At 51.5% G+C, this 57,671-nt stretch carries 49 protein-coding genes and 1 pseudogene (1 of these 50 running past the window's edge); 18 read left to right on the top strand and 32 right to left on the bottom strand.

The window, feature by feature from the left end; translation table 11 throughout:
- Positions 1–1,578, top strand: the 3' portion of a protein-coding gene (locus BGE37_RS15130; RefSeq protein ID WP_105288174.1) for an adhesion domain-containing protein. Its footprint begins 6,507 nt before the window's first position; the window shows 1,578 of its 8,085 coding nt (coding positions 6,508–8,085); its start codon lies off the left edge, out of view; the stop codon is at positions 1,576–1,578.
- Between the two features lie 55 nt (positions 1,579–1,633).
- Here the strand turns inward: BGE37_RS15130 and xseA are convergent, their stop codons facing one another.
- Complete coding sequence (gene xseA, locus BGE37_RS15125) at positions 1,634–3,001, bottom strand: exodeoxyribonuclease VII large subunit (protein ID WP_105288173.1); 1,368 nt, start codon at positions 2,999–3,001, stop codon at positions 1,634–1,636.
- A gap of 161 nt (positions 3,002–3,162) precedes the next feature.
- On the opposite strand from xseA, the gene guaB reads away from it, so the two are divergent.
- Entirely contained in the window at positions 3,163–4,629 is a 1,467-nt protein-coding gene (gene guaB / locus BGE37_RS15120; protein WP_001299507.1) for an IMP dehydrogenase, read from the top strand.
- A gap of 68 nt (positions 4,630–4,697) precedes the next feature.
- Positions 4,698–6,275 (top strand): glutamine-hydrolyzing GMP synthase, encoded by a 1,578-nt coding sequence (gene guaA / locus BGE37_RS15115; protein ID WP_000138270.1) that lies wholly within the window; start codon positions 4,698–4,700, stop codon positions 6,273–6,275.
- A gap of 294 nt (positions 6,276–6,569) precedes the next feature.
- Here guaA and BGE37_RS15110 read toward each other — a convergent pair whose 3' ends face one another.
- The 6 genes and pseudogenes from BGE37_RS15110 to BGE37_RS15075 form a co-directional block, all read right to left on the bottom strand.
- Positions 6,570–7,340, bottom strand: coding sequence for a response regulator (locus BGE37_RS15110; RefSeq protein ID WP_105288172.1), 771 nt, complete (start codon positions 7,338–7,340; stop codon positions 6,570–6,572).
- Positions 7,341–7,433: 93 nt separating this feature from the next.
- A pseudogene (locus BGE37_RS15105) lies at positions 7,434–7,757 on the bottom strand (integrase core domain-containing protein); the annotation flags it as partial.
- Positions 7,758–7,844: 87 nt separating this feature from the next.
- Positions 7,845–9,314 (bottom strand): AAA family ATPase, encoded by a 1,470-nt coding sequence (locus BGE37_RS15100; protein ID WP_105288171.1) that lies wholly within the window; start codon positions 9,312–9,314, stop codon positions 7,845–7,847.
- Positions 9,315–9,685: 371 nt separating this feature from the next.
- A complete protein-coding gene (locus BGE37_RS15090; protein WP_000755178.1) occupies positions 9,686–10,225 on the bottom strand; it encodes a DUF5384 family protein in 540 nt (179 codons plus the stop codon).
- 15 nt (positions 10,226–10,240) lie between these two features.
- Positions 10,241–10,759, bottom strand: a complete 519-nt coding sequence (locus BGE37_RS15085) for a glycine zipper 2TM domain-containing protein (protein ID WP_001295476.1) — start codon at positions 10,757–10,759, stop codon at positions 10,241–10,243.
- A 310-nt stretch (positions 10,760–11,069) separates the two neighbouring features.
- A complete protein-coding gene (locus BGE37_RS15075; protein ID WP_000076001.1) occupies positions 11,070–11,261 on the bottom strand; it encodes a YfgG family protein in 192 nt (63 codons plus the stop codon).
- Between the two features lie 17 nt (positions 11,262–11,278).
- On the opposite strand from BGE37_RS15075, the gene BGE37_RS25460 reads away from it, so the two are divergent.
- Together BGE37_RS25460 and pdeF are read left to right on the top strand one after the other, a co-directional pair.
- Positions 11,279–11,431, top strand: a complete 153-nt coding sequence (locus tag BGE37_RS25460) for a hypothetical protein (RefSeq protein ID WP_000017552.1) — start codon at positions 11,279–11,281, stop codon at positions 11,429–11,431.
- Positions 11,432–11,612: 181 nt separating this feature from the next.
- A complete protein-coding gene (gene pdeF / locus BGE37_RS15065; protein ID WP_105288169.1) occupies positions 11,613–13,856 on the top strand; it encodes a cyclic-guanylate-specific phosphodiesterase PdeF in 2,244 nt (747 codons plus the stop codon).
- A gap of 38 nt (positions 13,857–13,894) precedes the next feature.
- Here pdeF and ppx read toward each other — a convergent pair whose 3' ends face one another.
- From ppx to purM, 4 genes are all read right to left on the bottom strand, one after another.
- Positions 13,895–15,436, bottom strand: a complete 1,542-nt coding sequence (gene ppx / locus BGE37_RS15060) for an exopolyphosphatase (protein WP_032184874.1) — start codon at positions 15,434–15,436, stop codon at positions 13,895–13,897.
- 4 nt (positions 15,437–15,440) lie between these two features.
- A complete protein-coding gene (gene ppk1, locus BGE37_RS15055; RefSeq protein ID WP_000529576.1) occupies positions 15,441–17,507 on the bottom strand; it encodes a polyphosphate kinase 1 in 2,067 nt (688 codons plus the stop codon).
- A gap of 171 nt (positions 17,508–17,678) precedes the next feature.
- Entirely contained in the window at positions 17,679–18,317 is a 639-nt protein-coding gene (gene purN, locus BGE37_RS15050; RefSeq protein WP_032184872.1) for a phosphoribosylglycinamide formyltransferase, read from the bottom strand.
- Complete coding sequence (gene purM / locus BGE37_RS15045) at positions 18,317–19,354, bottom strand: phosphoribosylformylglycinamidine cyclo-ligase (RefSeq protein WP_001353041.1); 1,038 nt, start codon at positions 19,352–19,354, stop codon at positions 18,317–18,319. Before purM ends, purN begins: the two co-directional genes overlap by 1 nt.
- Positions 19,355–19,678: 324 nt before the next feature.
- Here purM and upp point away from each other — a divergent pair, with 324 nt between their 5' ends.
- From upp to BGE37_RS15030, 3 genes are all read left to right on the top strand, one after another.
- The gene (gene upp / locus BGE37_RS15040; protein ID WP_001295473.1) at positions 19,679–20,305 is read left to right on the top strand and encodes a uracil phosphoribosyltransferase; all 627 of its coding nucleotides are present in this window, start codon (positions 19,679–19,681) and stop codon (positions 20,303–20,305) included.
- Positions 20,306–20,390: 85 nt separating this feature from the next.
- Positions 20,391–21,680, top strand: a complete 1,290-nt coding sequence (gene uraA, locus BGE37_RS15035; protein WP_000198328.1) for a uracil permease — start codon at positions 20,391–20,393, stop codon at positions 21,678–21,680.
- Between the two features lie 94 nt (positions 21,681–21,774).
- Positions 21,775–22,476, top strand: a complete 702-nt coding sequence (locus BGE37_RS15030; RefSeq protein ID WP_001307333.1) for a DnaA inactivator Hda — start codon at positions 21,775–21,777, stop codon at positions 22,474–22,476.
- A 105-nt stretch (positions 22,477–22,581) separates the two neighbouring features.
- Here the strand turns inward: BGE37_RS15030 and arsC are convergent, their stop codons facing one another.
- Positions 22,582–22,941, bottom strand: a complete 360-nt coding sequence (gene arsC / locus BGE37_RS15025) for an arsenate reductase (glutaredoxin) (RefSeq protein ID WP_073519558.1) — start codon at positions 22,939–22,941, stop codon at positions 22,582–22,584.
- Between the two features lie 20 nt (positions 22,942–22,961).
- A complete protein-coding gene (gene bepA, locus BGE37_RS15020) occupies positions 22,962–24,425 on the bottom strand; it encodes a beta-barrel assembly-enhancing protease (protein ID WP_000489665.1) in 1,464 nt (487 codons plus the stop codon).
- 212 nt (positions 24,426–24,637) lie between these two features.
- Between bepA and BGE37_RS15010 the strand changes: the two genes are divergently transcribed.
- Complete coding sequence (locus BGE37_RS15010; protein WP_000892051.1) at positions 24,638–25,699, top strand: AI-2E family transporter; 1,062 nt, start codon at positions 24,638–24,640, stop codon at positions 25,697–25,699.
- Between the two features lie 36 nt (positions 25,700–25,735).
- Here BGE37_RS15010 and focB read toward each other — a convergent pair whose 3' ends face one another.
- The 14 genes from focB to BGE37_RS14940 form a co-directional block, all read right to left on the bottom strand.
- Entirely contained in the window at positions 25,736–26,584 is an 849-nt protein-coding gene (gene focB / locus BGE37_RS15005) for a formate transporter FocB (protein ID WP_105288168.1), read from the bottom strand.
- 21 nt (positions 26,585–26,605) lie between these two features.
- Positions 26,606–28,618: a DNA-binding transcriptional regulator HyfR gene (gene hyfR, locus BGE37_RS15000; RefSeq protein WP_105288167.1), complete on the bottom strand. Its 2,013-nt coding sequence runs from the start codon at positions 28,616–28,618 to the stop codon at positions 26,606–26,608.
- 29 nt (positions 28,619–28,647) lie between these two features.
- Positions 28,648–29,061: a hydrogenase 4 assembly chaperone HyfJ gene (gene hyfJ / locus BGE37_RS14995; RefSeq protein ID WP_032184868.1), complete on the bottom strand. Its 414-nt coding sequence runs from the start codon at positions 29,059–29,061 to the stop codon at positions 28,648–28,650.
- The gene (gene hyfI / locus BGE37_RS14990) at positions 29,054–29,812 is read right to left on the bottom strand and encodes a hydrogenase 4 catalytic subunit HyfI (protein ID WP_000075547.1); all 759 of its coding nucleotides are present in this window, start codon (positions 29,810–29,812) and stop codon (positions 29,054–29,056) included. Before hyfI ends, hyfJ begins: the two co-directional genes overlap by 8 nt.
- Positions 29,809–30,354 (bottom strand): hydrogenase 4 subunit H, encoded by a 546-nt coding sequence (gene hyfH, locus BGE37_RS14985; RefSeq protein WP_105288166.1) that lies wholly within the window; start codon positions 30,352–30,354, stop codon positions 29,809–29,811. Before hyfH ends, hyfI begins: the two co-directional genes overlap by 4 nt.
- A gap of 9 nt (positions 30,355–30,363) precedes the next feature.
- Positions 30,364–32,079 carry a hydrogenase 4 catalytic subunit HyfG gene (gene hyfG / locus BGE37_RS14980; RefSeq protein ID WP_001102313.1) on the bottom strand — a complete coding sequence of 572 codons (1,716 nt, stop codon included), beginning with the start codon at positions 32,077–32,079 and terminating at the stop codon, positions 30,364–30,366.
- Positions 32,069–33,649: a hydrogenase 4 subunit F gene (gene hyfF / locus BGE37_RS14975; RefSeq protein ID WP_105288165.1), complete on the bottom strand. Its 1,581-nt coding sequence runs from the start codon at positions 33,647–33,649 to the stop codon at positions 32,069–32,071. The genes hyfG and hyfF overlap by 11 nt, the downstream gene beginning before the upstream one ends.
- A gap of 4 nt (positions 33,650–33,653) precedes the next feature.
- Entirely contained in the window at positions 33,654–34,304 is a 651-nt protein-coding gene (gene hyfE / locus BGE37_RS14970) for a hydrogenase 4 membrane subunit (protein ID WP_000147996.1), read from the bottom strand.
- Between the two features lie 11 nt (positions 34,305–34,315).
- Entirely contained in the window at positions 34,316–35,755 is a 1,440-nt protein-coding gene (gene hyfD, locus BGE37_RS14965) for a hydrogenase 4 subunit HyfD (RefSeq protein WP_000429082.1), read from the bottom strand.
- A gap of 16 nt (positions 35,756–35,771) precedes the next feature.
- Positions 35,772–36,719, bottom strand: coding sequence for a hydrogenase 4 subunit HyfC (gene hyfC, locus BGE37_RS14960; RefSeq protein WP_001353042.1), 948 nt, complete (start codon positions 36,717–36,719; stop codon positions 35,772–35,774).
- A 10-nt stretch (positions 36,720–36,729) separates the two neighbouring features.
- Entirely contained in the window at positions 36,730–38,748 is a 2,019-nt protein-coding gene (gene hyfB, locus BGE37_RS14955; protein ID WP_105288164.1) for a hydrogenase 4 subunit B, read from the bottom strand.
- Complete coding sequence (hyfA, locus tag BGE37_RS14950) at positions 38,748–39,365, bottom strand: hydrogenase 4 subunit HyfA (protein WP_001353043.1); 618 nt, start codon at positions 39,363–39,365, stop codon at positions 38,748–38,750. The genes hyfB and hyfA overlap by 1 nt, the downstream gene beginning before the upstream one ends.
- 252 nt (positions 39,366–39,617) lie before the next feature.
- Positions 39,618–40,088 (bottom strand): thioredoxin-dependent thiol peroxidase, encoded by a 471-nt coding sequence (gene bcp, locus BGE37_RS14945; protein WP_001068682.1) that lies wholly within the window; start codon positions 40,086–40,088, stop codon positions 39,618–39,620.
- Complete coding sequence (locus BGE37_RS14940) at positions 40,088–40,660, bottom strand: glycine cleavage system transcriptional repressor (protein WP_000176186.1); 573 nt, start codon at positions 40,658–40,660, stop codon at positions 40,088–40,090. Before BGE37_RS14940 ends, bcp begins: the two co-directional genes overlap by 1 nt.
- 145 nt (positions 40,661–40,805) lie before the next feature.
- Between BGE37_RS14940 and dapA the strand changes: the two genes are divergently transcribed.
- The 6 genes from dapA (at position 40,806) to ypfH (ending at position 47,497) form a co-directional block, all read left to right on the top strand.
- On the top strand, positions 40,806–41,684 hold the full coding sequence (dapA, locus tag BGE37_RS14935) for a 4-hydroxy-tetrahydrodipicolinate synthase (protein ID WP_001592471.1): 879 nt from the start codon (positions 40,806–40,808) through the stop codon (positions 41,682–41,684).
- A gap of 16 nt (positions 41,685–41,700) precedes the next feature.
- Entirely contained in the window at positions 41,701–42,735 is a 1,035-nt protein-coding gene (gene bamC / locus BGE37_RS14930; RefSeq protein WP_032184860.1) for an outer membrane protein assembly factor BamC, read from the top strand.
- Positions 42,736–42,947: 212 nt separating this feature from the next.
- Entirely contained in the window at positions 42,948–43,661 is a 714-nt protein-coding gene (purC, locus tag BGE37_RS14925; protein WP_001295467.1) for a phosphoribosylaminoimidazolesuccinocarboxamide synthase, read from the top strand.
- 167 nt (positions 43,662–43,828) lie between these two features.
- Positions 43,829–44,692, top strand: a complete 864-nt coding sequence (gene ypfJ, locus BGE37_RS14920; protein ID WP_001267498.1) for a KPN_02809 family neutral zinc metallopeptidase — start codon at positions 43,829–43,831, stop codon at positions 44,690–44,692.
- Between the two features lie 14 nt (positions 44,693–44,706).
- Entirely contained in the window at positions 44,707–46,722 is a 2,016-nt protein-coding gene (gene tmcA, locus BGE37_RS14915; RefSeq protein WP_105288163.1) for a tRNA cytosine(34) acetyltransferase TmcA, read from the top strand.
- 73 nt (positions 46,723–46,795) lie between these two features.
- On the top strand, positions 46,796–47,497 hold the full coding sequence (ypfH, locus tag BGE37_RS14910) for an esterase (RefSeq protein WP_105288162.1): 702 nt from the start codon (positions 46,796–46,798) through the stop codon (positions 47,495–47,497).
- A gap of 94 nt (positions 47,498–47,591) precedes the next feature.
- Here ypfH and BGE37_RS14905 read toward each other — a convergent pair whose 3' ends face one another.
- Genes BGE37_RS14905 through BGE37_RS14895 form a run of 3 tightly spaced genes read right to left on the bottom strand, consistent with a single transcriptional unit; the run spans position 47,592 to position 49,307 of the window.
- Positions 47,592–47,792, bottom strand: a complete 201-nt coding sequence (locus tag BGE37_RS14905) for a YpfN family protein (protein WP_000383836.1) — start codon at positions 47,790–47,792, stop codon at positions 47,592–47,594.
- A gap of 27 nt (positions 47,793–47,819) precedes the next feature.
- Complete coding sequence (dapE, locus tag BGE37_RS14900; RefSeq protein ID WP_001277784.1) at positions 47,820–48,947, bottom strand: succinyl-diaminopimelate desuccinylase; 1,128 nt, start codon at positions 48,945–48,947, stop codon at positions 47,820–47,822.
- Positions 48,948–48,950: 3 nt separating this feature from the next.
- On the bottom strand, positions 48,951–49,307 hold the full coding sequence (locus tag BGE37_RS14895) for an ArsC family reductase (protein WP_000258228.1): 357 nt from the start codon (positions 49,305–49,307) through the stop codon (positions 48,951–48,953).
- A 380-nt stretch (positions 49,308–49,687) separates the two neighbouring features.
- On the opposite strand from BGE37_RS14895, the gene ypfM reads away from it, so the two are divergent.
- Entirely contained in the window at positions 49,688–49,747 is a 60-nt protein-coding gene (ypfM, locus tag BGE37_RS14890) for a protein YpfM (RefSeq protein ID WP_001386977.1), read from the top strand.
- A gap of 98 nt (positions 49,748–49,845) precedes the next feature.
- Here the strand turns inward: ypfM and acrD are convergent, their stop codons facing one another.
- Both acrD and narQ read right to left on the bottom strand, forming a co-directional pair.
- Positions 49,846–52,959 (bottom strand): multidrug efflux RND transporter permease AcrD, encoded by a 3,114-nt coding sequence (gene acrD / locus BGE37_RS14885; RefSeq protein WP_105277644.1) that lies wholly within the window; start codon positions 52,957–52,959, stop codon positions 49,846–49,848.
- 163 nt (positions 52,960–53,122) lie between these two features.
- The gene (gene narQ / locus BGE37_RS14880) at positions 53,123–54,823 is read right to left on the bottom strand and encodes a nitrate/nitrite two-component system sensor histidine kinase NarQ (protein ID WP_001353046.1); all 1,701 of its coding nucleotides are present in this window, start codon (positions 54,821–54,823) and stop codon (positions 53,123–53,125) included.
- A 205-nt stretch (positions 54,824–55,028) separates the two neighbouring features.
- On the opposite strand from narQ, the gene aegA reads away from it, so the two are divergent.
- Positions 55,029–57,008, top strand: coding sequence for a formate-dependent uric acid utilization protein AegA (aegA, locus tag BGE37_RS14875; protein ID WP_105288161.1), 1,980 nt, complete (start codon positions 55,029–55,031; stop codon positions 57,006–57,008).
- A gap of 67 nt (positions 57,009–57,075) precedes the next feature.
- Complete coding sequence (nudK, locus tag BGE37_RS14870; protein ID WP_001353047.1) at positions 57,076–57,651, top strand: GDP-mannose pyrophosphatase NudK; 576 nt, start codon at positions 57,076–57,078, stop codon at positions 57,649–57,651.
- Positions 57,652–57,671: the final 20 nt, after the last annotated feature.

The raw sequence follows: 57,671 nt of genomic DNA, 5'->3' as shown, positions 1-57,671 counted from the left end.
CCACTGCCAATTGTGGTGACGGTCAAAGATCGTGATGGCAACCCGCTGGCGGGAGAGGCCGTTACGCTCAGGCGTGGTTCAGCGATGAGCCGTTCAGGAGCAGGAGTGGGCACGCCGGCAAATGCAATGACGTTGACAGAGTTGACACCTGTGTCGGCGGAGTTTTCTCTGGCCGCACACGATACGCAATGGCAAGGTTTCACCGGCAGTGATGGTACGGCCACTTTCAATGTTGAACAGCCTGAGACCATCGGCCTGGCCATTCCGTTCACCGCTATACTGGCGCGAGATGTCGCAACTACCAGCGTCCTTGATACGATCTTTACCGTCGTCACCAGCCCGGATTCCGCAATGGCGACCTACTGGGGCCATATGCCGGATACGGTAACGGCGGAAAACGGCGTGGTCTTTGAACGGCCTAAATTGTTGAAAGAGCTGCCGTCGAGCGCCGGAGTCAGTCAGGTGACGGATAACAATGAAGTGTGGCCGTTGTTTAAGGCAACGCAAAGGGAAGATAGCAGCCTCAGTCCTTGTGAAGCGGCACGTCGGCCATTGAGCGATGATTTATTATCGCTCTACGCGCGCTATCCGGGGAACACGCTGACGACTCAAATCGGCTGGTCTACGAAGTATGCATGGTGGGCACTGGATAACAAGCAGGGGAATGCCCTGGTTGTCAGTCTGAATAATGGTTTTGAGTCGTCGACGGCGAGTACGGGGTATCAGGGATGTCTGGTCAATCCCCGCGCGACCGTCTCCAGCGTCACGCTGACATCGACGGTGATAGATGCCACTACGCAGGCGGCGAAGGTAAAAAAAGGTGAAGCCGCGCCCGTCGTTGTTACCGTAAAAGACAGCGCCGGGAAGCCGGTACCGAATGTCGCTTTCACCTTAAAACGTGGTGATGCCGTGCCGCGTAACAGCGGGGCGACGTTGTATGGTGATGTTGCGGCGATGGATGATATGACGGTACAACCTGCCAGCGGGACGGTGGTAACGCTGGCTGACAGTGGGAATACGATCGACGGTGTGACAGGGGCGGACGGTACGGCAAGTTTTGCCGTTCGTCAGGATAATACGCCAGGATATAAAACGCCGTTGACGGTGACGCTGACGGATAACGCCACAATAACGGCGACGCTGGATACGATTTTCACCGTGCCGACCAGCCCGAATGTCGCCACGGCGTATTTCTGGGGGCATATGGCGGATACCGCCACCGTAAGTGGCAAGACGTTACATCGCCCGCTATTGCAATCAGAGTTGCCGTCAGGGGCTACAGCGGCAGTAGCGCCAACGGTGAATAATGAAATCTGGGCGCTGGCACATGTGATCGATGCTCAAAAATGGGATATTGCAAAGCAGTGCGGTGACTTTAGTAGAGCACCGAGCTATACCGATTTACAGTCGTTACATAGCAGCTTTAGCGCGCTGGGATGGCCATCATCGATAAGCTTCCCCTATTTCTCTACCGATCGGGCCGGTTCGTTCTATTGTGGCATGGATGAAGGGGCGGGGACACAAAACTGCGGTATTCAGGCATCCAGTACTGCGGGGTTTGCAACCTGTTTCCAGTAGTCTTAACGGGTCTGTAAATGGGGGCCAAGATGTAAATAAGATTCGCAATACGTCATCAGGTTTTCTTGCGAGGCTTGCGGATTTTCGTCACAGCACTCACTTCACTGATCACTACGCCATCGCCCAGGCGAGTGGTCAGTGTCTCACCCACTTTCACCTGCTTAACCTGTTTCAGCACCGCGCCATCAGCGGCGCTGGTAACGCTATAACCGCGTGCGAGCGTGGAGAGTGGACTCACCGCTTCGAGGTGCGTCACTGTATTACCAAAGCGTTCGCGCGTGGCGCTAAGCTGTGCGCGAAGTGTTTCAGCGAGACGATATTCCAGCTGTTGGATCCGCGTTTGCGCACGGTGAATCTTCGGCTGCGGATTTTGCTGATTCAGCCGCTGTGTTAATCGCTGCTGTTGCTGACCGGCGCGTTTAAGCTGATTCTCCAACGCAAAGCTCATCCGCTTTTGCAGACGCTCAAGCGTGGTTTGCTGACGCGCCAGCCGGAGCTGTGGATGCTGCTGCTGTAAACGGTGATGAATCTGCGTAAAACGTCGTGTGCGGTTGGCGAGGTAGTAATCCATCGCCATTTCCAGCCGTTGCTGCGCAGACTGCACCTGACGCAGTAACTCTTGCTGATTGCGGCTCACCACTTCGGCGGCGGCTGACGGCGTTGGCGCACGTAGATCAGCAACAAAGTCGGCAATCGTCACATCGGTTTCATGCCCAACGGCGCTGACCACCGGAATGCGGCTGGCAAAAATCGCCCGTGCCACGCGTTCATCGTTAAAACTCCATAAATCTTCCAGCGAACCACCGCCACGCCCGACGATCAGTACGTCACATTCGTTGCGAAGATTCGCCAGCTCAATGGCGCGAACGATTTGCCCCGGTGCGTCATCGCCCTGAACGGCGGTCGGGTAAATTATCACTGGCAGAGACGGATCGCGGCGTTTCAACACATGCAAAATATCGTGCAGTGCAGCACCGGTCTTTGAGGTGATAACGCCCACGCAGTGCGCAGGAGACGGTAGCGGATTCTTGAATTGCTGGTCGAATAACCCTTCAGCCTGCAACTTCGCTTTAAGCTGTTCGTACTTCTGTTGCAGTAAACCTTCACCGGCGGGCTGCATACTTTCGACAATAATTTGATAATCGCCGCGCGGTTCATACAGCGTAATGTTGGCGCGAACTAAAACCTGTTGCCCATGCTGCGGGCGAAAGGTCACCCGGCGATTGCTGTTGCGGAACATCGCGCAGCGCACCTGGGCGTTATCGTCTTTAAGCGTAAAGTACCAGTGACCGGAAGCCGGTTGTGTGAAATTAGAGATTTCGCCACTGATCCACACCTGCCCCATCTCATGCTCAAGCAGCAGACGAACCGTTTGATTCAGGCGGCTAACGGTAAAAATTGCAGGGGATTGAGAAGGTAACATGTGAGCGAGATCAAATTCTAAATCAGCAGGTTATTCAGTCGATAGTAACCCGCCCTCCGGGGATAGCAAGCATTTTTTGCAAAAAGGGGTAGATGCAATCGGTTACGCTCTGTATAATGCCGCGGCAATATTTATTAACCACTCTGGTCGAGATATTGCCCATGCTACGTATCGCTAAAGAAGCTCTGACGTTTGACGACGTTCTCCTCGTTCCTGCACATTCTACCGTTCTGCCGAATACCGCTGACCTCAGCACCCAGCTGACGAAAACTATTCGTCTGAATATCCCTATGCTCTCCGCAGCAATGGATACCGTAACGGAAGCGCGCCTGGCTATCGCCCTGGCTCAGGAAGGCGGTATCGGCTTTATCCACAAAAACATGTCCATTGAACGCCAGGCTGAAGAAGTTCGCCGCGTGAAAAAACACGAATCTGGCGTGGTAACCGATCCGCAGACTGTTCTGCCGACAACCACCCTGCGTGAAGTGAAAGAACTGACCGAGCGTAACGGCTTTGCAGGCTATCCGGTAGTTACCGAAGAAAACGAACTGGTCGGCATCATCACCGGTCGTGACGTGCGTTTTGTTACCGACCTGAACCAGCCGGTCAGCGTTTACATGACGCCGAAAGAGCGTCTGGTAACCGTGCGTGAAGGCGAAGCCCGTGAAGTTGTGCTGGCAAAAATGCACGAAAAACGCGTTGAAAAAGCGCTGGTGGTTGATGATGAATTCCACCTGATCGGCATGATCACTGTGAAGGACTTCCAGAAAGCGGAGCGTAAACCGAACGCCTGTAAAGACGAGCAAGGCCGTCTGCGTGTTGGTGCAGCGGTTGGTGCAGGTGCGGGTAACGAAGAGCGTGTTGATGCGCTGGTTGCCGCAGGCGTTGACGTTCTGCTGATCGACTCCTCTCACGGTCACTCTGAAGGCGTTCTGCAGCGTATCCGTGAAACTCGCGCTAAATATCCTGATCTGCAAATCATCGGCGGCAACGTGGCAACAGCTGCAGGTGCCCGCGCGCTGGCAGAAGCCGGTTGCAGTGCCGTTAAAGTGGGTATCGGCCCTGGTTCTATTTGTACTACCCGCATTGTTACTGGCGTCGGTGTTCCGCAGATCACCGCCGTTGCTGACGCAGTAGAAGCCCTGGAAGGCACCGGGATTCCGGTTATCGCAGACGGTGGTATTCGTTTCTCTGGCGATATCGCGAAAGCTATCGCTGCTGGTGCAAGCGCGGTGATGGTAGGCTCCATGCTGGCGGGTACTGAAGAATCCCCGGGTGAAATCGAACTCTACCAGGGCCGTTCTTACAAGTCTTACCGTGGGATGGGCTCTCTGGGCGCGATGTCCAAAGGTTCTTCTGACCGTTACTTCCAGAGCGACAACGCTGCCGACAAACTGGTGCCGGAAGGTATCGAAGGCCGTGTAGCCTACAAAGGTCGTCTGAAAGAGATCATTCACCAGCAGATGGGCGGCCTGCGCTCCTGTATGGGCCTGACCGGCTGTGGTACTATCGACGAACTGCGTACTAAAGCGGAGTTTGTACGTATCAGCGGTGCGGGCATTCAGGAAAGCCACGTTCACGACGTGACCATTACTAAAGAGTCCCCGAACTACCGTCTGGGCTCCTGATTCTCTTCGCCCGACTTCATGTCGGGCGATTTATATTATCTGTTTCACTTGCCTCGGAATAAGCGTCAATGACGGAAAACATTCATAAGCATCGCATCCTCATTCTGGACTTCGGTTCTCAGTACACCCAACTGGTTGCGCGCCGCGTGCGTGAACTGGGTGTTTACTGCGAACTGTGGGCGTGGGATGTGACAGAAGCACAAATTCGTGACTTCAATCCAAGCGGCATTATTCTTTCCGGCGGCCCGGAAAGCACCACCGAAGAAAACAGCCCGCGTGCGCCGCAGTATGTCTTTGAAGCAGGCGTACCGGTATTCGGCGTTTGCTATGGTATGCAGACCATGGCAATGCAGTTGGGTGGTCATGTTGAAGCCTCTAACGAACGTGAATTTGGCTATGCGCAGGTTGAAGTCGTAAACGACAGCGCACTGGTTCGCGGTATCGAAGATGCTCTGACAGCAGACGGTAAACCTCTGCTCGATGTCTGGATGAGCCACGGCGATAAAGTTACCGCTATCCCGTCCGACTTCATCACCGTAGCCAGCACCGAAAGCTGCCCGTTCGCCATCATGGCAAATGAAGAAAAACGCTTCTATGGCGTACAGTTCCACCCGGAAGTGACTCATACCCGCCAGGGGATGCGCATGCTGGAGCGTTTTGTGCGTGATATCTGCCAGTGTGAAGCCCTGTGGACGCCAGCGAAAATTATCGACGATGCAGTAGCCCGTATCCGCGAGCAGGTAGGCGACGATAAAGTGATCCTCGGCCTCTCTGGTGGCGTGGATTCCTCCGTGACTGCAATGCTGCTGCACCGCGCAATCGGCAAAAACCTGACTTGCGTATTCGTTGACAACGGCCTGCTGCGTCTCAACGAAGCAGAGCAGGTTCTGGATATGTTTGGCGATCACTTTGGTCTGAACATTGTTCACGTTCCGGCAGAAGATCGCTTCTTGTCAGCGCTGGCTGGTGAAAACGATCCGGAAGCAAAACGTAAAATCATCGGTCGCGTTTTCGTTGAAGTATTCGATGAAGAAGCGCTGAAACTGGAAGATGTGAAGTGGCTGGCGCAGGGTACTATCTACCCTGATGTTATCGAATCTGCCGCGTCTGCAACCGGTAAAGCTCACGTCATCAAATCTCACCACAACGTGGGCGGCCTGCCGAAAGAGATGAAGATGGGCCTGGTTGAACCGCTGAAAGAGCTGTTCAAAGACGAAGTGCGTAAAATTGGTCTGGAGCTGGGCCTGCCGTACGACATGCTGTACCGTCACCCGTTCCCGGGACCAGGGCTTGGCGTTCGTGTGCTGGGCGAAGTGAAGAAAGAGTACTGCGACCTGCTGCGCCGTGCTGATGCCATCTTCATTGAAGAACTGCGTAAAGCGGACCTGTACGACAAAGTTAGCCAGGCGTTTACCGTGTTCCTGCCGGTACGTTCTGTTGGCGTAATGGGCGATGGTCGTAAATACGACTGGGTTGTGTCTCTGCGTGCCGTCGAAACCATCGACTTTATGACCGCACACTGGGCACATCTGCCGTACGATTTCCTTGGTCGCGTTTCCAACCGCATTATCAATGAAGTGAACGGTATTTCCCGCGTGGTGTATGACATCAGCGGCAAGCCGCCAGCGACTATTGAGTGGGAGTAGGACTGGCTATAAATAGTAAATTAAGCCTTTCCAACTAACTTTAATGCCAGTCAGTTTGCTGACTGGCATTTTTTATTGGTTTTTCATTGAGTTTATGACTTCTATTTTTAAGGCCGTAACTCTATAACATCGGCTATGGCCTAAAGATAAAAGCCATTACCAACAAAATGGCGGTATTCCAAAACAGTCTAGCCGGAAGTGCTTACAATGAGATCGATCAAATCGACAAATGAGATACTGGCCGTTGTGAGCGCCCGGCAACCGTAGCCGTAGGGGGCGAATTTAATGGCTTTGTTATGAGCCATTGGTAATCGCACCCATGACAATTTGAAAGAGTTCTTCTGCTCGATTAGTGGAGCCAATTGCACCTCTTTCTCTCGCCATTCTCTTGTGCTCTGGTAGATCTGAGGACGCATAGATCATAAAAGGAGTTTTGTCTCCCATTGCGCGTAATCTTTCTAGTAAGACATAACCTTCTTGCGCCCCTTCTTTGCGATCCATATCCGAAATAATAGCTGCAAACTTATTTGTTTTTAACAATTCCAAGGCTTCGTCAGTTGAAAGAGCTAAAGCGAACTCTATTCCCTGTGCCTCAAATGCCTGTCTTTCGTAAACATTATTTTCTGGTCGATCATCCACCCATAAAATACGATTTCGCCATTTTTCATGCTTACTCTGCCGTTTTGCATTGGATACAACGTTGACGATTTTTTGCAGTTGGCTTTCAGTGACCCCTGCACTATTTTCAGGCTGTTTTGCTGTGGCGGCGGTCAATGATGCTGCTGTAGCTATTTGCGCTCTTAAAAAATTATTTTCATCTTTGAAATCTGACGGCCCGTAAAGCTTATTATGATGTTTCGCAACAAGCCAGAGAAAGCCAAGAAACACAATGACAGGAAAGAAAACCATGAAATAAATAAGGGGAGCTATATGCTCTGATAAGCCATTACCAAAGCCAACGACGAAAGAGGCAAATCCATAAACGAGAACAATAAAGAGTGCAATGATACCAAGAGGGCTTTTGGTAAATCCTATTGCAGTTTCAGCAAATTTCTCTGGTTCCATATCCATCCTCAGTATTGCTCATAACACAGTTAAGTTGTATTAGATCAGACCTGATCTGACAATTACCGGCTATTTATAAAGGTATCTGTCAGATTACATCTGGCTTAAGTTTTTCTCATCCCAGATGTGCTTTCCATCAAGTAACGTTTCCATCGGCGTTCGGCCACTGCACATTTTTCCCTGATGGGTTCGCTCATTATTATAGTGAACCCGCCATTCATCAAGAACCGATTGTAATGCTTCAAGATCATCATATAACTTTTTGCGGAACGTCACCTGATAAAACTCGTTCAGTATCGTTTTATGGAACTGCTCGCAGATACTATTGGTCTTAGATGACATTGCTTTCGTTTTCGTATGCTCAATATCATTTATCGCCAGATAAAGCTGGTAATCATGCTGCTCCACTTTACCGCAATCTCTTGGTGTATTGAGAGGCGGGTTATAAAATAAATACTGATACCATGAGGGCGGATCAATCGTGGTCATAGTATCAGGTCATTCTCATGGGTTTATTGCGTCCCTGAAGATGACGTCGCTGACCATCTCTCCTCCAAGAAAATCGATCAACATATTCGAGTTTTCAAGGTCTTCTCTGGTCAATGCCCCGATTGCTTGTCCAACTACTACCTCCCAAGGTTTTTTACACTCAACAATAGCACAGACGAGTTGGCGGATTTTCTTGATCTTCTTGTGACGCAATCGGTCGTTCGATTCCATTAGTTCTGCAATCAACGCTATGTCGGAGTGTGTTTGATTATCCTCAACCCATTTTTTGGCTGCGTCTACAAATTCCACCCATGTAACATTCATTACTGCAAGGCATGAATCAGTCAAAAGAACATTTTCGATAGCGTAGCATCGTAAGCGATAGCGTTTAAGAGGTAGGCGATGTTCAAGCGACTTGTTGATTACACCATCGCCATCACGAAGGGAAAAGGCGATTGGATTGTCATAGAGTGTACTAAGGAGGTCTACGCAAAAATCCTCAAGTTGACTCTGTTGATCTACGCTACCTGCTAGTACGGGAAAGATTTTTATTCGACCCTGTGATGTTCTGGCCGCTTGTTGCCAGACTCGTTCGTCGTCCTCTCCTTCCAAAATTAATGCAGCGTCTTCGCTAAGAGAAAGCGATAGGGGGTGCCCGAAGAATGGTGCAATCTTTCGAAGTTCATCGCTGGCCGGTATCAATGAGATTTCATTTACTGCAAAGCTCTTCGTGCCGATTGATACATATGGGGAGGCGGCAAGAGAACAGACGAGCGGGGAACTATGGGTGGATAAGCATATGGCAATACTGTTCGCGTGTGTTCTAAATTCGTCGAGCATACTGATTATCAGCTTGCCCAGTCTAGCTTGGAGGTCGGGGTGCAGATGTACATCAGGCTCATCGAGGAGGAGTACGTTGAATTTCTCCGGATCTATTGTGTCGAAGAAATAGATGATTTCCGCGGCTAATGCAACCGCTTCCGATTCACCGCTACTGATTTGGGCCGGATCAATAATCTGACCATCTACAAGTGATCGAAACTCATAATCGACATTACCCATCTCGAGCGAAATGTTAGTGAGAAGCTGATTAATTTTACTTAATCGGTCTGTCTGAAAGTTTCGCGTTAGATCAGTTCGAATTTCCGGAGTATTGGCAAGTCGACGTAAGTAAAGCGTCTCGGCCTCGCGAAATAGCATAGCCGATGCAGCTTTGAAGTTGCTTGCCTGATTAACTGCCCGAGTGTGCCTCAGCCATTCGGGGTTGTCGCTCATATTTGTGAGGACGGTGCCATCACGCTTGAACGATCCTGCTCGCTCTGGACTTACATACCGGACATAAAATTGCTGCTTGTTCTGGCTGATTGTTTGTTCGATATCGCGAAGGAAACGACTTTTTCCCGCACCGTTTCGGCCCATAATTATGTTGATGTTGTTTAAGCCGTAAAGTCGGCCAATTTGGCTAGATAACTCGCTTACTTTCAAGATTGTAACTCCATTTCTTGTTGCCACATACGATAACAAATACACTAACTGAATAGGTGCGTTGATGCCTCATTTTGTTCACATCTATGTTGAAATTAGTGATGTGAACGAGCTAAGGACTCTATTAGGAGTAGAGCGGCCATATTGTTCGTCTGAACAGCCTGTAGACAGCTCTATTATTGAGACATGGTATTTTTCGTGGTATCTGCTAAGTAGTTTGTTTCAAGGCATTGATTTATTTATATTTTATTTTCTCATTGATAGCTGAGTGGGAATGATTTGATCCCTGCACTATGAATTAGCAAAACCCTCTGTTACTACAGAGGGTTTTTTATACTCACGAATCATAGGATTGAAGTTACTGACATCGCTTAGTTAAACCAGCTGTCCGATTTGTTCTCTTCTGCTTTGCCCACGCTTTTCATCAGATCGCGACCGCCTTCAGTCATATTCCTGTTTGCGTCAGCTTCAGATTGCACCACATCGGTTTGCGCAGCTTTGTGCTTCAGTTCCTGATCGATAAATTCGTTTTCTCGCTTAACGCGGGCTTCTTCTTTCGCCAGCGCCAGTTTTTGTTTCTGAATCTCTAAGCTGCGTAGCTCATCTTCATAACTTTGATCGCGTTTCTTGTCCGCAGTGGCTTCGGCGTCCAGTTTATCCTGACGAGCTTTCTTATTTGCCGCTGCCGTTGCCGCTCTTTTGTTAGCGGCGGCCTGGGCGTTTGCGCGACGTTGCTTCTCTTGCTGGATTTCCCTGTTGCGCTCCGCGACCCATTCGTCATGCTGCCTTTGCTCTTCATTTTTACCTTGCTGTTCCGCTTCTGCGACAGCAGAGAGTTGATCCTGCAATGATGAGGCGATAGCCGGATAGCTTAAGGAGGCTAAGATGGCGCAAAGAAAAACTTTCTTCATGACTCCTCCTGATTATTAGCTCTTTTCAGGACATTTGGTATTTGGCTGAATACGCGTTTCGTTATACGTCGTGGTAATAACAACGGCTAAACCTGTCGTAAACTGGCACTCTTTACCCACCTGGGTGGAGGTATACACTTTGGTGCCTTCCTTATACGTTAGAGAAACACCTTCCACTAAGGTTTTATCATTCACCATAGAACCTGCTGCCGCGCCAACAGCTCCGCCGCCAACTGCACCTGCCGTCGTTCCGGAATTGCTGCCAGACCCCACGTTGTGGCCGATAACACCGCCAGCGACTGCACCAATAAGCGCGCCGAAGGCTTGTGCGTTTCGTTTATTTTGGGAGTTGTCTACGGCAACTTTTGCGGGAAGAATGGAAATAATATTAACGGTTTTAGTTTCTTGTTTGGTATTCAGTTGATCGGTTTGATAAACATCGGCGGCATGATCATCAGCATTTGACTGGCATCCTGCCAGAGTGAATGACGCTAACATTGCCACAGGCAGAAGACATTTTTTAAATTTCATCACTATTCCTTGTTATACACATTACGAAAAATAAGACATTTAAGATCATCAAAAGAGGAAAGTAAATGTATTGCGTATAAAGGAATAGATTAAATTTATTAAAATTCATGTGGAAAATAATTTATAAAAATACATCATTAAAACATATGTATTAATTTTATATTTATTTCGCAGCCAAACAGGATAAACATCAGTCAGGACAAAGACGTAAAATTTAAGATGAAAGAATATCTGCCGCTTTGATAATCTCAAAGAGCAACTGCATCCGACAGCGAGGTGCCGTTATGTTCAGTGAAGGTGGAGAAGGTAACCGCTAACGTTGTACCGGTGATTCGACGGAGAGTGTGGATTGTTGAGCTTCTTTTTTGCTCTGATGGTGCTGCCAGGCACCGACGGACGAGTAGATAAAGCGGCCAAAGAAGAAGATAAAGCTGATGAGCAGTACGATACGGGTCATGCGACTGTTAAATCGGTGTCGTTTTCGCATACTGGTTGCCTGACTCACAAAAGGTTCCTTGAAGTATGTCCCACGCCGTGGACGGTACTTACATTAAGGCACAACAGGACAAAATGGTCAATTCTTCGTTATGTAAAAAAGCGTCAGTGGATACATATTTTAATGTTATGGAAGTTAATTTAATTATTTACAATGATGATGTAATAATGATGAATTAACATGATAAACGTAATAATTCATTAATCAGGGTTATTTTGTTTGATATATATCAATTGGAACTTTCATATGACACTTAGAATCAATGCTCTCTATAGTGATGAATAATCATCATTCGAAGTCAGGTGGGATGCCTGTCTGAATACACCTCCTTCAGGATGTGGGGGATTCTGCTGAGCATCTATGAAACTGAATGCAACCTATATAAAAATACGTGATAAATGGTGGGGGCTTCCGCTGTTCCTGCCTTCTTTCATCTTGCCCATTTTCGCCCATATTAATACTTTCGCGCATATTTCTTCCGGTGAGGTTTTTCTCTTTTACCTGCCTTTGGCACTGATGATCAGCATGATGATGTTTTTCAGCTGGGCGGCATTGCCAGGGATCGCCTTAGGGATTTTTGTCCGCAAATATGCAGAGCTGGGTATTTACGAAACGCTCTCATTAACAGCTAATTTTATTATCATTATCATTCTCTGTTGGGGCGGTTACAGGGTCTTTACTCCCCGGCGTAACAACGTTTCACATGGTGATACCCGTTTAATTGCCCAGCGTATATTCTGGCAGATTGTATTTCCTGCAACGCTGTTTCTAATACTTTTCCAATTTGCTGCGTTTGTTGGATTACTGGCGAGCAGAGAAAATCTGGTCGGCGTCATGCCTTTTAACCTCGGGACCTTAATCAATTATCAGGCCTTACTGGTGGGCAATCTGATTGGTGTTCCGCTGTGCTACTTCATCATTCGGGTGGTGCGAAATCCGTTTTATTTACGCAGCTATTATTCGCAATTAAAACAGCAAGTTGATGTCAAAGTCACCAAAAAAGAGTTCGCGCTCTGGCTACTGGCATTAGGTGCGTTGTTGTTGCTGTTATGCATGCCGTTAAATGAAAAAAGCACGATTTTCAGCACCAATTATACCTTGTCATTATTGCTACCCCTGATGATGTGGGGAGCCATGCGCTATGGTTATAAGTTGATTTCGCTGCTCTGGGCGGTCGTGCTGATGATCAGCATCCACAGCTATCAAAATTACATTCCCATTTATCCTGGCTATACCACGCAACTGACCATAACCTCCTCCAGTTATCTGGTATTCTCTTTTATTGTCAATTATATGGTTGTACTGGCAACCCGTCAGCGAGCGGTAGTCAGACGCATTCAGCGGCTTGCGTATGTGGACCCGGTGGTTCATCTGCCAAATGTTCGCGCCCTGAATCGCGCGTTGCGTGATGCCCCCTGGTCTGCGCTTTGTTATTTACGCATCCCCGGCATGGAAATGCTGGTTAAGAACTATGGCATCATGCTACGGATTCAATACAAGCAAAAACTTTCTCACTGGCTGTCACCATTGCTGGAACCGGGTGAAGATGTTTATCAGCTTTCGGGTAACGATCTCGCGCTGCGACTGAATACAGAATCGCACCAGGAGCGCATTACCGCACTGGATAGCCATCTCAAGCAATTTCGTTTCTTTTGGGATGGAATGCCGATGCAACCGCAGATTGGCGTCAGTTACTGCTATGTGCGCTCGCCAGTGAATCATATCTACTTACTGCTGGGAGAGCTAAATACGGTCGCCGAACTTTCCATCGTGACCAACGCCCCGGAAAATATGCAGCGTCGCGGGGCAATGTATTTGCAACGCGAATTGAAAGATAAAGTCGCGATGATGAATCGGCTACAGCAGGCGCTGGAACACAACCATTTTTTCCTGATGGCCCAGCCGATTACCGGTATGCGTGGTGATGTCTACCATGAGATCCTTCTGCGCATGAAAGGTGATAATGATGAACTGATCAGCCCCGACAGCTTCTTGCCGGTCGCGCACGAATTTGGTTTATCGTCGAGTATCGACATGTGGGTCATTGAGCATACGCTGCAATTTATGGCTGAAAACAGAGCGAAGATGCCCGCTCACCGTTTTGCGATTAATCTGTCGCCAACCTCGGTATGTCAGGCTCGTTTTCCCGTTGAAGTCAGTCAGCTGCTGGCTAAATACCAGATTGAAGCGTGGCAACTTATTTTTGAAGTCACCGAAAGTAATGCGCTGACCAATGTTAAGCAGGCGCAAATCACCTTGCAGCATCTTCAGGAATTAGGCTGCCAGATTGCGATTGATGATTTCGGCACCGGCTACGCCAGCTATGCGCGGCTTAAAAATGTGAATGCCGATCTCCTTAAAATTGACGGCAGTTTTATCCGCAATATTGTGTCAAATAGTCTGGATTACCAGATAGTGGCGTCGATTTGTCACCTGGCGCGAATGAAGAAAATGCTGGTAGTGGCAGAGTACGTTGAAAACGAAGAGATCCGCGAGGCGGTGCTTTCTTTAGGGATAGATTATATGCAGGGTTATCTTATTGGTAAGCCGCAACCGTTAATTGATACGCTGAATGAAATCGAACCCATTCGCGAAAGTGCCTGAACAGCGAGGGCCGACATTTCTCGTCGGCCCGCAAAGCATTAAGCAGCTATTTCAGGTGAACTTTCTTCTTCAATTTTCAATCGCCAGCCAGCCACGCCTTCCCAGTATTCTTGCTCCTTTTCCAGATCAAGCAGTACCAGTGCATTCTGACTAAACCAGTCATGCGGAAAACGCAGTGTCCAGTGACTGTCATCGGTAATCAGCGTCAATGTTGGCGGTGTGGTGGTTGCCTGACGTTGATTATTGAGTAATACGCCAAGGCGCAATAGCTGAATCAGTGGCAGGAACTGTTTCTTCTTAAACAAGGTAAAGCGCGGCAGATCGTCGAGCTTAATCGCTTTACGGTGATAGCGCACCAGCGTCGCCATCATCAACTGCTGTTCCTGATTAAAACCCGGCAAGTCGCTGTTTTGCAGAATATAAGCGGAGTGGCGATGCAAACCGCTGTGGTTGATATTCAACCCGACCTCATGCAGCATGGCGGCCCATCGCAGTAGCGCTTCCAGTTGCGGATGCGCCAGCTTCGGTTGCTGCTCCCGCCACTGTTCGTACATTTGCATAGTGGTATCCAGCACCCGTCGGGCCTGTTCACTGTCGATGTGATACTGGTTAGCGAGACTACTGGCGGTGCGACTACGCACATCCTGATGACGGAAACGTCCTTCCATTTCATACAATACGCCTTCGCGTAACGCCCCATCAGAAAGGCGCAGTTCACGGATGGCTAAAGCATCAAACACACCGCATAAAATCGCCAGTCCAGGAACGAAGACTGTTTTCCGTTCTTCGGAAAGACCCGGTAAACTCAGCGATGCGAAATTACGGTGCCGTAAAACTTCTTTCACCAGTTTTTCCAGACGTTCCGGGGTAATTATCCCGTCTTTCTCGCCCATTTCCATTAACACTTCATGGGCGGCTTTTATGGTACCGGAAGCGCCCATTGCCACGTTCCAGCCCTGAATACGGAATTGCCAGGTTAAAGTTTCCAGTTTTTGTGCTGCCGCCATGCGAGCGCGCTGAAAATTCTCTTTATTGATGACCCCGCCCGGGAAATAGAGTTGGGCAAAGCTGACACAACCCATCCGGCGGCTTTCAACGAGAATCGGTTCGAAATTTTCACCAATCACCAGTTCCGTAGATCCGCCGCCAATATCAATAACCAGTTTGCGACCTTTTTCCGGCTGGGTATGTTCCACGCCCATGAAAATCAGACGGGCTTCTTCATTACCGGAAATAATTTCAATCGGGTAGGGAATGACCTTTTCCGCGCGTTTCAAAAAGTCAGTAGCATTCAACGCCTGACGCAGCGTATGGGTGCCAACAATACAAACGCTGGCAGGCGAAAATCCCTGCAAGCGTTCAGCAAACAACGATAGGCAGTTCAATCCGCGTGTGATTGCCTCTTCACTCAACATATTATCTGGCCCCAGACCGTCTGCCAGATGGACCCGCTGTTTCAGGCGACCAATAATCTGCATAGCGCCATCCACCACACGGGCAATAACCATGTGGAAACTGTTTGAACCAAGATCGACCGCAGCAAACTCCTGCGGACGAGGGGATTTGTCGTGTATTGGCATAGGGTTATTCAGGTTGTTCGAGGGATTTGATGTAATCGTAAATCGCCAACTGCGCCCGCACTTTGCGGCGGTTACCGCGGGGAACGTAGCGATTACTAAGTTCTTTATCGATATAACGTGCTTTGACCGTATCGCTGAATAAAATGTCGATGATGTCCAGCACCCGCTGCTTCAGGCGCGGATCGAGCAGCGGCGTCGCCACTTCAATACGATAATCAATATTGCGCGTCATCCAGTCGGCGGAAGAAAGATAAACCTTTTTATCGCCGCCATTTTCAAAAATATAAACCCGGTCATGTTCAAGGTAACGGTCAACAATACTGATAGCACGGATGTTATCACTAATGCCTTCCAGATTAGGGATCAGCGAACACATTCCACGAACCAGCAGATTCACCGGCACGCCGGAGCTGGAAGCCGCATACAGACGGTCGACCAGACCTTTATCGACAAGGTTATTTAGCTTTAGAGTGATACCGCTGGGCAGCCCCTGCTGCGCGTTGGCGATTTCGCGGTCAACCATTTCATACAACAGGCGGCGGGAGTTTTGTGGTGACACCATTAAATAATCAAATGTCACCGGACGGTATGGGTTTTCAATAAAGTTGAACACACGCCGTACTTCGTTGGTAATGCGCGCATCAGCGGTCAGCAACGAATAGTCAGTATAAAGCCGCGCGGTTTTTTCGTTAAAGTTCCCGGTCCCGATGTGCGCGTAACGCACCACTTCACCGTTTTCTTTACGTGAAATCAGGAACAGCTTGGCGTGAATTTTGAGCCCCGGCGCAGAGAAGATAACGTGCACGCCTGCTTCGGTCAGGCGCTTCGCCCAGTGAATGTTGGCTTCTTCGTCGAAACGCGCCTGTAACTCAACCACCACGGTGACTTTCTTACCGTTGTGTGCGGCGTGGATCATCGAGTCGATGATGCGTGAATCTTTCGCCACGCGGTAAATGTTAATTTTAATCGCCAGTACGCTCGGGTCGAACGAAGCCTGACGCAGCAGTTCCAGTACATGCTCAAAGGTATGATAAGGATAATAGAGCAACACATCGCGTTCGCGAATAGCATCAAAACCATTGCGGAACTGGGCTTTATCAAACCAAATGTGGCGTAAACGCGGCAGTGGTTTGTTCACCAGATTGGCTTTGCCGACGTTGGGGAAATTAATAAAGTCTTTAAAATTGTGATAACGGCCGCCGGGGACGATGGAGTCGTAGCGGGAAATAGTCAGTTTTTCACGTAATACTTCAACCAGCGCATTAGGCATATCGCGCTGATAAACAAAACGCACCGGCTCAGCAGTTAAACGCTGCTTGAGACTGGAAGACATCAACTCCATCAGGCTGGCTTCCATCTCATGCACTAAATCGTATTCGGCATCGCGGGTCATCTTCATTGAATAGGCATTCAGCGCGTCATAATCAAAGAAGCCTTTGAAAATATCATCAAGGCAGTAACGCAGAATGTTATCCAGAAGAATCATCGGCTTGCGTCGACGCGGCGCTTCTGGCGGTAAATTCACAAATCGCGGCACTTTATCTGATGGGATCTCCAGCAGCGCGTAACGGATGGTATCGCCACGGATAATTTCCACCGCCAGATAGGTGTAATCATCTTTCAGGAACTGCACTAAGTCAGTGTCAGGATTGATTAAAATCGGCGTAATGTGCTGACGCAGATACTGCTTAAAATAATGACGCAGCCAGTTTTGTTGATTGACGGAGAGTTGGCGTTCATTAATCAGGAAGATCTGGTTGCGCGCCATCTCCAGCAACAGCTCGTTGTAGAGGCCGTCGAATTCCTGATCGGCTTTCAGCACCCGGGACTGAATTTTGCCCAGTAAATGGCGGGAATGAGAGTTGGAACCTTGTTCTTCGCTAATAATGATGCGTCGCTTCAGTTCAGCGAAGCGGACTTTATAGAACTCATCAAGGTTATTGGAATAGATCCCCAGGAAACGCATCCTTTCAATCAGCGGGTTAGATTTGTCCGCCGCTTCCTGAAGCACGCGTTCATTGAACGATAACCAACTGAGCTCTTTTTCGATGTATAGCTTTTCCTGACCCATTACCACTTTTACTCCGTTTTATTCACGGGACACTGCCTGGATATTATGGCGAGCAATATTGGCAGATGTCCAACTATGCCAGAAAAGGGGGAAAAAAACTGCTGGAGCTTGCGATTTACAGGTGAATTGAAAAACGCCAGCGGCAGAGCTGGCGCTTTAACTACGGGGGCATTACTCGTCGGCAGCGTAGCCCTGCGGCGGCAGACGTTGACCATCCAGCCACGCGGCGTTTTCGTGCATTTTCAGACGACCATCGGCAAACCAGCTAATCACCAGTGGATAAATAGCGTGTTCCTGGGTTTGCACGCGGGCGGTGATGTCATCCTCCGTATCACCAGCAAATACCGGGACTTTCGCCTGTAAAATAACCGGGCCACCGTCCAGTTCATCGGTGACGAAATGCACCGATGTACCGTGCTCTTCATCGCCATTTTCCAGCGCCTGACGATGGGTGTGTAATCCGGGATATTTCGGCAGCAGAGAAGGGTGAATGTTCAGCAAACGCCCGGCATAGTGGGAGACAAACGCCGGGCTGAGAATGCGCATAAAACCAGCCAGCACGACCACATCGGGTGCGTACATGTCGATTTCATGAATCAACTCCCGGTCATAGGCTTCACGACTGTCAAACGCGCTGGCGATGAGCGTATGCGTTGCAATACCCGCCTGGCGGGCGCGTTCAAGGCCGAACGCGTCGGCCTTATTGCTGAAAACTGCCCGTACGGTGCCTTTAATTTTATTGGTTTTGCAGGAGTCAATAATTGCCTGCAAATTACTTCCGTTGCCGGAAATAAGCACCACAATATTCATTATTCGATAACCACGCGTTGTTCGGAATCAGAGGCTTTGATGATACCGATTTTCCACGCGTTTTCACCGTTGGCATTGAGCAGGGCGAGGGCTTTGTCCACTTCCGGAGCAGGCAGGGCAATAATCATCCCGACGCCGCAGTTGAAGGTGCGATACATTTCATGGCGCTCAACGTTACCTGCCGTTTGCAGCCAGTTGAACACTTCTGGCCACTGCCAGGAGGATTCATCAATCACTGCCTGGGTATTATCTGGCAATACGCGAGGAATGTTTTCCCAGAAGCCGCCACCGGTCAGGTGCGCAATGGCGTGCACATCAACGTTTTCAATCAACTCCAGCACTGACTTCACATAAATGCGGGTCGGTGCCAGCAGATGATCGGCTAATGGCTTACCATCAAGTTCGGTGGTTTGCGGATCACAACCGCTGACTTCAAGAATTTTGCGCACCAGCGAATAGCCGTTCGAGTGCGGACCGCTGGAGCCGAGTGCAATCAGCACATCGCCATCGCTGACTTTAGAGCCGTCGATGATTTCTGATTTTTCTACCACGCCAACGCAGAATCCGGCGACATCGTAATCTTCACCGTGATACATCCCCGGCATTTCTGCCGTTTCGCCACCCACCAGTGAACAGCCCGATTGCAGACAACCTTCCGCAATGCCACTGATCACCGCTGAAGCGGTATCAACATCCAGTTTTCCGGTTGCGTAATAGTCGAGGAAAAAGAGGGGTTCCGCGCCTTGTACTACCAGATCGTTAACACACATGGCGACCAGATCAATACCAATGGTGTCGTGACGTTTTAAGTCCATCGCCAGACGCAGCTTGGTACCTACGCCGTCAGTGCCGGACACCAGCACGGGTTCACGATATTTTTGCGGCAATGCACACAGCGCACCGAAGCCGCCCAGACCGCCCATCACTTCCGGACGACGCGTTTTCTTCACTACGCCTTTGATTCTTCCAACCAGAGCATTACCCGCGTCAATATCAACACCGGCATCTTTGTAGCTAAGAGAGGTTTTATCGGTCACTGCTTGGGTCCCCACGCGTTACTTGCGGTAGAAAAATAAAATTCGGCGCAATTCTAACAGGGAAAGCAAACGTTTGCGAGACTGCTTTACACAACCTTTTTGCACGTCTTTTCCCCAGGCGCGCGGCGAAAGAATACTTGTACCAGGGCAAAGGATCGTTTTCGGATGGAATAATCTTCTTCCATAACCATTTGAATACAAAATAACTTTATCTCAAACCGTTATCATTTTGACTAAAGTCAACGAAAATAATATTGCCGCCTTGAAGAAAGGAGGTATAATCCGTCGATTTTTTTTGTGGCTGCCCCTCAAAGGAGAAAGAGTATGAAGATCGTGGAAGTCAAACACCCACTCGTCAAACACAAGCTGGGACTGATGCGTGAGCAAGATATCAGCACCAAGCGCTTTCGCGAACTCGCTTCCGAAGTGGGTAGCCTGCTGACTTACGAAGCGACCGCCGACCTCGAAACGGAAAAAGTAACTATCGAAGGCTGGAACGGCCCGGTAGAAATCGACCAGATCAAAGGTAAGAAAATTACCGTGGTGCCAATTTTACGTGCCGGTCTGGGGATGATGGACGGTGTGCTGGAAAACGTTCCGAGCGCGCGCATCAGCGTCGTCGGTATGTACCGTAATGAAGAAACGCTGGAGCCGGTACCGTACTTCCAGAAACTGGTTTCTAACATCGATGAGCGTATGGCGCTGATCGTTGACCCAATGCTGGCAACCGGTGGTTCCGTTATCGCGACCATCGACCTGCTGAAAAAAGCGGGCTGCAGCAGCATCAAAGTTCTGGTGCTGGTAGCTGCGCCAGAAGGTATCGCAGCGCTGGAAAAAGCGCACCCGGACGTCGAACTGTATACTGCATCGATTGACCAGGGACTGAACGAGCACGGATACATTATTCCGGGCCTCGGCGATGCCGGTGACAAAATCTTTGGTACGAAATAAAGAATAAAAATTATTAAAGCCGACTTTAAGAGTCGGCTTTTTTTTGAGTAAAGCGCCTATAACACATAATACAGAGGAATATACTATGACGCGCCGTGCTATCGGGGTGAGTGAAAGACCGCCACTTTTACAAACAATCCCGCTTAGTTTGCAACATTTGTTCGCCATGTTTGGTGCAACCGTCCTGGTGCCCGTCTTATTTCATATTAACCCGGCGACTGTACTGTTATTCAATGGTATCGGGACGCTGCTGTATCTCTTCATCTGTAAAGGGAAAATCCCGGCTTATCTTGGTTCCAGCTTTGCCTTTATTTCACCGGTATTGTTACTGTTGCCGTTAGGGTATGAAGTCGCGCTGGGCGGCTTTATTATGTGCGGCGTGCTGTTCTGCCTGGTTTCTTTTATCGTGAAGAAAGCGGGGACCGGCTGGCTGGACGTGCTGTTTCCACCTGCGGCAATGGGCGCAATCGTTGCCGTCATCGGTCTGGAGTTGGCGGGCGTAGCTGCCGGTATGGCAGGTTTACTCCCGGCTGAAGGGCAAACGCCAGACTCCAAAACCATCATCATCTCCATTACCACGCTGGCAGTCACGGTTTTAGGTTCCGTGCTGTTTCGTGGTTTCCTGGCAATTATCCCGATTTTAATTGGCGTGCTGGTGGGCTACGCGCTCTCTTTCGCAATGGGAATTGTCGATACTACGCCGATTATTAATGCTCACTGGTTTGCGCTGCCAACTCTCTATACGCCGCGCTTCGAGTGGTTTGCCATTCTGACTATTCTGCCAGCGGCGTTAGTGGTTATTGCCGAACACGTAGGGCACCTGGTGGTAACGGCTAATATCGTCAAAAAAGATCTGCTGCGCGATCCAGGTCTGCACCGTTCGATGTTTGCTAACGGCTTGTCGACCGTGATCTCCGGCTTCTTTGGCTCCACGCCAAATACTACCTACGGGGAAAACATTGGCGTGATGGCGATCACCCGTGTTTACAGTACCTGGGTTATCGGCGGGGCGGCGATTTTCGCTATCCTGCTTTCCTGCGTCGGTAAACTGGCTGCTGCTATCCAGATGATCCCATTGCCGGTGATGGGCGGCGTTTCGCTGCTGCTTTATGGTGTTATCGGTGCTTCCGGTATTCGTGTTTTGATCGAATCGAAAGTGGATTACAACAAAGCACAGAACCTGATCCTGACTTCTGTCATTTTGATCATCGGTGTCAGTGGCGCGAAGGTAAACATCGGCGCGGCGGAGCTGAAAGGTATGGCGCTGGCGACCATCGTCGGTATCGGCTTAAGTTTGATCTTCAAACTGATTAGTGTGCTGCGCCCTGAAGAAGTGGTGCTGGACGCAGAAGACGCGGATATAACAGACAAATAATGTACCGACCGGGCAGTGTTGCTGCCCGGTTCAAACATCATGGGATTCTGTGGTAAACTTCTCGCGATTTTGTGAAATCCTGGTTGAGGTATCTCTGAACACACCGGCACAGCTCTCTTTGCCACTTTATCTTCCTGACGACGAAACCTTTGCAAGTTTCTGGCCGGGGGATAACTCCTCTTTACTGGCCGCGCTGCAAAACGTGCTGCGTCAGGAACATAGCGGTTACATCTATCTCTGGGCACGCGAAGGCGCGGGGCGCAGCCATCTGCTGCACGCGGCTTGCGCGGAATTGTCGCAGCGTGGCGATGCGGTGGGCTATGTCCCGCTGGATAAACGCACCTGGTTTGTTCCGGAAGTGCTCGACGGTATGGAGCATTTGTCGCTGGTCTGTATCGACAACATTGAGTGTATTGCAGGCGATGAGTTGTGGGAGATGGCGATTTTCGATCTCTACAATCGAATTCTGGAATCGGGTAAAACACGGTTGTTAATCACCGGCGATCGTCCACCGCGGCAGTTGAATCTGGGATTACCGGATCTCGCGTCGCGACTCGACTGGGGGCAGATCTACAAATTGCAGCCTCTTTCTGATGAAGATAAGTTGCAGGCGCTACAGTTACGCGCGCGTTTGCGTGGTTTTGAACTGCCGGAAGATGTGGGGCGTTTCTTGCTGAAGCGGCTCGACAGAGAGATGCGCACGTTATTTATGACGTTGGATCAGTTGGATCGTGCGTCGATTACCGCGCAACGTAAGCTGACCATTCCGTTTGTGAAAGAAATTCTGAAACTGTAGACAAGACGTTTATCGTCGGATGCGCGCCCATCGTATTCGTAGGCCGGATAAGACGCGGCAAGCGTCGTATCCGGCAACGTGACTTAACTCGCGAAAGGGCGCATATTAACCCACGATTTCCAGTACCTGCTCCGGTGGACGACCAATCCGCGCTTTGCCATTGGCGACCACAATTGGGCGCTCCATTAGCTTCGGATTATCCACCATTGCCTGAATCAGCGCCTCTTCGCTAAGCGAACTGTCAGTCAGGTTCAGCTCTTTATAAAGATCCTCTTTCTGGCGCATCAACTCACGGGCACTATTCATCCCAAGCATTTTAAGCAAATCGCGCAGCGTTGCCGCATCGGCGGGTGTCTCAAGGTAGAGCACCACTTCTGGCTCCACGCCGTTTTCTTTCAGCAGGTTCAGCGTTTCCCGGCTCTTTGAACAGCGTGGATTATGGTAGATTTTTACCTGTTTGGTCATGGTTCTTCCTTTAATGCGAATTACATCTTGGTATAAGGCTTAAAGCGTTCCTGCAGCTGGCGCAACTGGTCGATGCGCGCATCGTAACGTGCTTGTTGCAGGCTGCCTAATTTCACCTGAGAACTGGCGCTACTCAACAAGGAAATGGCCTGATCGAGTCGCCCGGCGAGCGCATAACCTTCTGCTCGCGCAGCCAGTTCCTGATCGCGGTTATTTAGTGCGGCTTCCGCCTGTGCCAGTAAATCCCAGCCGTTGCTGTCATCTTTATTGTTAAAAGTGTAGCGATTCAGAATATTGGCCGCTTCCTGTGGTTGCCCCCCTTGCAGATAAGCGTTCGCCAGGTTGAGCTGCAACACCGGATTGGTGCGCAAATCGCGGGCATTTTTCAGGCGATTGATAGCGTCATTGGCTTTGTTTTGCCCAAGGTCGATATCGGTAGCCAGATCGAGATACCATGCGTTGCCAGGTTCTGCCGCCAGTAACGGTTGCAGCGTTTTACGCGCTTCGTCGTATTTATTGGCTTCCATCGCCTGTAAAGCACGACCATATTGCGCCGCTCGTTGCTGACGAACGTTTCCTTTCGCCCATTCATCCAGCAAATCACTGGTGAGCTGATTACGTCCGGAATTATACATCCCCAGTGTGCGCGCTTTCGCCAGATAGAAATCCTCCGACGACTGCACCACCATCGGGCGCATCTGATTAGCACGGTTGCGGGCATCTGCCAGACGACTTTCCGGCAACGGGTGAGTCAACAAAATTTCCGGTGGACGCGAGGAGTAACGTGCCTGATCGAGCAATTTTTCGAGGAAGGTCGGCATCGCCTGCGGATCGAATCCTGAGCGTTGCAGCACCTGAATACCAATGCGATCCGCTTCCTGTTCATTTTGCTGGGTGAAGCTGATCATCCCCTGGCGCGTTCCCGCCAGTGTACCGGTCAGCGCTGCCATCCCCGCCTGCGGACTGGCCATCGCCAGTAAAATAGAACCTAACGCGCCGACCCAGGTCAGCGGCGCGCTGCGCTGTTGATCTTCCATCGCTCGCGCCAGGTGACGTTGGGTGACGTGGGAGATTTCGTGCGCCATAACTGAAGCCAGTTGACTTTCGTTATCGGAATAACGGAACAGGGCAGAGTGCAGCACCACGTTGCCGCCAAAGAAAGCAAAGGCGTTAATTTCGTCGTTGTTGATCAGAAAAAAATGAAACGGTGTCTTAACCGAATTGGCATGCGAAACCAGACGCATTCCTAGTGAATTAATGTACTGCGTTAATAGTGGATCATTAATTAACGGCGCGCTACCGCGTAGCTGGCGGACATAATAGTCGCCCATCTGCATTTCCTGACCAATGGAAAGCGTGCTTCCTGCGGAGGTTCCCATATCCGGCAAGGTGTCTGCACTATCGGCAAACGCCGGGGCTACCTGACCAATGGTCATGGCAGCAATGAGGGTTGCAACCAGGTTTTTTTTCAACTGCCTGAACATAACCTCTGTCCTGTGTTTCTGGAGATAGTCATTTGACCGATACTGTGAAATATCGTTCCCACCGCGCCGCCTTTGAGTGTAACGGCGAAGATTAGCCCACTCAAATGACTTTTCAGTTTCCTGAATTCGTCATAAAAAGCGAAGTCTTTTTTGTGACATTTCGATACAATTGCGGATCGCAATCCCGCTCTTGAGGTTCAGGGAAGGTCTTTATGCTCGAAATGTTGATGCAATGGTATCGCCGCCGTTTTAGTGACCCGGAAGCGATTGCCTTGCTGGTTATTTTAGTTGCCGGATTTGGCATTATCTTTTTCTTTAGCGGCCTACTCGCACCGTTGCTGGTGGCGATTGTGCTGGCCTATTTACTGGAATGGCCAACCGTGCGCCTACAATCAATAGGCTGCTCCCGACGTTGGGCGACATCGATTGTATTGGTCGTTTTCGTCGGTATTTTGCTGCTGATGGCGTTCGTGGTAATGCCTATCGCCTGGCAACAGGGCATCTACTTAATCCGTGATATGCCGGGGATGCTCAATAAGCTCTCTGATTTTGCCGCCACGTTGCCGCGCCGCTATCCGGCGTTAATGGATGCGGGGATTATTGATGCAATGGCCGAAAATATGCGCAGCCGAATGCTCACCATGGGCGATTCGGTGGTGAAAATTTCCCTCGCCTCGCTGGTCGGTTTGCTGACCATTGCCGTCTATCTGGTGCTGGTGCCATTGATGGTCTTCTTCCTGCTGAAAGACAAAGAGCAAATGTTGAACGCCGTTCGCCGGGTGCTGCCGCGTAACCGTGGTCTGGCAGGCCAGGTGTGGAAGGAGATGAATCAACAAATCACCAACTATATCCGTGGGAAAGTGCTGGAGATGATCGTGGTGGGGATTGCCACCTGGCTGGGATTCTTACTCTTCGGGCTGAACTATTCGCTGCTGCTGGCGGTGCTGGTCGGCTTCTCGGTACTTATTCCGTACATTGGTGCATTTGTGGTGACCATTCCGGTGGTTGGCGTGGCGCTATTCCAGTTTGGTGCTGGCACGGAATTCTGGAGCTGCTTCGCGGTGTATCTGATCATTCAGGCGCTGGACGGCAACCTGTTAGTACCTGTGTTGTTCTCCGAAGCGGTTAACCTGCATCCGCTGGTCATTATTTTATCAGTAGTGATCTTCGGTGGTTTGTGGGGATTCTGGGGCGTATTCTTCGCCATTCCATTGGCGACGCTGATCAAAGCCGTGATTCACGCCTGGCCCGATGGGCAAATCGCGCAAGAATAATCTTCAGCCCGACGAACTGTTTCGCCGGGCTGATTTTTAGGGTTCCTGACGTAAATAAATAGCCCGATAACAAATACTCACCAGCACTGCACCGCCGATAATATTACCCAGCATCACCGGGAGCAGATTGGCGGTAATAAAATGGCTGACCGTCAGTGCCGGAAAATTGTCTGCGCTACTGTGCGCCAGTTGCCAGAAGGAGGTAGGGGCGAAATGGCGAATGGCAATGGCGAACGGAATCACAAACAAATTGGCGATACAGTGCTCAAAGCCACTGGCGACAAACAGGGTGATGGGCAAAATCATGGCGACGATTTTGTCGCATAATGAACGTCCGCAATAACTCATCCACAGCGCCAGACAAACCATCAGATTGCACATAATGCCGAGGCTGACTGATTCAGTAAATGTATGATGCATTTTGCCCTCGGCGCAGTGTAAAACCGCGACTCCCCACATCGCGTTTTCACTCATCACCAGCCCGGAAAACCAGATTAACAAACTGAAACAGGCAATACCTGCCAGATTACCGCAGGCCACCAGAAGTGCATTAATCAGCCATGTTCGCAAGCTAATAACGCCCCGACTTTTTGCCATCACCGTCATTACCGACGAGGTGAACAGGCTGGTGCCGCAAACCGCCAGCAAAATAAAGCCGAGTGTAAAGCAAAGGCCACCCACCAGATGGGTTAATGCCTGTGAAGACGGGGCATCGGCGATAACGGTAAGGTAAAAAGTAAATCCGATCGCCATAAACACGCCTGCGGACATCGCCATTAAAAAGACCGACACTTTGCTGCGGGCAATTTTATGGGCGGCAATCCGTTCAGCGATTGCCGCTTTTCTGGCGCTCAACTGCAAGTCGAAAGAGAGTTTGTTTCTCATGCATACTCCTGCAAAAACAGATTACAACACCTCGCGAACCGAGATCCCCAGCCGCTGCATTCGTGACAGCAGCGTGGTGCGCTTCATCCCTAATCGCGTCGCCGCGCCACGGGGCCCGGCAACAATGCCATTGGTTTCTCGCAATACCTGAACAATGCGCTGACGTTCTTCTTCGTCATTCTCTGGCGTCGTCGGGTGCAGTAACTGCGCCATTGAACTGCGAAGCGCCGAATTTTCATTTAACGTCGGCAGTAAACGGCTTTGTCGGACATTAAGATGTAAATTCAGACTGTTACCGCGAGTCAGTAGTACCGCTCGCTCAATCACGTTTTCCAGCTCGCGCACGTTGCCCGGCCAGTCCCACGACATCAACTGGCGTAGCGCCTCGGTCGGGATGGCGTCAATTGCGCGATTCATATGGCGCGCCATTTTTTGCGTGAAATGCTTTGCTAAAAGAGGGATATCTTCCGGACGGTCGCGCAGTGGCGGCAGTTCCAGTGGGAAGACATTCAGGCGATAAAAGAGATCGCTGCGAAACTGGCGATCTTCAACCATTTGCCACAAATCACGGTTGGTGGCGGCAATGACTCTGACATTCACCGGGATCGTTCTACTCCCACCGAGACGCTCAATTTCCCGCTCCTGTAATACGCGTAGCAGTTTGGGCTGAAGTTCTAACGGCAGATCGCCAATTTCATCGAGAAATAACGTGCCGCCATCGGCAATTTCAAAACGACCACGATGAGTGTTAATCGCGCCAGTAAATGCCCCTTTGTCGTGACCGAATAACTCACTTTCCAGAAGACTGGCGGGGATAGCGGCGCAGTTGATTTTGACCAGCGGCTTGTCGCGTCGCGGGCTCAGTTGATGGATCGCCCTGGCGATCACCTCTTTGCCGGTTCCGGTTTCACCACAAATCAACACCGTACTGTCGCTCTTCGCCACAATATCTACCTGCTGGAGTAAATCTTCCATTGCCTGGCTTTGGTAGATAATGTCACCGACGCCCAGATTCGAAAGGAGCTGCTCGCTAAGCTGGTGGTTTTCTTGCTGCAAGCTTTCCTGCAAATCGGTCATGCTGCGCCAGGCATCGGCATTGCCAACGGCAATAGCGATGCGATCGGCAATATGTTGTAGTAGCTGGCAGTTTTCCTCACTAAAGAGAGTGGGAGAGGTATGCGCCAGCAACAATGCACCCGGTGTATGGTTGCCAAAGGTGAGCGGTATAAGGAGCGCAGATTCGCAGCCGTTAGATGCAAGTAAGTGTAATAACGGGTCGCGTTGCCAGAGAAACAGATCGTCTGCACGGTGCGTCAAGGTCGGTTGTCGGGTTTGTAGCGTTTGTGTCAGCAATACACTTTCGCCAGGCATACAGCGTGGCAGACACGCACAATGTGAGGCAGAAAGATCGCTGCACCACAGGCTGAACTTCTCGTTCTTTCGATGATCGCCCAGTACCATACTGACTGAAGCCAGACCGAAAAAATGATGGATCTCACGAGCGACGTCAGCGATCAGATCGTCGAGATCAAGATGTGACAACACTGCATTAGTGATATCCACCAGTACCCGATGATGATCGCGATCTTTCTCCAGCAAACGCAGCGCCACCTGCTGTTCTTCATCATTGAGCCATGATTGCAGAACCGGAGTGATTATGTGTGCCAGCCAGTTAAACAGTGTGCAATCCTGGGGAGTAAAACGACTGCCGTGGGTGCGAATAAAGCGTAGCTCCGCCATTCCACTACTGCCGAGAAGGACGGCGTGGCGCGAATAATCGACCATCTCGCCCTGATACTCTGTTGTTGCCGTCACATCGCTGCCATCATCATGGTAGCGGTAATAGAAGTTGCTTTTGAGAACATGCAGTTCAATAAGTTGTACCGGGCTGAACGGCGGCGGCAGCGGGATGAAGGCGCGTAATAAAGACGCCTTGCCGTGTTTCTGCGCTAACCGCTCCGCGAGCATTCCGTTTACCGCTTCAATTGTTATTCCTTGTGGCGGGGCAAACATCGCCTCGTCTGACATAGCCATCAACAGTCCTTATTAATGAGAAATCCTTCTCATGCAATTTTTCTGGCCATCATATAGATGGCCGGTTCCTGCACAATTTCATCCAACAGATGAATGAATTGAATGCTACGCGCCTGCCACACAGACGTCGCGTCATCTGCCAGTGGCGCGAATGCCCGGGTCAACAGGGCGGTGTGGCTGGCGTCAATAACAATCTCACCAAAGGTCATCACCCCCAGCATCTTACGTCGGGCTTGCTCCTCTTCGACCTGTGCAAGCCAATCTTCGTATTCCGTCTGTGGGCAGCGGAAGGCGACATTCAGACAATCAATCACGCCAACGTGATGACCGATAGCCAACGAGTAATACATTACCTGGGAGCTGTGTTCCGGCATCTCGTCGCTACTGGCGATAAATTTTTTTCGCAGCGTCCAGAAAACAATTTCCCCGCACTCCTCAGCCATGTAACCCCCGGAGAACGCGAAAGAGTTGCTGAACGATACTATTGAGACGCGGATCGTCGGCTTCGCGCAACCAGGTGTTAACCCGATTTCCTGTAGGATCGTCGCTTAAATGGCGCAGGAGCCGATCGCAAATTTCTCGCCCCTGACGATAGCCCGCCAGCCGCCTCGCTTCTCGCTCAATGGCGATACGCTGTGATGGCGGGATCTGCGGCCACAGCGGTTGCATGGTCACCCCGGTGGGATCGCGATAATCCACCGCGTGAATCTTCTGTTGTAGCAAACCGAGCGCCACGGCGAAACCGTGAATGGTGGCGGCCGGTGTTGGCGGGCAGCCGGGGATCCAAACATCAATGGGGACAATGGTGTCGCTGCCGCCCCAGACGCTGTAGAGATCGTGGAAAATACCGCCGCCGACACCGCACGCGCCGTAGGAAACACAGATTTTATGATCGGGGGCAGACTCATATGCCCGAAGTGCAGGCATACGCATCGCCCGGGTGACTGCGCCAGTAAATAACAAAATATCGGCGTGACGCGGTGATGAAACAACCTTAATGCCAAAACGTTCTGCGTCGAATACTGGTGTGATGGCGGCAAAAATTTCGATTTCGCAGGCGTTGCAGCCGCCGCAATCGACGCGATAAACGTAGGCCGAGCGACGGATATCCTGTAACAAATGCTGCTTCATCTTTTGCGTTTGTTCGTCCAGCGTGATGGGCTGGCTGACATGTTGCGTAAGCACTGGACTCATAGCTGCTCCTTAGCCACCAGCGGTTCATCTGTGTCGTCGTTGATCAGCGTCGCGCGTTGTTTGCATTCCGGGCAGACGCTCGCTTGCGCCCACAACATTTCGCGGTTTTGTGGTGCATTTTGTTGCTGTGCCAACAGTTCTGCAGCCAGTGCGACGGTTTTTTGCGGGGCAAACGGGCGTTCGCAACGGCTGCAACGTTGTAGCTGGAACGTCGCGCGGGTATAGAGATCGGCTTTATTGGTGACGGTCAGTTCAAAGTTATTGGTAAGCTGAATGGCTCTGGTCGGGCACACTTCTTCACAACGTCCGCAGTAAATACAACGCCCCAGATAGAGCTGCCAGGTGCGCGTATTTTGCTGGTCGTCGGTCTGGATAGTCAGCGCATTTGCCGGACAAGCACAGGCGCAGGCACCGCAGGCAATACATTGGCTGGGCATCAGGTCAGGTTTCCCGCGAAAGCCTGGGCTGACCTCCAGTGGCGCGAAGGGATATTTCACCGTCGCGGTTCCGGCGCGCATAATAGTTTTCAGTAACTTCAGCATTTTCTGTCCTTACTTCAGCGGCGAACGGTTACGATCAATGCCGTAGCGTTCGATCTCTTTATACGGCACGGTTTTTGACTGGCGCTTGCGCACATCAACCAGCGTCACACGGTCGGTACAGGAGTAGCAGGGATCAAGGCTACCGATAATCAGCGGTGCGTCAGAAACGGTATTGCCGCGCAGCATGTAACGCAGCACTGGCCAGTTGGCGTAGGTGGCGGCACGACAGCGCCAGCGGAACAATTTTTGGTTATCACCGAGCATGCTCCAGTGCACGTCTTCACCGCGTGGCGCTTCAACAAAGCCCAGCGCGAATGCGTGAGGTTTATAGCTAAAGCCTTCGGTCAGCAGCGGGGTATCCGGCATGTTGTCGAGGGCAAATTCCAGCATTGCCAGCGAATCAAACGTCTCTTTGACACGGACCATCACGCGGGAGAAGACATCGCCGCCGGTAAAGGTAAACAGCGTTTTTGGAATATTGCCGTAGTCGGCGTAGGGGTGATCAAAGCGCAAATCACGGGCAAAACCACTGCCACGGATCAGCGGCCCTACGGGGCTATAATCACGGGCGATTTGTCGGTCGAGAATGCCAATGCCCTGAGTGCGTTGTTCCATATTCGGCGTGGCAAGCAGCATCTCTACCAGCTCCGACACGTCGGCGCGCATCTCGCGCACCAGTTTCATCGTTTGCAGACGTTGCTCTTTGAGAATATCGCGGCGAACACCACCAATCAGATTCAGACCGTAGGTTTTACGCGACCCGGTCAGCAATTCCGCCATCGTCATCGACTTTTCCCGCACGCGGAAAAATTGCATAAAACCGGTATCAAAACCAACAAAATGGCAGGAGAGGCCAAGGTTGAGCAAATGACTATGCAGCCGTTCGACTTCCAGCAGAATCGAGCGAATAGTATGCGCTCGTTGCGGCACCTCAATCCCCAGTGCATTTTCAACCGAGTTGGTATAGGCCACACTGTGGGCAAAACCGCAAATCCCACACACGCGGTCCGACAAGAAGGTCACTTCGTTGTAGCCCATCCGCGTTTCTGCCAGTTTCTCCATGCCGCGATGGACATAAAACAGGCGGTAATCAGCATCGACAATTTGCTCGCCATCCACAAACAAGCGGAAGTGACCTGGTTCATCGGAGGTGATATGCAGCGGGCCAACAGGGATCACCCGCGCATCGCTGTTGCCCTCGTTGATAAACGGATACGTTTCGGTATCAGTCGTCGGTTCAGGGCGCAGTCGATAATCCATCGCGTCTTTGCGCAGCGGATGCATGTCTTCCGGCCAGTCATCGGGCAACACCAGGCGACGCTGATCCGGCAGGCCAACCGGAATCAGCCCGTACATATCGCGAATTTCTCGCTCGCCCCAGACCGCGGCAGGGACGCGCGGTGTGACTGACGGAAACTCCCTACTGTCGGCATCGACCAGTGCCTTCACCACGATCCAGCATTTTTCGGCCCCTTCCATTGAAAGGGCATAATAAACCGCGTAATGACCGTTAAGTGTCCGCTCGTCGTTGCCAAACAGGACCGGAAGCCAGCCATCATGTTGATAATAAAGATAATGTACAACGTCAGGCAGCAGATTTATTTTCACCGTAATGGTGACCTGTTCAGGCGTTTGTCGCTCTTCATCCAGCACCGCGCCGGGGAACTGCGTTTTCAGGGCGGCGAGAATCGCTTCGCCACGATTTGACGATGAATTAACGTTCACTGTGTTTCTCCGAAACAGATGCGGTGCCTGAAGGCAAAAAATCATGCCAGGTGCTACGTTGTGCAGGCAGGTCGTGCGTCCCTGAGAGGACTATAGTGGAAGCGCCCGCCAGGATCCTGATGACAGGTTGTGGAATATGCGTTCCCATCGCCAGCATCATGACCAGCAGAATCACCATTGGCGAGGTGGTCAACCAGCCAAGTTCACCCCGGTTAACGGCCTGCGGCGGTTTCGCCATTAACACCCGCGCAGCCATCCGTACCAGGCCCGCCAGCACCAGCGTTAACAGCAATAACAGCAGGACGATAATCAACAGGTGATTACGAGCCAGTCCGGCGGTAACGGTCATAAATTCGCTAAGAAAAATGTTGAAGGGCGGCATCCCGGCCAGCGCCAGCGCACCGCCGCCAAACAGCACGGCGGTAAATGGCATGATTTTGAGCATTCCGCAGACGACGTTGAGATCGCGCGTGCCGTACTTGAGCAGTACATTGCCGGAACCGCAGAACAGCAGCGTTTTTGCCAGACTGTGGTTTAAGGTGTGCAGCAGCGCAGCAAAAATTCCCAGCGGCCCGCCAATGCCTAGCGCCACCGCGACCAGTCCCATGTTCTCCACGCTGGAGTACGCCAGCAGACGCTTAATGTCCCGCTGTACCAGAATGAAAAATGCCGCCACGGCAACCGACAACATGCCGAAGATGAGCAACAACCGGTTGGGGAAATCGCTGCCGATGGCCTGGCAAATAATGATGTAATAGCGAATCAGCACCAACAGCGCGCAGTTCAGCAATACGGCGGAGAGCAGGGCGCTGACCGGACTCGGCGCTTCACTGTGAGCATCCGGCAGCCAGGCGTGCATGGGAAATAGCCCGGTTTTGGTGCCAAAGCCAATTAGCACAAACACAAAGGCCAACAGCATTAATGTTGGGTCAAGCAAGGACGATTGCTTAAGAACCTCGCTCCAGAATATCGCCATTTCTGCCTGCGGCATAACGCTGGCGGCGTTGGCGTATACCAGCACGGTACCGAACAGACCAAAAGCGACACCAACAGTACAAATAATGATGTACTTCCATGCAGCTTCCAGAGATGAACGCTGACCGTAAATGCCTACCAGAAACGCCGAGCTTAAGGTGGTGGCTTCGATTGCCGCCCACATCACAATCAGGTTATTGCTGGTAACAACCAGCAGCATGGTGAACAAAAACAGATGGAAGAAACCGTAGTAATCGCACAGCGTAACGGGTGAAATCTCGCCGTGAGCCACTTCATGACGCATGTAGCCAATCGAGTAAACACCGGTGAGAAAGCCAATCACACCAAGAATGGCGAGGAACAAACCGCCCAGACCATCAATATGAAGCCACAGTCCGGCGGCGAATATTTCTTCCGCATCCGCGGCGGTTTTGACCACCCAGAGTGCCAGAATCAGCAGCAGTGTGATCCCTAAGCTATGTAATACTGTCACCGTGCGAGTCGCAGAGTGTCCCCGTTTCCGGCAGGCAAAACAGAGCAGCGAAAAAAGCAGCGGCGTGAGCAGGAGTAAAGCGAACATCACAGAATAACTCATCTCATTATCCCTTCAGCGCGGTCAAGTTGTTCACGTCCAGCGTGCCGTGGGTACGCCATATTTTTCTTGCCAGCAACACCATCACAACGACGGCGAAAATGGCGTCGGTAGCGATACCAATTTCCACCAGTTCCGGTGCACGCCAGGCAAGAAGTGCCAGCACCAGATGGGAGCCGTTTTCCATCAGGCAGTAACCAAAAATTTGCCGCAGGATATTGCGCTGGCTGACAATGCACAGCAGGCCAAGCAGAAAATGACCTAACGCCACCGCCAGCGCCGGTTTCAGCCCGGTAGCCATCGGTAGCTTCACGGGCTGAACGACAAATGCGCAAAGCAGGACAATTAATGCCGCGAGCAATGCCATCATTGCCGGACCGAATAACGCTTTTTCCGGGAGGTTCTGGGGAATATTTCGTGCAGCGTAAATCATGATTAACGGTACCATCAGTACTTTGGTGATAAAGGCGCTGGCGGACCAGATCAGCAGTTGCTCTGCGGCGAACAGGCACGAGAGGGTGGCGAAAATAGACACCAGCACCAGCGACTGGCAGGCGTAAAATCCGCATGACAGGCGATAGCTTTTGACACTAATCACAAACAGCGATGTCAGCATCATCAGTCCCGCCAGATTATTTACGATCATAGAACCGGTCATTCATCATCTCCTTACTGCAACCAGGTCGCGGCGAATACGCTGGAAATCAGCGACATCACAATCAGTACAATCAACACCAGGCGCATTGATCCTGGCAGCGGTGCGGCATCGGCGACGGCTTCGCTCGGTTTGCCAGGCACGACGCGACCAAACCAGCGAATAAACCAGGCGAAACTGGCGACCGATTCAATCATCAGCAGAATCATGGCGGGCAGCAGGATCCAGTACTCCACTGACAACGAAAAACCGGCAGCAAACAGTGGGAATTTACTGAAGAAGCCGTTGAACGGCGGCACGCCAGTAATCGCCAGCGCGGCCACGCAGAAACCCACGCCTGGCAACGGCAGGGTGTGCAATACGCCACGCAGACGCGGCAACAAGCGCGTGCCGCAGCTGTAACTCAGCGCACCTGCTACAAGGAAAAACAGGCTTTTAGCGAACGCGTGGTTGACGATGTAGGCGATGCTGCCCTCCAGTGCCAGCCGCGAGCCGAAGATGGAGAGCGACAAGCCGAAGAACATCCAGCCAAGTTGAGTGATGGTCGACCAGGCCAGCAACCGCTTCATATCCTGCTGCGGCAAATACATCAGAAAGCCGTAAAGAATGGTGACCAGTGCCATGACCATGCCAACGCCGCCAATCACATGCGGGATATTGCCGCCGTCGATAATGGCGCGGGCAAAAATGTAAACGCCCACTTTCACCATCGATGCGGCGTGGAGATAGGCGCTGATCGGTGTTGGCGCTTCCATTGCATCCGGTAGCCACGCTTGCATCGGTAGCTGGGCCGATTTTCCCCACGCGGCAAACAGGATGCCGCCATAAACCAGATAACGTGCGTCGCCGTGTAACTCGCTCATCGCGCTAAGCGCAAACGTTCCGGTCTGCAAAAACAGCGTGGCGGCGGCAAGATACAACCCCAGCGAACCGATATGAGTGATAAGTAACGCTTTTAGTGCTGAACGTTGCGCTTTATCGCTCTGGTAATAACTGATCAATGCCCAGGAGCAGCCGCCCGTAATTTCAAAAAACAATAACTGACCGAGCAGCGTCGAGGAGAGTACCAGTCCCGCCATCGCGCCGATAAAAACCAGCAAAAATGCGTAATAACGATTCGTGCCGTTATGCGGGTGTTCGCGATTTTTATCCGTCAGATAACCCGTGGAGTAGATCGTGACCAGCAAACCGAGGAACACCACCACAAACAGAATCAGCGTACTCACGCGATCAATGACCAGGCCAAACAACGCCACATCCCCCACGTTGACCAACGTCAACGTGACGGCAACTTTATCGGCCTGATAAAACGCGGAGATCAGCGACAACATGCACAGCGTGGTCAGCGCGGCGAACAAAATCCCCCATTCGGCGGCCCGACGTTGTGGCGAAAACGAAACGACCAGTGCGCCGATAAAAGGCAGCAATAACGTCGTCAGAGCAAGATTTTCCATATTCCGTCAGTGCTCCTTACAGACCGGTTAACCAGAAGACCCAGGCAAGCGCAGCAAGGCTGAAGCCAAGCCAGGTCACATGGTGAATGAGTAAAAAACGCCCGCGTGCCAGCGTGTTTTCTGCGATAGAGGCCAGAACAAAAATCAGCAAAACCTTGAGCAGCGTAACGACAAGTGAAGTCAGCAGGCAGGTGAGAGAAAGCTCTTGCGCGCGCCCAAAGGGCAGAAACAGGGCCACAAACAGTGATGCCATCACGACCTGTTTCAGCCCCAGCCCCAACTTCGCCAGCGCCAGCCCGGCACCGGAATATTCGGTCAGCGGGCCTTCCTGTAATTCCTGTTCTGCTTCAGCAACATCAAAGGGAATTTTTCCCATCTCAATGAAGCAGGCAAAACCACAGGCCAGTAACGCCAGTACGGTGGTTAGTGGCGAGTTCCAGCCCGTCGCCAGCGTCTTGCTGATCATCTCGATATGCGTGGAATCCGCTATCAGCGCCAATACCAGCAGTGAGAGAATGAGCATTGGTTCGACCAGAATGCCGAGCGTCAACTCGCGACTGGCACCGACTCCCGCAAACGGGCTTCCGGTATCCAGCCCGGAAAGAGCAAAGAAAAAACGAAACAGGGCAAGAAGATAGATAAGGGTGATCAGATCGCCGCCGCCCGCAAAAGGGGAAACAGTAATAAATAGTGGTAGGGCCATCGCCAGCACCAGCATGCTGCTGATTAATACCCACGGCATCAGGCGGAACATCAGACCTGAAGATGTCGGCGCAACTTCCTGGCGTTTAAACAGTTTGTGGATATCGCGATAATCCTGCCAGATCCCCGGTCCGCGGCGGGAGTGCATACGCGCGCGTATCTGCCGGGAAATCCCCGTAAAAAGCGGGGTTAGCGCCAGCAGAATCACGGCCTGTGCTAACGCAAAAATGATCAGATATCCGTCGCAAAGAGTTTGTCTCATGGTGATTTCCTTAGACGGCAATAGCGATTAGCAGCACAACCAGTGCGGCGACCACATACAGGCAATAGAGACGAAAGTCGCCGCTTTGCAGATGCTGTATTTCTTTGGCCAGCCGTTGGGTGGCGCTCACGATGGGGCGGATCACCCGCTCATCCCAAAAGGGTTCTGTGCTCTGAGCCCTGGCGGTGATGTGCGCGAGACCTTTGTTCAGCCTCAGCGTAGGGTCGAGCTGTTGTCGTAGACGAAATAGCGCAGAAAAGACCACACGCAGCGGCTGCATCACGCCATTGCCTGACGGGGCCATCGCATTTTCCCAGCCGTAGCCGCATGCCCAGGCATCTCCTGTGCGACGAAACGCTGCGCGTCGCGAACGACACCACAGCCAGTAAAGGCCAGGCAGCAAAGGCATCGCCAGTAGTAACAGCAACAGTAATGAGGGAGTGACCCGTGTATGAAACGTGCCGGGGACAAGTGCCATTCCGCTGGCGACAGTGACGGGAGGGGTATTGGTAAACGCATGGGCAATGTGCATTATCTTCGGTGCCAGCCAACTGGCACTAAGCGCAATGAATACGCAGAGTGCCGCGAGCAGTAGCATGGCGACGATCATCGTATTTGGCACTTCCTGTGCCTCTTCAGCGTGTGTACTGCGCGGCGCACCACAGAAAGTAATGCCGTACATTTTGACGAAGCACATTACTGCCAGCCCACCAGTGACTGCCAGCATCACCATAGCAATAGGACCCGCAAGTTGTAGCGCTACGGCTTCCACACGACTTAGTGAGAACAGCGACTGCCAGGTGTACCATTCGCTGATAAAACCATTCAGCGGAGGAATGGCTGATATCGCGAGGCAACCAATCAGGCATGCTGCGGCTGTCCACGGCATCCGTTTTGCCAGTGCCCCCATTTTTTCCATGTCGTGGGTATGCAAACGCGAAATAATCGCACCCGCGCCGAGAAATAGCAGCCCTTTGAACAGCGCATGGTTGAGCAGATGAAACAGTGCGCCGAGCAGTCCAACCACGGTGAGCAGCGGGGCGTGCAGTGACAGACCGACCATGGACACACCGACCGCCAGCAAAATAATGCCGACGTTTTCGACGGTACTCCAGGCCAGCAGCCGTTTGATATCCTGTTCCGCCAGCGCATACAGCACGCCCAGGAGCGCGGAGATTGCGCCGATCGCCATCACCAGAATGCCCCACCACAGCGGCAAACCCGTTTGCGCCAGCAGATCCATCGCCACTTTCAGGATGCCGAAAATACCGATTTTGACCATTACGCCAGACATCAACGCCGAAGCGTGCGATGGTGCGGCAGGGTGAGCGCGCGGCAACCAGCTGTGCAACGGCATCATCCCGGCTTTCGCGCCAAAACCGAAGAAGGCCAGCAGGAACACCGCCGACGCCAGCCCCGGAGAAAGTGAAAGCGTGCGGAAACTGGCAAAATCGAGGTTGCCGCTTTCGCGCCACATCAGCAAGAAGGCAATCATAATCAGCACCGATCCGGCGTGGGCGATAAAAAAGTAGAGCATGCCAGCGTTGATTGACGTTTTATCCTGCCTGGCAATGACCAGAAACCAGGAAGACAGCGACATCATTTCAAACAGCACGATGAACCAAAAAGCGTTGTCCATCACCAGCAGGGCAACCATCGATGCGATGAAAAGATTCATAAAGAAGCCCATCGCCGCCGCGCCTTTGCCCTCGTATTCGCGCATATAAGTCAATGAATAGAGCGAACAAACCACCACCAGCAAGGAGATAACCAGCACCATAAATGCCGAGAGGCTATCCATTCGCAGGGTTAAATCGGCAAAGTCAAAAGGCGTGGCAAAACGGGCGACTAAAGTTACGCCTGCATGTAATTGCGTAATTCCGCTGATGATGCCAATCGCGCCGCCCACCAGCGATGTGATGCCGGAAAGCTTAATAGCCAGTCTGTCCAGACCGAGTAAAAACAGCGAAGCCAGACTGGCAAACAGATAGAGGATCAGCGACCAGATTAATAATTGCAGGGCATCCATTAGCGTTGCTCCTGAGTGAGTGAAAGGGGATCCTCCCCGCCATTGGCAAACCAGCTTGCGGCAAGGCGCTGTTTTTCTTTCATCTGACGTTGCAGGCTATCGTCGGTGATCAGACGTAACGCATGATTCGGGCAAGCGCGAACGCAGGCCGGACCTTCTGGCAAGAAATCACACAGGTCGCATTTCACCGCGACGGTCTGGACACCCGGTTCCCAGCGCAGCAAAGCATGTTGGGTCGGCGCGTTTTCTTCGCCGTCTTTGAGTGAGCCGTCAGCCTGAAAAACATATTGCGCAGGGGCATTCACCGGACGGCTTCCTGAAGCGCTGATTGCGCCAAATGGGCAGACCACGGCGCAAAGCTTGCAGCCAATACAGAGGCTTTCGTTGAGTTGGATCGCATCATCTCTCTGGGAGATGGCATTGACCGGGCAGACCTGCAGGCAAGGGGCTTCCTCACAGTGATGACACACGACAGGGGCAGTGAGTGTTGACGTCTTCGCCAGGGCCAGGCGCGGGTGTTGCTGTAAACCTTGCGTTTTATGCACGTCCGAACAGGCAGCGAGACAGGTATTACATCCTGTACACCACAGTGGTTCGGCCACCACAAAGCGGTTCATGTCGGCTCCTTGAAAATGATATGAAACATTGCATTTCATATTGCATAAAGGATGCCAGTCTGATTAATTTAATATATTCAATAAGTTATGTGTTAACTGGATTCTGAACGGTACAAAAATGATGGTCATTAACGTTCAGCAATAAATGGATTCGACACCCGTGTCGCAGGGGAAAGCGAGAATGTGATCTTGATCACGAGAAGTGAGGTGTGCTGGCCGCAAGCGCAGCCAGCACTGAATGGAGCAAAGTAATCAGGCGTGTTCTTTCAGCCAGTTCAGCACAACGTCGTGGTGATTGCTGGTTTTGAAATCGTCAAAGACATGTTCGATTTTGCCATCAGCGTCAATCAGGAAGCTGATGCGATGAATACCATCGTAGGTTTTGCCCATGAAGGACTTTTCACCCCAGACGCCGAATTGTTCGCACACCTGGTGGTCCTCATCAGACAGGAGCGTAAAGTTAAGCAGCTCTTTTTCCGCAAAACGGGAGAGTTTTTCGGGTTTATCGGTGCTGATACCCAGCACATCAACGCCCGCTTTTTTCAATTCATCCATGTTATCGCGTAAGCCGCAGGCCTGTACGGTACAGCCGGGAGTCATGGCTTTTGGGTAAAAATAAACCAGAACACGCTGTCCCTGGAAGTCGGTCAAATTAACTTGTTCTCCGTCTTGATCCGGCAAGCTAAATTTCGGTGCGATATCACCGGCTTTCAGTGGATTCATTACTTAACTCCATCCTGTTCATCATGTGGGGAATAATTGACGACGTTTATACTGCCTTGTGCATTGAGTTCTGTACATAGGGCTTTAAACGCTTGCTCAATATTTGCTGCATCCGCAGAGGCGGGACTGTGGGCGGTTATCTGAATATGCAACTGTGCAGCCCGTTCATTTTCAGCAGGTTGCGTGCGCGACACCAGCTCCGCAATGTTCATATGGTGCGCGTCAAAAAGTGCCGTGAAGCGTTCAATTAAATGCGGGGAGTCTGCCACATCGACCTGAACCCAGACAGATGCTGGCATTGGCGGACGCGGACGCGCCGTCGTGCGCTTCATCACGATTAAAAGATCCAGTTCGGCACCTTTCAACGGTAACGTTGATTCAATCAGAGTGATGGCATTCCATGAACCGGAAAGCAGCATGATAAACGTGAACTCTTCTCCCAGCATTGCCAGGCGACTGTCTTCGATATTACAGCCGCAACTACTGACATGACGGGTGATGGTGTTCACAATTCCAGGGCGATCGGCACCCAACGCAGTGATCACCAGATAATGTTGCGATGACAGTGTCAAACTGGTTATTCCTTTAAGGGGTGAGTTGTTCTTAAGGAAAGCATAAAAAAAACATGCATACAACAATCAGAACGGTTCTGTCTGCTTGCTTTTAATGCCTTACCAAACGTACCATTGAGACACTTGTTTGCACAGAGGATGGCCCATGTTCACGGGAAGTATTGTCGCGATTGTTACTCCGATGGATGAAAAAGGTAATGTCTGTCGGGCTAGCTTGAAAAAACTGATTGATTATCATGTCGCCAGCGGTACTTCGGCGATCGTTTCTGTTGGCACCACTGGCGAGTCCGCTACCTTAAATCATGACGAACATGCTGATGTGGTGATGATGACGCTGGAGCTGGCTGACGGGCGCATTCCGGTAATTGCAGGGACCGGCGCTAATGCCACTACGGAAGCCATTAGCCTGACGCAGCGTTTCAATGACAGTGGTATCGTCGGCTGTCTGACGGTAACCCCTTACTATAATCGTCCGTCGCAAGAAGGTTTGTATCAGCATTTCAAAGCCATCGCTGAACATACTGACCTGCCGCAAATTCTGTATAATGTGCCGTCCCGTACTGGTTGCGATCTGCTCCCGGAAACGGTGGGCCGTCTGGCGAAAGTAAAAAATATTATCGGAATCAAAGAGGCTACAGGGAACTTAACGCGTGTAAACCAGATCAAAGAGCTGGTTTCAGATGATTTTGTTCTGCTGAGCGGCGATGATGCGAGCGCGCTGGACTTCATGCAATTAGGCGGTCATGGGGTTATTTCCGTTACGGCTAACGTCGCAGCGCGTGATATGGCCCAGATGTGCAAACTGGCGGCAGAAGGGCATTTTGCCGAGGCACGCGTTATTAATCAGCGTCTGATGCCATTACACAACAAACTATTTGTCGAACCCAATCCAATCCCGGTGAAATGGGCATGTAAGGAATTGGGTCTTGTGGCGACCGATACGCTGCGCCTGCCAATGACTCCAATCACCGACAGTGGTCGTGAGACGGTCAGAGCGGCGCTTAAGCATGCCGGTTTGCTGTAAAGTTTAGGGAGATTTGATGGCTTACTCTGTTCAAAAGTCGCGCCTGGCAAAGGTTGCGGGTGTTTCGCTTGTTTTATTACTCGCAGCCTGTAGTTCTGACTCACGCTATAAGCGCCAGGTCAGTGGTGATGAATCCTACCTGGAAGCAGCACCGCTTGCGGAGCTTCATGCCCCGGCTGGAATGATTTTGCCGGTGACCTCCGGTGATTACGCAATCCCGGTGACCAACGGTAGTGGTGCTGTCGGTAAGGCGCTGGACATTCGTCCGCCAGCCCAGCCGCTGGCACTGGTTTCTGGCGCGCGTACCCAGTTCACGGGCGATACCGCTTCATTGCTGGTGGAAAATGGTCGTGGCAATACTCTGTGGCCGCAGGTGGTTAGCGTGCTGCAGGCGAAAAACTACACCATCACCCAACGTGATGATGCTGGTCAGACACTGACCACCGATTGGGTACAATGGAACCGTCTGGACGAAGACGAGCAGTATCGTGGTCGTTATCAAATCTCTGTTAAGCCGCAGGGTTATCAGCAGGCGGTTACGGTTAAACTGCTGAACCTGGAACAGGCGGGCAAACCGGTTGCAGACGCGGCTTCCATGCAGCGTTACAGCACGGAGATGATGAACGTTATTTCCGCCGGTCTGGATAAATCTGCCACTGACGCCGCGAACGCTGCGCAAAATCGTGCCTCCACCACTATGGACGTACAAAGTGCAGCTGATGACACCGGTTTACCGATGCTGGTCGTACGCGGGCCGTTCAATGTGGTTTGGCAACGTCTGCCAGCGGCGCTGGAAAAAGTGGGCATGAAAGTGACCGACAGCACCCGTTCGCAGGGCAACATGGCCGTAACTTACAAGCCGCTGTCTGACAGCGACTGGCAGGAACTGGGCGCGAGCGATCCAGGCCTGGCATCCGGTGACTATAAACTGCAGGTTGGCGATTTAGATAACCGCAGCAGCCTACAGTTCATCGATCCGAAAGGTCATACTCTGACTCAGAGTCAGAACGACGCGCTGGTAGCTGTCTTCCAGGCTGCGTTTAGCAAGTAAAAATACAGGGCTGGAGTCATCCGGCCCTTTTTTCTGATATGATACGCAAACGTGTGCGTCGGCAGAAAAATGCGATTTTAGCGGTAATTCGCACGAAATTTGTTTGTCGGACGTAGGTCGGATAAGGCGTTCTTGCCGCATCCGACAAAACATCTGGCACATCAGACAGCAAAAGATTTTAAAACGTTAATTCACACCCAGGAGTGATAAAGATGCAAAAGCAAGCTGAGTTGTATCGTGGTAAAGCGAAAACCGTATACAGCACGGAAAACCCGGACCTGTTGGTGCTCGAATTCCGCAATGATACGTCAGCAGGGGATGGCGCGCGCATTGAGCAGTTTGATCGCAAAGGTATGGTGAACAACAAGTTCAACTACTTCATTATGAGCAAACTGGCTGAAGCGGGTATCCCGACTCAAATGGAGCGTCTGCTCTCCGATACCGAATGTCTGGTGAAAAAGCTGGATATGGTGCCGGTTGAGTGTGTCGTGCGTAACCGTGCTGCTGGCTCTCTGGTGAAACGTCTTGGAATCGAAGAAGGTATTGAGCTGAACCCGCCGCTGTTCGATCTGTTCCTGAAAAACGACGCCATGCACGATCCGATGGTCAACGAATCTTACTGCGAAACCTTTGGCTGGGTAAGTAAAGAGAATCTGGCGCGTATGAAAGAGCTGACCTACAAAGCGAACGACGTGCTGAAAAAACTGTTCGATGATGCTGGTCTGATTCTGGTCGACTTCAAGCTGGAGTTTGGTCTGTACAAAGGCGAAGTGGTTCTGGGCGATGAGTTCTCCCCGGACGGCAGCCGCCTGTGGGACAAAGAAACGCTGGAGAAAATGGATAAAGACCGTTTCCGCCAGAGCCTCGGTGGCCTGATCGAAGCCTATGAAGCCGTTGCCCGCCGCCTGGGTGTACAGCTGGACTGATTTTTCTATTCATCATCTTGCCGTGCTGCTGGCACGGCAAGACAACCGCTCTCATAAGATGTGCATTGAACGCTCATTCCTCCGCCATTTCATCCCGCTTTCCTGTGGTAATCTTCCTCTGAACCACCTACGATCATTTCTATAATGAATATATTGTTGAGGTATCTATGCGTTGGCAAGGGCGACGTGAAAGTGACAATGTTGAAGACAGGCGCAATAGCTCCGGTGGTCCGTCAATGGGCGGTCCCGGTTTCCGTCTGCCAAGCGGTAAAGGCGGGCTGATTTTACTGATAGTCGTGCTGGTTGCAGGCTACTATGGCGTTGATTTAACCGGATTGATGACCGGACAGCCGGTTTCCCAACAACAATCAACGCGGTCAATTAGCCCTAATGAAGACGAAGCCGCAAAATTCACCTCGGTGATTCTGGCAACCACGGAAGACACCTGGGGACAGCAGTTCGAGAAGATGGGTAAGACCTATCAGCAACCGAAGCTGGTCATGTACCGTGGAATGACGCGTACCGGCTGCGGGGCGGGCCAGTCCATAATGGGGCCGTTCTATTGCCCGGCGGATGGCACGGTTTATATCGATCTCTCCTTCTATGATGACATGAAAGACAAACTTGGCGCGGATGGCGATTTTGCCCAGGGGTACGTTATCGCCCATGAAGTCGGTCATCATGTGCAGAAACTGTTAGGCATCGAGCCGAAAGTCCGTCAACTGCAACAAAACGCGACGCAGGCGGAAGTGAACCGCTTATCTGTACGTATGGAACTCCAGGCCGACTGTTTTGCCGGTGTCTGGGGGCATAGCATGCAGCAGCAAGGCGTTCTGGAAACCGGCGATCTGGAAGAAGCGCTGAACGCGGCGCAGGCCATCGGCGATGACCGTTTACAGCAGCAAAGTCAGGGGCGAGTCGTACCAGACAGTTTCACTCATGGCACTTCTCAGCAACGCTACAGCTGGTTTAAACGTGGTTTCGACAGCGGCGATCCGGCACAATGCAATACTTTTGGTAAAAGCATTTAACTTTCGGGGCAGGGATGGCTGAACTGACTGCGCTTCACCCATTAACAGCGCAAATGAAACGTGAAGGGATCCGCCGCTTGCTGGTGTTGAGCGGGGAAGAGGATTGGTGTTTTGAGCATGCGCTTAAGTTGAGTGATGCTTTACCTGGCGACTGGTTGTGGGTTTCGCCGCAGCCAGTCGCTGAAAACCACTGTACTCCCTCGACGCTACAAACTTTACTTGGACGCGAGTTCCGGCATGCGGTATTCGACGCCCGCCAGGGCTTTGATGCCGCTGCCTTTGCGGCACTTAGCGGAACGTTGAAAGCGGGAAGCTGGCTGGTGTTGTTACTCCCTGTATGGGAAGAGTGGGAAAACCAACCTGATGCCGATTCGCTGCGCTGGAGTGATTGCCCTGACCCTATTGCGACGCCGCATTTTGTCCGGCACCTCAAACGCGTACTTACGGCGGATCACGACGCTATCCTCTGGCGGCAAAACCAGCCGTTCACGTTGACGCATTTTATTCCCCGTACTGACTGGCAACCCGCGACTGGCGCACCACAACCAGAACAACAGCAACTCTTACAGCAGCTACTCACCATGCCGCCGGGTGTGTCAGCGGTAACTGCTGCGCGTGGGCGCGGTAAGTCGGCGCTGGCAGGGCAACTCATTTCTCGTATTGCGGGCAGTGCGATTGTCACCGCGCCTGCAAAAGCGGCAACGGATGTACTGGCACAATTTGCGGGCGAAAAGTTTCGCTTTATTGCGCCGGATGCCTTGTTAGCCAGCGATGAGCAAGCCGACTGGCTGGTGGTCGATGAAGCCGCAGCCATACCTGCGCCGTTGTTGCATCAACTGGTATCGCGTTTTCCTCGAACGTTGTTAACCACTACGGTGCAGGGCTACGAAGGTACCGGACGTGGTTTTTTGCTGAAATTTTGTGCGCGTTTCCCGCATTTACACCGTTTCGAATTGCAACAGCCGATCCGCTGGGCGCAGGGATGCCCGCTGGAAAAAATGGTCAGCGAGGCACTGGTTTTTGACGATGAAAACTTCACTCACGAACCACAAGGTGACATCGTCATTTCCGCTTTTGAACAGACCTTATGGCGAAGCGATCCGGATACACCGTTAAAGGTATATCAGCTATTGTCTGGCGCGCACTACCGGACCTCGCCGCTGGATTTACGCCGCATGATGGATGTACCTGGGCAACATTTTTTCCAGGCGGCTTGTGAAAACGAGATCGCCGGGGCGCTGTGGCTGGTCGAGGAGGGCGGATTATCTCAAGAACTCAGCCAGGCGGTATGGGCAGGTTTTCGTCGCCCGCGGGGTAATCTGGTAGCCCAGTCGCTGGCGGCGCACGGCAGCAATCCACTGGCAGCGACATTGCGCGGACGGCGGGTCAGCCGGATTGCAGTCCATCCGGCGCGTCAGCGCGAAGGCGTTGGGCAACAGCTCATTGCCAGCGCTTTGCAATATACGCCTGGCCTCGACTACATTTCGGTAAGCTTTGGTTATACCGAGGAGTTATGGCGTTTCTGGCAACGCTGCGGTTTTGTGCTGGTGCGAATGGGTAATCATCGTGAAGCCAGCAGCGGTTGCTATACGGCGATGGCGTTGTTACCGATTAGCGAAGCGGGTAAACAATTGGCAGAACGTGAGCATTTTCGTTTACGCCGCGATGCGCAAATTATCGCGCAGTGGAATGGCGAAACTGTTCCAGTCGATCCGCTTAACGATATCGTGGTTACTGACGGCGACTGGCTGGAACTGGCCGGTTTTGCTTTCGCTCATCGTCCGCTTTTAACGTCATTAGGTTGCTTAACGCGTCTGCTACAAACCAGTGAACTGGCATTACCGGCGCTGCGTGGTCGTTTACAGAAAAACGTCAGTGACGCGCAGTTATGTACCACACTTAAACTTTCAGGCCGCAAGATGTTACTGGCCCGTCAGCGAGAAGAGGCCGCGCAGGCGCTGTTCGCACTTGATAATGTTCGCACTGAGCGTCTGCGCGATCGCATAACGCAATGGCAATTTTTTCACTGACTCCTTCAATTTTCTCCCATGGTCATTGTGAGTCAGCGGCGTAAAATTAATGACATCAGTTAAGGAGTTCGCCATGAAACATGACCATTTTGTTGTTCAAAGCCCGGATAAACCTGCACAACAGTTGTTACTGCTTTTCCACGGTGTCGGGGATAACCCGGTAGCAATGGGAGAGATCGGCAGCTGGTTTGCGCCGCTATTTCCTGATGCGCTGGTAGTGAGCGTCGGAGGCGCGGAGCCGAGCGGTAATCCGGCGGGGCGTCAGTGGTTTTCGGTGCAGGGTATTACGGAAGATAATCGCCAGGCGCGTGTGGATGCCATCATGCCGACGTTTATTGAGACGGTGCGCTACTGGCAGAAACAGAGCGGAGTAGGGGCAAACGCCACGGCGCTAATCGGTTTCTCACAAGGCGCGATTATGGCGCTGGAGAGCATTAAAGCCGAACCGGGTCTTGCTTCGCGCGTCATTGCCTTTAACGGACGTTATGCCAGCTTGCCGGAAACCGCGTCTACAGCCACGACAATTCACTTGATTCATGGCGGTGAAGATCCGGTTATCGATCTGGCGTATGCGGTTGCGGCGCAGGAAGCGTTAATCAGTGCCGGTGGCGATGTGACGCTGGATATTGTGGAGGATTTAGGCCATGCGATCGACAATCGCAGTATGCAATTTGCCCTGGATCACTTGCGTTATACCATTCCGAAACATTATTTCGACGAAGCGCTAAGTGGTGGCAAACCTGGCGATGATGATGTAATTGAAATGATGCAATAATAGCCTGGTAGGCCTGATAAGACGCGTGAGCGTCGCATCAGGCATCGTTCACCATTGCCGGATGCGGCATTAACGCCTTATCCGGCCACTTAGCTTACTTCTTCGGTTGATCCTTTTTCGGCCAATCGTCGTCATCGTCCCACTTATCGTTGAAATCACGATGCGGGGGAAGCTCCGGTTTGTTGGCGAGAAATTTCTTATGGTCGACGCGCTTGAGATCTTTAATCACGTTCAGCAGGACGCCTACCAAAAAGACAATCACCAGAATCCACCAATATTTAGCCAGCCAATCCATGCTTATTTCCTCTTGCAGAACCACTCATCAGGCGACGAGCTGTTCCATGATACGTTGATACATACGGGCAAGTAGCTGCAGGTCGGCAGCGTTCACACATTCATTAATTTTATGAATAGTGGCATTGACCGGCCCGAGTTCCACCACCTGCGCCCCCATGCGGGCAATAAAGCGCCCGTCGGACGTTCCGCCTGTGGTCAGTAGCTGCGGTTTAATTTCATTATAGTGCTCAACCGCGTTAACGACCGCATCCACCAGTTTGCCGCGCGCGGTCAAAAATGGCTGCCCGGAAAGCCACCAATCCACCGTATAACGCAGTTGATGTTTTTCAAGCAGGGCAAGCACCTGCGCTTTGATCATCTCATCCGTCAGTTCGGTGCTGAAGCGGAAGTTAAACTGCACAAACAGTTCACCCGGAATAACGTTGTTACTGCCCGTTCCCGCCTGAATATTGGCAATCTGCATACTGGTCGCCGGGAAGAATTCATTACCCTGATCCCACTCAATAGCCACTAATTCATTAAGGAAAGGTGCTGCGCGATGTACCGGGTTGTCAGCCAGATGCGGGTAGGCTACATGCCCCTGCACGCCATGAATGGTGAGGTTGCAGGTTAACGATCCGCGACGACCATTTTTCACCACGTCACCAACCACTTCGATGCTCGATGGTTCGCCGACCAGGCAGTAATCGAGACGCTCATTACGCGCCATTAACGCTTCGACGACTTTTACCGTACCGTTGTGGGCACTGGCTTCTTCATCAGAAGTGATCAGAAATGCCAGTCGGCCTGTATGGTTGGGATGTTGCGCGACAAAACGTTCTGCTGCTACCACCATCGCCGCCAGTGAGCCTTTCATATCTGCCGCACCACGCCCGAACAACATGCCGTCACGAATGGTTGGTTCAAACGGCGGATTAATCCAACGGTCGGCGTCGCCAGGCGGTACCACATCGGTATGCCCGGCAAAGGCTAACGTTTCGCCCTGCCCACGCCACGCCCAAAAGTTTTGCGTATCGGCAAAGTCCATGCGTTCAACGGTAAAACCGATCGCCTGCAGACGTTCGATCATGATTGCCTGACATCCCGCATCATCAGGGCTTAAGGATGGGCGGCGAATAAGCTGCTGGGTCAGCTCAATAACCGGGCACGACATAGACTACACCTCATGGAAAAATTGCTGATAACTGGAATCACTGAAACCCAGCAGCATAGGCTTCCCGGGCGCACAGAGCAATGGGCGTTTGATAATTGCAGGCATTTCAGTCATTAATGCCGCCGCAGAGGCCGCATCGGTGATTTTATTGCGGGTGGTTTCATCCAGTTTACGCCAGGTTGTACCACGGGTATTGAGTAACGCTTGCCAGCCTAATTCGTTGATAAAACCGTTCAATAATCCGCTGTCCAGCCCATCAATGCGGTAATCATGAAAACGATAGGCGATGTTATTGGCTTCCAGCCAACGGCGAGCCTTTTTAATGGTGTCACAATTTTTGATGCCGTAAAGTGTAACCATAATGAATCCTTTTTCGATTTATGAGAATAAATACTCATTTAAGGGTGAAAACATTTTGCCTGCAAATGATTATCAAGAAATATAACATTATCGAAGTATTCAAATTAACAACTATTAAATAATATTAAACATTTTTAACGTAAGCATTAAGAATATTCACCTTGTTATCTGCCTGTATTTTAAACAGAATTAAACCAGTACTAGATTCCGTATGAATATCTCGAAATGTTGCTGTGTATCACATACAAATCATTGCTGCAGGACCATAGTATTTACATAAAGTTTGTCCCCCGGAGGTAGTCATCGCAGCAATCGAGTAAATTAGCTTCACCACGGTATATTGTTTCCGTAGAATACCCATAATTATAAGAGAGGTTGTTATGATTGAACGTGAACTGGGGAACTGGAAAGACTTTATCGAAGTTATGCTTCGTAAGTAATTCCTGAGACAAAGTACAAACAGAAAGTACCTGCTGAACAGGTTCTTTATCGGAAAGTTGAAAAAGGCGACACATTGGTATGTCGCCTTTTTAATTGCTTATTCCGGGCGTGGCTTCAGCGGGAAGCGGCGGCGCACCAGCACAAAGAACAGCGGCACGAAGTAAATAGCCAGAATCGTGGCCGAAATCATCCCGCCCATTACGCCAGTACCCACCGCATGCTGGCCACCGGAACCGGCCCCTGTGCTGGTTGCCATTGGCAATACGCCGAAGATAAAGGCCAGAGAGGTCATCAGAATCGGACGTAAACGCTGACGGCAGGCGTGGAGCGTCGCTTCAAACAGGTCGTGGCCTTTTTGGTTCATCTCGTTAGCAAACTCGACGATAAGGATGGCGTTTTTCGCTGATAAACCAATCACCGTTAACAGGCCTACCTGGAAGTAAACGTCGTTTTCCAGCCCGCGCAGCCATGTTGCCAGCAGCGCGCCGATAACGCCCAGCGGCACGACCAGCATTACCGAGAACGGCACCGACCAGCTTTCATACAGCGCCGCCAGACACAGGAATACCACCAGCAATGAAATGGCATACAGCGCCGGAGCCTGCGCGCCGGAGAGTCGCTCCTGATACGACATCGCCGTCCATTCCAGACCAAAGCCGCTTGGCAACTGCTTCACTAACGATTCCATAATATCCATCGCCGTACCGGTGCTGACCCCCGGTGCGGCTTCCCCGACAATCTCTACCGCTGAATAACCGTTATAGCGTTCCAGACGCGGCGAGCCTGTTTCCCAGCGTGAGGTCGCGAAAGCAGAGAAGGGGACCATGCCACCATCTTTATTTCGTACATACCAGAGATTGATGTCATCTGGCAGCATGCGATATGGCGCAGCGGCCTGCACATAGACTTTCTTCACGCGACCGCGATCCATAAAGTCATTCACATAGCTCGAACCCCACGCGGTTTGCAGCGTGTCGTTAATATCGTCGATAGCAACGCCCAGCGCCTGAGCTTTACGCTGATCGATATCAATCTGCAACTGCGGACTGTCGTCGAGGCCGTTATGGCGTACACGGGTTAACTCCGGATTTTCCGCCGCCAGAGCCAGCAACTGGTTACGTGCTGCCATCAGCGCATCGTGACCCGCACCAGCGTGGTCCTGCAACTCCATATCAAAACCCGCAGAACTGCCAAGGCCGCTAATTGCTGGCGGGCTGCTGGCGATAACGCGAGCTTCTTTAATCTTATTAAATTCCTTCGTTGCACGTTCGATAATGGCAAACGAGGTGCCGGTCTTACTGTCGCGTTCGCTCCAGTCTTTCAGGCGGATAAACATTCGTGCCACGTTTTGCCCGTTCCCCCCGGGGCCAGAACCAACGGTGGCAAACACCGACATGATATTGTCTTTTTCATGGGTGAAGTAATACTTCTCGATTTGCTCAACGACTTTCAGGGTCTGTTGTTGGGTTGAACCGCTGGGCAACTGTACCGAGGTAGTAAACATGCCCCGGTCTTCCAGTGGCAAGAACGACGTCGGCAAACGCAGGAACAGGAACACCATGCCGCCAAGCAGCAGGACATAAATCACAATCCAGCGCAGGCTACGGTGGAGAATTTTCGCCACCCCTTTTTCGTAGCGTTCGGCGTTGCGGTTAAACATCTGGTTAAACCAGGCAAAAAAGCCTTTTTGCCCGTGATGCTCACCCTTTTTCAGTGGCTTAAGTAGCGTGGCACACAGAGCCGGAGTGAGGATCATCGCTACCAGTACTGACAGCACCATCGCCGCAACAATGGTAATAGAGAACTGGCGATAGATGGCACCGGTGGTGCCGCCGAAGAAGGCCATTGGTACAAATACCGCCGAAAGCACCATCGCAATCCCGACCAGTGCCCCCTGGATCTGCCCCATCGATTTACGTGTGGCTTCGCGAGGAGTGAGTCCTTCCTCACTCATAATACGTTCGACGTTTTCCACCACCACGATGGCGTCATCCACCAGCAGACCGATCGCCAGCACCATCGCGAACATGGTTAAGGTGTTGACGCTGTAACCGAAGGCGTAAAGTACGGAGAAGGTTCCCATCAACACCACCGGCACGGCGATAGTTGGTATCAGCGTGGCACGGAAGTTTTGCAAGAACAGATACATAACGAGGAAAACCAGGGCGATAGCTTCCAGCAGCGTTTTCACCACGTCTTCAATGGAGGCTTTAACAAATGAGGTGGTTTCATATGCCACCTTGTATTCCAGTCCATGTGGGAAGTACTGCGCCAGTTCGTCGAGACGATTGAGTACCAGCTCCGCTGTTGCCATTTCGTTCGCGCCGGAGGCCAGTTTTACCCCCAGCCCGGAGGCTGGCTTACCGTTGAAGCGGCTGAGATAATCGTATTTCTCTGCCCCCATTTCGACGGTGGCGACATCGCCCAGCCTTACTTCTGAGCCGTCCTGATTCACCCGTAAGGTGATATCGCGGAACTGTTCTGGTGTTTGCAGCAGTGACTGGGCGTTAATGGTGGCGTTGAGCGCCTGCTTATCGATGGAAGGCGTACCACCAAGTTGCCCAACCGCAATCTGCGCGTTCTGTGACTCAATGGCATCAGTGACATCTTTAGCCGTCATCTGAAAACTGTTGAGTTTCGCCGGGTCCAGCCAGATACGCATTGAATATTGCGAACCATAGGCATCGATATCCCCGACGCCATTCACGCGGCTTAATGGGTCCTGAATATTACTGGCAACGTAATCGGCAATATCCTGCTTATCCATCGAACCATCGGTAGAGACGAAGGCAATGGTAAGAATGTTGGTATCGCCGGTTTTACGCACCGTCACGCCCTGATTTTGCACCGCCTGCGGCAACTTTCGCATGGCTGATTGCAGCTGGTTTTGTACTTGCTGCACTGCTTCGTCCGGATCGGTGCCCGCTTTAAAACTTAAGGTGACAGATGCCTGACCGGTGCCACTGCTTTGAGACGACATATACATGAGATTATCGAGGCCGGTCATATTTTGCTCGATAACCTGGGTCACGGTGTTTTCCAGCGTCTGAGCCGATGCGCCGGGGTAGTTAGCGGTTACTCGCACGTTAGGCGGTGCAAGATCCGGGTATTGTTCAACGGGCAATGAGAAAATCGCTAGGGTTCCTGTCAGACACAACAGGATTGCCAGTACCCAAGCAAAAATGGGGCGATCAATAAAGAAATTCGCCATTAAAAGAGGACCTCGTGTTTCTGCGTATTGTTGTTGGCATGCCTTGCTTCACTGTAGCGGCAAGGTACGGACCAATCGTGGAGAAAAAAAGGAGTTAATGTAAATTATCATGCCCTTTTATACTGAACCTTAAGTGCAAGTATTCTTTGGTCAGTAGGTGGCATTACATTAGCTGGCTTTCCTCACCCTCCGCAGAGCGAAAGCTAATACTCACTAACGTGCCGCCACCGGAAGGTTGTGAAAAAGTCAGCGTTCCACCCAGTCGTTCCGCGCGTTCGCGCATAATATTCAGACCATAGTGACCTTCGGGTTCTTTCGGTTCTCCGATGCCAATCCCGTTATCACGGATATAGACTGTGTGATTGCCGTCCGGCGCGGTGACGCAACTAACGGCTATTTCGCTGGCGTTGGCGTGCTTCATCGCATTGAGTACCGCTTCGCGAATAATTTGCAACAAATGCACCTGCATTTGCGCATCCAGCGCCAGTGTTGGCAGACGGCAGTCGAGAGTCAGTTTTGCGCTGGTTTGATTTTGTAACGTATCCAGCATTTCCCGCAACGCGGAGGGAAGATCCGCTTGCTGCAGCGTCAGGCGGAACGTGGTCAACAGCTCGCGTAACTGTCGATAAGCATCATTCAATGCCTGGGAGAAATCGGCCATGATATTTTGTGCGGTGGCGTTATCTTCCGGTATCGAACGTTTAAGTAACGTCAACTGGATACGTAAGTAAGAAAGCACCTGGGCCAGCGAATCATGTAATTCCCGTGCGATGGTGGCACGTTCTTCCATCAACAGTAACTGCTGAAAATGCTTCTGCGCCTGATTAAAGTACAAACCGCGCCCCAGCATCGACGAAACGCTGTTAAGCAGCGGTTCTGATGATGACACGTGGCTATTTTGCCAGTGCAGTTCGCCGTAAACCGTCTCTTGCATCGTTACCGGTAAAATCTGCATCGGCAATTCGGGGTTTGGTTTCCCTTCACTAATCCGCCAGTTTTCACCGACATTCAACTCCAGATATTCAGCCGCTTCATTGTCGCGAACAATCTGCAAAATATGGCGGAAACAATGCACATCTATCTGGCTGGTGTTCAGCGCCTGCGAACACTGATACAACACCTCCAGGCGACGCTTGGCCTCGTGGAGATCACGGGTTTTTTCTTCTACTGACGCTTCCAGCGAACGATACAATTTATGCAGCTCGCTCGACATCTGGTTAAAGGTTTTGGCCAACAGTCCCAGCTCATTGGGCAGACTTGTATCCAGCGGCGGCGAATCGAACTGGCCGTGTTCAATACGCTGACTGGCGGTAACCAGCTGATTCAGCGGGGCAACCACCTGATGGCGTATGCGGCGCAGAGTAAAAAAGACCAGCGTGAAAATACCGATGCCGCCAGCCAGGGAGATCGCCACCACCAGCAGCATTTTGCGTTCGGCGTAGTGCTGTAAAGCCAGCACGAACAGGTCTATCTGATTAACATAATTATTAATATTGGCCTGATACCACGGCAAATCGCCCTTGCTGAGCCGATTATTCATCTCCAGCCAGTTGGCATTCAGATGCGCATAGCGGGTTTTTACTGCCTCTGGCACATACCAGACGTTGAGATTGGTTAACACCGGTGAGTGCAGTGCCTGTTGGAACAGTTGGCGATGCGCATTGAGTTGTGGACTGCCGCTTTGCAAGTCGTAGCCCAGGCGGTAACTCTGCATACGCAACGATCCGGCAATATTGATAGCCTCAGCGTCGCGCAAACTGCTCGCCAGAGTTAGCAGTGCGATACCCGTGGAAAGAATCGACAGCAGCACAATGTAAAAAAAGGCCCGGGCCAGACTGGCCGAGACGGGGCGTTTAACAATCACACGCGTCTTCTCCACATAAAATCATTAATGTTCCAGTTTGCTGAAATGCAATTTAATCAGTGATGGGATTATTTGATCTGCCACAGTTTATAGCGAAATAGTGACTTATTCTGGGCACATGAACATTGCCGATTCCCCTGTAAGTCGGGTAATAACAACACTCATATAAAGAATAAGGTTTTTACAACCAAAAAAGAAGGTCGTTATGAATCGTTTTATTATGGCCAACAGTCAGCAATGTCTGGGTTGTCATGCTTGTGAAATCGCCTGTGTCATGGCTCACAATGATGAGCAACATGTCCTGAGCCAACACCATTTTCATCCCCGAATTACGGTTATCAAACATCAGCAGCAACGTAGTGCGGTGACCTGTCACCATTGCGAAGATGCGCCCTGTGCCCGTAGTTGCCCTAATGGCGCGATCAGCCATGTTGATGACAGCATTCAGGTCAATCAGCAAAAGTGTATTGGCTGTAAATCCTGCGTGGTAGCTTGTCCATTTGGTACGATGAAAATCGTCCTGATACCCGTCGCGGCAGGCAAAGTTAAAGCCACGGCGCATAAATGCGACCTTTGTGCAGGTCGCGAAAGTGGTCCTGCCTGTGTCGAGAATTGTCCGGCGGACGCTCTGCAACTGGTCACTGACGCCGCACTTTCCGGCATAGCGAAATCTCGCCGCCTGCGCACCGCACGTCAGGAGCATCAACCGTGGCATGCCAGTACTGGGGCACCAGAAATGCCGGCGATGAGTAAAGTCGAGCAAATGCAGGCAACCCCCGCGCGAGGCGAGCCGGATAAACTGGCGATTGAAGCGCGCAAAACTGGTTTTGATGAAATTTATCTGCCATTTCGCGCCGACCAGGCACAACGGGAAGCCTCGCGTTGCCTGAAGTGCGGCGAGCACAGCGTTTGTGAATGGACCTGCCCTCTGCATAACCACATTCCGCAGTGGATAGAGCTGGTGAAAGCCGGAAATATCGACGCCGCCGTCGAGCTTTCTCACCAGACCAACACCCTGCCAGAAATTACCGGACGCGTTTGCCCGCAAGACCGTCTGTGCGAAGGAGCCTGCACCATTCGCGATGAGCACGGAGCGGTAACTATCGGCAACATCGAACGCTACATTTCGGATCAGGCGTTGGCGAAAGGTTGGCGTCCTGACTTAAGCCATGTCACCAAAGTGGATAAGCGGGTGGCGATTATCGGTGCAGGTCCGGCAGGGCTAGCCTGTGCGGATGTTCTGATCCGCAATGGCGTGGAGGTGACGGTGTACGATCGCCATCCAGAAATCGGTGGCCTGCTCACCTTCGGCATTCCTTCTTTCAAACTGGATAAGTCCCTGCTGGCGCGTCGCCGGGAAATCTTCAGCGCGATGGGGATTCACTTCGAACTCAATTGTGAAGTGGGTAAAGATGTCTCTTTGGATTCGCTTTTGGAACAATACGACGCGGTCTTCGTTGGCGTAGGCACTTACCGTTCCATGAAAGCGGGTTTACCTAATGAAGATGCGCCGGGCGTTTATGACGCGCTGCCATTCCTCATCGCCAACACTAAACAGGTGATGGGACTTGAAGAGTTACCTGAAGAGCCGTTTATCAATACCGCCGGACTCAATGTCGTGGTACTGGGCGGTGGCGACACCGCGATGGACTGTGTGCGTACCGCGCTGCGCCATGGCGCGAGTAACGTCACCTGTGCCTATCGTCGTGATGAAGCTAACATGCCTGGCTCGAAGAAGGAGGTGAAGAACGCCCGCGAAGAGGGGGCAAACTTCGAATTTAACGTCCAGCCGGTGGCGCTTGAGCTGAATGAGCAAGGTCATGTTTGCGGAATTCGTTTCCTGCGTACGTGTCTTGGCGAGCCGGATGCCCAGGGGCGTCGGCGTCCGGTGCCGGTGGAAGGCAGTGAGTTTGTGATGCCAGCCGATGCGGTGATCATGGCATTTGGTTTTAATCCTCATGGTATGCCGTGGCTGGAGTCGCACGGTGTAACGGTGGATAAATGGGGCCGCATCGTAGCGGACGTTGAAAGCCAGTACCGTTACCAGACCACGAATCCGAAAATCTTCGCAGGTGGCGATGCCGTGCGTGGTGCGGATCTGGTGGTTACCGCAATGGCAGAAGGACGTCATGCGGCACAGGGGATCATTGACTGGCTGGGGGTAAAATCAGTCAAATCTCACTAATAGCCTGCGCAGACAAATCCGGCTTCACAGCGTAAGATAATTGTTCATTTCGCGCTGTGGAGTCGGTATGACGCAACAAATCACCCTCATCAAAGACAAAATTCTCTCCGATAACTATTTCACCCTGCACAACATAACTTACGATCTCACGCGAAAAGATGGCGAAGTTATCCGCCATAAACGTGAAGTTTATGATCGCGGTAATGGTGCGACGATCCTCCTGTACAACGCGAAGAAAAAGACCGTCGTTCTGATTCGTCAGTTCCGCGTCGCTACCTGGGTTAATGGCAATGACAGCGGGCAGCTGATTGAAACCTGCGCCGGGCTGCTGGATAACGACGAACCGGAAGTGTGTATTCGCAAAGAAGCGATTGAAGAGACGGGGTATGAAGTTGGCGAAGTCCGCAAATTATTTGAACTGTATATGTCGCCAGGCGGTGTGACTGAGCTAATCCACTTTTTTATCGCCGAATACAGTGACAGCCAGCGCGCTAATGCGGGCGGTGGTGTCGAAGATGAAGATATTGAAGTGCTCGAGCTGCCGTTCAGCCAGGCGCTGGAGATGATCAAAAGCGGCGAAATACGTGACGGTAAGACGGTGTTATTGCTTAACTATTTGCAAACATCACATTTAATGGACTGAAAAATAACAATAATATTTCG

The organism is Escherichia sp. MOD1-EC6300, from assembly GCF_002965045.1.
Classification (GTDB): Bacteria; Pseudomonadota; Gammaproteobacteria; order Enterobacterales; family Enterobacteriaceae; genus Escherichia; species Escherichia coli_F.
Note: the sequence above shows the minus strand (reverse complement) of the source record. Positions and strands in the feature narration are given on the sequence as shown.

Excerpts from the sequence above, each read along its gene's own strand:
- xseA (WP_105288173.1), bottom strand. The coding sequence starts at position 3,001 with ATGTTACCTTCTCAATCCCCTGCAATTTTTACCGTTAGCCGCCTGAAT.
- guaB (WP_001299507.1), top strand. The coding sequence starts at position 3,163 with ATGCTACGTATCGCTAAAGAAGCTCTGACGTTTGACGACGTTCTCCTC.
- guaA (WP_000138270.1), top strand. The coding sequence starts at position 4,698 with ATGACGGAAAACATTCATAAGCATCGCATCCTCATTCTGGACTTCGGT.
- BGE37_RS15110 (WP_105288172.1), bottom strand. The coding sequence starts at position 7,340 with ATGGAACCAGAGAAATTTGCTGAAACTGCAATAGGATTTACCAAAAGC.
- BGE37_RS15090 (WP_000755178.1), bottom strand. The coding sequence starts at position 10,225 with ATGAAGAAAGTTTTTCTTTGCGCCATCTTAGCCTCCTTAAGCTATCCG.
- BGE37_RS25460 (WP_000017552.1), top strand. The coding sequence starts at position 11,279 with ATGTCCCACGCCGTGGACGGTACTTACATTAAGGCACAACAGGACAAA.
- pdeF (WP_105288169.1), top strand. The coding sequence starts at position 11,613 with ATGAAACTGAATGCAACCTATATAAAAATACGTGATAAATGGTGGGGG.
- ppx (WP_032184874.1), bottom strand. The coding sequence starts at position 15,436 with ATGCCAATACACGACAAATCCCCTCGTCCGCAGGAGTTTGCTGCGGTC.
- ppk1 (WP_000529576.1), bottom strand. The coding sequence starts at position 17,507 with ATGGGTCAGGAAAAGCTATACATCGAAAAAGAGCTCAGTTGGTTATCG.
- purN (WP_032184872.1), bottom strand. The coding sequence starts at position 18,317 with ATGAATATTGTGGTGCTTATTTCCGGCAACGGAAGTAATTTGCAGGCA.
- upp (WP_001295473.1), top strand. The coding sequence starts at position 19,679 with ATGAAGATCGTGGAAGTCAAACACCCACTCGTCAAACACAAGCTGGGA.
- uraA (WP_000198328.1), top strand. The coding sequence starts at position 20,391 with ATGACGCGCCGTGCTATCGGGGTGAGTGAAAGACCGCCACTTTTACAA.
- arsC (WP_073519558.1), bottom strand. The coding sequence starts at position 22,941 with ATGACCAAACAGGTAAAAATCTACCATAATCCACGCTGTTCAAAGAGC.
- bepA (WP_000489665.1), bottom strand. The coding sequence starts at position 24,425 with ATGTTCAGGCAGTTGAAAAAAAACCTGGTTGCAACCCTCATTGCTGCC.
- BGE37_RS15010 (WP_000892051.1), top strand. The coding sequence starts at position 24,638 with ATGCTCGAAATGTTGATGCAATGGTATCGCCGCCGTTTTAGTGACCCG.
- focB (WP_105288168.1), bottom strand. The coding sequence starts at position 26,584 with ATGAGAAACAAACTCTCTTTCGACTTGCAGTTGAGCGCCAGAAAAGCG.
- hyfR (WP_105288167.1), bottom strand. The coding sequence starts at position 28,618 with ATGGCTATGTCAGACGAGGCGATGTTTGCCCCGCCACAAGGAATAACA.
- hyfJ (WP_032184868.1), bottom strand. The coding sequence starts at position 29,061 with ATGGCTGAGGAGTGCGGGGAAATTGTTTTCTGGACGCTGCGAAAAAAA.
- hyfI (WP_000075547.1), bottom strand. The coding sequence starts at position 29,812 with ATGAGTCCAGTGCTTACGCAACATGTCAGCCAGCCCATCACGCTGGAC.
- hyfH (WP_105288166.1), bottom strand. The coding sequence starts at position 30,354 with ATGCTGAAGTTACTGAAAACTATTATGCGCGCCGGAACCGCGACGGTG.
- hyfF (WP_105288165.1), bottom strand. The coding sequence starts at position 33,649 with ATGAGTTATTCTGTGATGTTCGCTTTACTCCTGCTCACGCCGCTGCTT.
- hyfE (WP_000147996.1), bottom strand. The coding sequence starts at position 34,304 with ATGACCGGTTCTATGATCGTAAATAATCTGGCGGGACTGATGATGCTG.
- hyfD (WP_000429082.1), bottom strand. The coding sequence starts at position 35,755 with ATGGAAAATCTTGCTCTGACGACGTTATTGCTGCCTTTTATCGGCGCA.
- hyfC (WP_001353042.1), bottom strand. The coding sequence starts at position 36,719 with ATGAGACAAACTCTTTGCGACGGATATCTGATCATTTTTGCGTTAGCA.
- hyfB (WP_105288164.1), bottom strand. The coding sequence starts at position 38,748 with ATGGATGCCCTGCAATTATTAATCTGGTCGCTGATCCTCTATCTGTTT.
- hyfA (WP_001353043.1), bottom strand. The coding sequence starts at position 39,365 with ATGAACCGCTTTGTGGTGGCCGAACCACTGTGGTGTACAGGATGTAAT.
- bcp (WP_001068682.1), bottom strand. The coding sequence starts at position 40,088 with ATGAATCCACTGAAAGCCGGTGATATCGCACCGAAATTTAGCTTGCCG.
- dapA (WP_001592471.1), top strand. The coding sequence starts at position 40,806 with ATGTTCACGGGAAGTATTGTCGCGATTGTTACTCCGATGGATGAAAAA.
- bamC (WP_032184860.1), top strand. The coding sequence starts at position 41,701 with ATGGCTTACTCTGTTCAAAAGTCGCGCCTGGCAAAGGTTGCGGGTGTT.
- purC (WP_001295467.1), top strand. The coding sequence starts at position 42,948 with ATGCAAAAGCAAGCTGAGTTGTATCGTGGTAAAGCGAAAACCGTATAC.
- ypfJ (WP_001267498.1), top strand. The coding sequence starts at position 43,829 with ATGCGTTGGCAAGGGCGACGTGAAAGTGACAATGTTGAAGACAGGCGC.
- tmcA (WP_105288163.1), top strand. The coding sequence starts at position 44,707 with ATGGCTGAACTGACTGCGCTTCACCCATTAACAGCGCAAATGAAACGT.
- ypfH (WP_105288162.1), top strand. The coding sequence starts at position 46,796 with ATGAAACATGACCATTTTGTTGTTCAAAGCCCGGATAAACCTGCACAA.
- BGE37_RS14905 (WP_000383836.1), bottom strand. The coding sequence starts at position 47,792 with ATGGATTGGCTGGCTAAATATTGGTGGATTCTGGTGATTGTCTTTTTG.
- dapE (WP_001277784.1), bottom strand. The coding sequence starts at position 48,947 with ATGTCGTGCCCGGTTATTGAGCTGACCCAGCAGCTTATTCGCCGCCCA.
- BGE37_RS14895 (WP_000258228.1), bottom strand. The coding sequence starts at position 49,307 with ATGGTTACACTTTACGGCATCAAAAATTGTGACACCATTAAAAAGGCT.
- acrD (WP_105277644.1), bottom strand. The coding sequence starts at position 52,959 with ATGGCGAATTTCTTTATTGATCGCCCCATTTTTGCTTGGGTACTGGCA.
- aegA (WP_105288161.1), top strand. The coding sequence starts at position 55,029 with ATGAATCGTTTTATTATGGCCAACAGTCAGCAATGTCTGGGTTGTCAT.
- nudK (WP_001353047.1), top strand. The coding sequence starts at position 57,076 with ATGACGCAACAAATCACCCTCATCAAAGACAAAATTCTCTCCGATAAC.